This is a genomic window from Lacrimispora xylanisolvens, from assembly GCF_002934545.1.
GTDB classification, from domain to species: Bacteria; Bacillota; Clostridia; order Lachnospirales; family Lachnospiraceae; genus Lacrimispora; species Lacrimispora xylanisolvens.
In genome coordinates, this window is record NZ_PTJA01000004.1 from 461,372 (window position 1) to 518,352 (window position 56,981).

The following is a 56,981-nucleotide window of genomic DNA, read 5'->3' on the forward strand; positions in this document are numbered from 1 at the left end:
GCAAGATTCTTCTCTCTGTATGGATTGGGCAGATATTCAATGGGGCCTTCGGGAGTCTGGCTGACTCCGTTAAAGAACATGACAGGAGCTGTCATTTTCCCATTAACCTTATTAACCATATGCAGATCACTGTTTACTCCATCCCGATGCACATCCAGGATCACTTCGATAGACGGATTATCCTGAAGAATTCTGGTAATGCCATCAAGGGCGTATGTATATGCTTTGTTTCTGTCCAGCTTTCCATTTTGCAAGTCATAGACGGAGGTATCGTGAATGACATTGTAGCCCTTTGCTGTTAACAGCTGGGTTAAATAATTCCCGATTCCAACAACGGTTGCTTCCTTATTACCAGAAGCAAAGTCAGAATATTCTTCCTGGGAATGAGTGTGGTAGATTAAAATCTGGGGTTTATCATTTCCACCTTCCAGAGTAAATTTCTCTGAAAGAAACTGATCGGCTTTCATTAAATCCCGTCCAGCCGTGGTTGAGGTATGAACACTGTAAAAATGCTTCATCATATAATCATAGTCTGCCAGCTGCTCCTTCCGGTAGGTGGTTCCCACAATGGGCCAGATACTGCTTGATGCACAGGTCATTGCAGAATTCTTTTCCCCACTGGCAGGTACGGTCTGCTGCGGCTCTTTGACCACTTCTTGTTTTGGGGGTTCTGCCGCCGCCTGAGTTTCCGTTGTCTCCTGGGAAACCTTGGGTGCGCCGGCATTTACACTTCCGTCTTCTCCGCTCTCTTCTCCTCCATCATATAGAAGAAAGCTGTGTTCCTCGTAAAATTTTCCGCTTTCTAAATAACTCCTGTAGGCAGGATCATTTTCACCGTAATAGTCCTCTGTTGTTCCGTTTTTATTCGTATAACGGGATAAGGGGGAATGACTGAAGAAAAAACCACAAAACAGACTACCAAGTGATTTTTCCTGATACAGTATCTTCCCGCCTTCCCCTTCCTGCTCCCATACAGAAGCAGGATACTGGTAACGCCAGATTATGGCGGCGCTTTCTGCAACGCCCTCTCCAATCCAGTTTTGAATATCTTTTAAATCCAGCCTGCCTGCTGCCTGGGAAGCTTCTTTAAGACTTAAAAAAACGGCCAGAATCAGGCTTACTGTAATCATTAATTTTTTAATTATCCGGTTCAATCGTTCACTGCTCTGTTTCATAGCCGCCTTCCTGCATTCTTGATTATAATATACTATGCAGAAAGGTGGCTGTTTACTACGAAACTTCCTGTCCCAAAAAGGTCATGTGGATACCCTCGGAGATGGTAAAGCTTAATTCTTTCACAGTTTCGTCAATATCTGGAGGGGTTACATATAGTGGTCCGAATTCCGGCTCCAAAAGTTCACGGATCAGATCATACTGTTCATCAGAATTAAGATTTTCCATAAAATCTCCCATTCCTTTGGTTTCCATATTTTCTGACAGTGCCCGAATTAAGGTTGTCACTGTATCATGGACGATAGCAGCAGCCCCTACAACAGTAGGTACGCCGATTGCCATGACCGGTACCCCTAAGCTTTCTTTTGTTAAGCTGTTGCGGTGATTCCCCACTCCGGAACCCGGATGAATTCCGGTATCAGTAAGCTGTATGGTTGTCCCAAGACGTTTTACGCTTCTTGCAGCCAGAGCATCAATTGCAATAATGAGATCGGGCTTTGTTTCTTTGATAATACCTTTTAAAATTTCGGCTGTCTCCATTCCGGTCTGAGCCATAACGCCTGGTGCAATCCCGCTGATCACAGGCATGGGTTTTCCACGCCAGAAATCGTCTCCATACTGAACCTTTAAATGTCTGGTAACCTGGAGATTATTAAGAACTCTGGGTCCCAGAGAATCGGGAGTTACAGAAGAGTTACCAAGTCCTGCCACCAACACATGAAAATTGGGTTTTGTAAAATCTTTTCCTTCCAGCAGCTTGGAAATCTGTGCTGAAAGTTCCTTAGACACCTCTCTGTGATAATCCTCATCTTTTAAAGACAGCTGGTCTGCCTCCAGGGTAATATAGGTTCCAATGGGTTTTCCCATGGCTTTTGACCCTTTTTCATCAAGAATTTTTACCTCTGTCATTTTAATCCGGCTGTCAGCCCGATGCCATTCCCTTAATGATACTCCTGATATTTCTCCGCCGTCACCAGGAAAACTTTCTTTTTCTTCAACTGCAAGGTCTGTACGTACTTCAAATGTGTTTTCCATTTCTTCCTCCTTTCCAGCATTTCTAAGGTATTTTCTGCAAAAAAGCAGGAATTATGTATTGACATATGTACCGAAATTAGCTAGAATATAAAAGTATGTTTACATTGAACTGTCCGTGTCCAGGCTTTGATGCAAAACAAAGAATAAATCATATTACATTTTATTGGAGGTGTACAGATTGGCTAACATTAAATCTGCAAAGAAAAGAATCTTAGTTAACGAAACTAAGGCTGCTAGAAACAAAGCGATCAGATCCAAAGTGAAAACATCCATTAAGAAAGTGGAATCTGCTATTACTGCCGGTGACAAGGCTGCTGCCCAGGCATTATTAGTAAGTGCTATTACAGAGATCGACAAAGCTGCTACTAAAGGCGTATATCATAAGAATAACGCTTCCAGAAAAGTATCCAGAATCTCTAAAGCTGTTAACGCAATGGCTTAATTCATAAACGATATTTATCCCATTCAGACTAACCCGCTGAATGGGATTTTTTGGTTTGGCGGGATTGCCGGGGTCTCTGTTCACCGGATCCCGCCAGGTTCTTATTGGATCTGAAGTGCGCCGTTCTGGTCTGACTTTAAGTGCAGCTCACCCTCATACATACTGCCGTCAGCTGTCACGCGGTAAAGTTCATTTTTCCAGATCACCCACTGGTCTTTTGCCATTTTCCCAGAACTGTCTAAATAATACCACTTTCCGTCACTTCCGGTTTTCCAGGTATCTTTCACCATATATCCGGCTTCATCAAACCAGTACCAGGTATCTCCATCCTGATACCAGTCATTTTTCACATAATCTCCTGTATTCCCTAAATAAAATCTCCAGCCGTTCTCATCTTCCACCCAGCCGGATTTTACTTCTGCTGCGGATAAAAGAGAATCTTTAAAATCTTCCCAGGTGTGAATGGTGTTATTGTATACATAAGGATTGGGGCAGATTTTACCGGTTACGTCGTAATGTCTGATTACATGATCTTCTTTGATTCCGTATTGTTCCATCAGCTGCTTAGTCAGTTTCTTTGCTGAAGCTACGGTTGCGTCTTCAAAGTACCAGTCTCTGCTTGTGTCAGACTGGCTGCCTTTGTTTCTGACACACAGCTCGATGCCAATGCTGTTGCTGTTGCGGCATTCCGGATGGATATAGGTTTTGGCTCCGCAGTGCCATGCAACGTTTTTGTCTTCAACGGACTGCCAGATTTCTCCGGTAAAGCCTACAAAGTAGTGGGCGCTGGCGCCTACGTACTGGGAGGCATAGTATTTGCAGTTTGCTTCTGCCCCTCCCAGCGCTCCTACATAATGAATGACGATATATTTAATACGGCTTAACTCGCCGTTACTGTAGTTATATGGGGTTAGAAGTTTGTTTATTTCCACTTAAATCCCCTCCCTTCTTCCCGAGAATCCCATGTCATCTGCGTCAAAGGATTCCCGGAAACGTTCGATTTCTGTATAATCGGAATTTTTTAGATTTTCCTGTATTCCAAGTAGTTCGATGTTGCTCATGTCTTGGGTTGATTCGCTTTTTACCATAGATATCACCTTGTCCCTTTCTATTTATCATATGAAGAAATGTGGGAAAATGTCACGGGGCGGTGTACTTGGTAAGGTTTTAGGTTCGGTCGGGGAGCTCGTCGGTGTACTGGGACAGGAACTTCTTTATGGCTTCCCATATGTGTTTTACGGGCAGACCGCATAATGTCATGTTTTTTAAAATACTGACCAGTTCGTAGGCTATGTATAAAAGACCGAAAAACTCGGCAACACCTATTGCATTAACTGGTAGATAGGACCGGATTGCTTCGGGAATGAAACCAATTAAATTTAGATGTATAATTTGATCAAGTACCAAAAGAAACGCCAGAGAGGCTACCATTGATACTTTGCGAATGGCGCCATCTATACCAAAACAACTATTAAACATATGTTCCTTTATTGCTCTAATACAGCCGAAGCAGGTGTCCATTACTACTGCTAAAATAACAAGTTTAATAATTGGACTTCCCCATGCAAGAGCAAGTAATTCTACGATTTTATCCATTTTTTTCTCCTAAACCTTTCTTATAATTTTTTCTATAGGGGGTAGTGATTGCGCCTGCTTTTATATATTTAATTATTGGATAATATTACTGTATTAAACTCATTTTACGTGTATGATTAATTTTCACCATATCCTATTACGTAAATACTATCCTTTTCATCTAATATCATAAATATTTGTATTTAAGTTAAAAATTCTATTTTAGAAATATAAACCGATCCTCCTTGGGTAGTTCTTGAAACACAAGCAAAACCTATTGAAAAAAAAGCCTGGGTATTTATATTAGATATATCAATATCGGTAACAGTATCTACAAGAAATCCTGCATATAAATTATCAATACTTTTTAATACGCTATGTTTATTATCATTTGATAGAATAGCGCACCCATATCCCAATGCATCAAGACCATTACTATTCAAGTAATAATCAGTTTTATAATATAATCTAATTGTTTTAAATGGTGTCATATTAATACTGTACTTATTGACTATTCTGGAGGTAATAGTATGTCCTCTATCTTTATTGTCATAATATTCTCCTCTACCCATACAAATTCCTGAACTGGATATTTCTATGCCAAAATTATAGCCATATTCACGGATTCCCCCAGTAAGTACGCCTGAGAAAACCCCGTTTAAAAAGACGTTTGTCCGACTGCCAAATAACTATAATCGGGAAATGTTCCAACTACACCACCGATATTTACACCATTTTTTATATTCTCTGGTCGAAAATTAGGAATGTCTTGCTGAATCCAATTGACTCCATTTAAGTAATGACCATTTCTAACCCTTAAATTTATTGTTCCCGCCCAGTTAGACATACCTTGAGACCATGCCCGATCAGTACCAGAAATCTCGGCATTTTGAATTGGGATTGTACCACTGACTTTAGTGCCATTAACCCAAGCCGTTTGTCCACTTAGGATATGTGCCGCTGAAGCCGTCCCTCCGGTCTGGCTTATTAAACTATTAGCTGCAACTTTCCCGGAGCCATTGTGATATCCAGCAGGAATTGTATAGCTTCCTCCTGCATTAAGTACAGTTGATATAGCCCCACAATTTGGCATATTGCCAGTACGTTTCACTCTAGCGTCTTTATTATAATAGGTCCTTTTGTCAAGAACCTGACTATCTGCTGCATCACCGGTCAACTCCAGGGTACCTTCTACAATTTCATCATCTGAATCACTTGTAATGGCAGTGTATCCTTTTAACACTTCGGAGCTAGTAGCAGTACACTCATCAGACCCGGCTCCAGCACCTCCGGCCCCTGAAATACTCACTTTACCCATTTGCACTCACTCCTCTCAGATATACACTAAAATCTTCTATTGGCTTCTTTTCTCCGCAAAAGAACGTTACATATTCATCTTCTGTCTCCCCGTAAGTTATCATCCCGGTCATTTTTCTTCTAAGTTTTACCGCTGCAGCATCCAGACTTTTAGGCGTACAAGGACTTAGTAACGGATTATCAGTTGCTTTCAACCCCGCCACCGCTACTCTTTGGCTGTAAGGAGCAGTATCGCTCCAGCCGGAAGCCGGAATACTTACCTCTATTAACTGTTCATGCTGCTCCTGAACCATCTTATTATAAAAAGTATTATTAAAAAGCTGTTCAATCTCAACCGCCATCTCCTGGCCATCTGCCAGCGTATCCCTGTCCCATTTACGAATTTCAGCCGTAAATTCCGGCGGATTCTTTACATCACAAAATGCCATTGTTAAACCTCCTTAAAATATTTCATCCATATCATAGATCTGAGGAATATCTGCATCTTTCCCTTTTCGCATGAAGGTTCGGTATGCAATTAAATCTCCTTCTGCATCAAACAATCCCATTTCTGATATCTCACTTCCGGTCAGTTCTCCTTTGTTAAGAGTAGCCGTATAGCGGCAGATTGTTTCCGTTTCATCGGTATAAACATGAGTTTCAATTTCCTTCTTCATCAATTCATTGTAGAGACCGATTTCATTTCCGGAAGCTGTTTTGGGCTTTCCATTGTCTTCTACTCCTCCATCGCCCCAGGCCATATGAGTAATGATTGGAAGTGTCATATCTCCAGCATGTGCTTTACAGAATTTTTTCCTTCCAGTTAGTGTGATAACTCCATTTGTAATATCTGCCATATTTATCATCCTTTCTATAAAACGGTTAGTCCTCCGTTTAATGATCTGGAAATATCAAGACTCCATTCTGAAGATAATTCATTTAATGTAGTAACCCTGATATTTCCTGTTTTAATTTCACTTTTAACTTCATTTTTTATTCTAAGTACATTTTTCCCCTCAGATCTAACTTTCAGAAACTCAATCAGACGAAAGCGTTCATCTCTGGATCGATCTACTGGAACCGTATTCATAAACCTCATATTTCCGTCTAGTAATATATCCTTCGAAACTCTAACATGGAATTTTTGTACAACAGGATAAAAATCAATTCTTTCATCACTATCATATCCGCTCAGTTTCTTATCAGTCAGTTTCCATAACCCATCCAGACTTAAATAAGGAGTATTTACCCGAGGATAAAATCGGTTGCGAAACCGGATCGCATTGTCATAACTAATTTCACATGTAGCAATAGAATTTATTACAAATTCTACATACTCAAGCCACGATCTGGCATTTTTATATAACTCTATCTGCCTCTTTATCTCTGATCCATATCCAGGCAGAATCTCGTGTTCCCCTACCTGAACTATTGCTTTAAAATGAAAAGGAGCTCCATTATACTGATACCATTCCTTAATTTCTCCCCCATCAAGCACCGCACTCAAAAATTCTTTGAGTACACCAGGAGTTCCTGATCTCATATACCAGGCGGTTGTCTGTACAATCAGCTCTTCTTTTAAAGTCCTTGGCATTGTCTGTTCATAATACTGAGTATTAAGTTCCAATGCCAGAAGATCTAAAACAGCTTCCGGTACTTTTTTAATTTCTCCATATAAATGGCTTGCCTGAGAATACTCCTGTAATTTTTTCATCGCCTGGCTCACAGCATAACTGACCGCTTTCGTTTCAGGAGTAATCAGGTTATACGGCATAATATCATTGATCTCACCATGATAAAAATCAATCATCCCGTCTTCCTCCGTAAGCCAAAGTGATTTTATCCGGTACTGCCAGAGCGGAATTAGGTACTTCTGTAAATACTGGCTCTACAATATCAGCCATTTTTACTCCTGTACCCATAATGTAATATAGAAGCTGTGCCGGATTGATATCTCTCCCCACCTTTTTTTGCCATGTTATGTAATTATTGCAGGCAGTTGAAACGGCTTCCTTCATGGTTTCTTCCCTGTCTCTGTCTTCATTGAGAATATAATAAATCAGTTCAATATTATATTTTATTTCCTCAGGTTTCTTTACAACTACATGATCTGTTAAGGGTCTGATATTGCTATCTGATAAATATGTCTCCAAATTCTTTAAAAAAACATCGTCAGGAATCGTACCATCTGCCATGGTAACATAGATATCCACCTCCCCCGGAGATTCTGAAGTGATAAGGCATTCTCCAATTGCAGGGCTAAATGTTTTAACCCAATATTCGTACGCTCGCTCCGGACCGGCAGTGGAATAGCTGACTGGAGATAAATAAATTCTCTCTGCCAGTTCTTCATCATTTTCCCTGTCTGCACCACCACTGGTCGTCACAATATTTGAAACTTTCATTGTATAAGGCAGCAAATCCGTTAACCATTTAATTTCGCCTGGCAGATAACCGTTTCCTATCGTTCCGCTCTGTTCACACTCAGCTGCTATATCTGTATATAACTGCCCTGACTTTATTTCACTTTTCTTTGTTGTTGTAAAATATAAATCAGGACCTTTCACTCTGGTTCCTTTTGGTATGACTACCGCCCGTTCAACCTTATCCGCCAGCGTAAACCGTATCACCGTACGTGCGGGCGCCGCTTCATTTCTTTTTACTTTTTTAAATGCTGCCAGATTATCCAGGAATTCACCTGTGCTGTATTTCAGCAATCCCATTTTTCCAGCCTTGTCTTCATATTGATACCCCTGATATATTGCAACTGCGCAGGAATACAGAATGAGACGATAAGGGTCGGCCAGTCCCAATGAAACATCTTCACCGGTTAACTCTCTGTACTTCTCTTCATAATCATGGATCAACCTTTCCTGTAAGTCGGAGAAACTTGTATTTTCTATAAAACTGACCTCTGGATAATCAGAAAATCTGCTTTCCATTATATTTCCTCCTTTCCTGCAAAATATATGTGTGGAATAATAGTCCCCTCTTTGTTCTCAAATGTGATATCTTTTATAGATACTCTTGGCTCATATTTTTCCACTTTACTGGTTACCTCCAGAAAAAACAGGCTTTCTGCTGCTTCCGGAACCTCATCGAGACACCCCCATGAGATTCCAAAATCTCTGTCAGCCGGCTGGGATCCAGCTCTTGTTCCCAACAGCGCTTTTAAGTTTCTCTTTAATTCCTCTTCCAGCCTGCCGGACAAACCAGTTATTGATAATTCGTAATTTACCATTTACCTACCTCACAAATATTCCTGTAAAGTCAAAGAAACGCTGGCTCGGTACAATTCACCTCCTCTTAATACAACCTCCCAGGCTTCCGAACTTTTAGTAATAACCCATTTGTTTTTTCCGACTTTTTTTTTGCCAATTACTAGTGTATTTACTTCCCCTGTCTCAACCATTCGTTCCAGTACTCCTAAAAGATACCTTGGTTTCACACCCAAAGACGCATCCAATGTTATATCAAAACTTACGGTCTGCAGGTCAGGCCCGTTGAATTCACTAAGAGGCTTCTGTCCAATCCGTTCCATGGTACTCCATGACGCTGATATTTCTCTCTTTAAATTCTGAAAAGTAAATACCCGATTGTCATTGACTTTAAAACGCAGACTTCCTAATATACCAATCATTGCGACAGACTCCTTTCCAATCTTTCCAGTCTGGCTTTCAAATTCAGAATTTCAGTAAGACTGATTGCTCCTTTTTCTCCTTCCAGACTGATTTCCTGGGAATGCAATGTAAATGTTCCATTTTGAAGAGATTCATAACTGTTACTGTCCATCTCCTTTTTATAGGTCATTTCCCTGGGAGCCTTTTTGACTTCATTCCAGAATCCGCCCAATACAACGCCTGAACTGGTGTCATTAGACAGATGAAGAACAATTACCTGATCATTTACTCTCGGAGGTTTGTACTCTCCCAGAAAATAAAACATTCCCAGTTCTGAAGTCGTACTGTCTCTGTCCGGATAATAAACTCTGACCATTCCATTTTCCTGATTTACAGAAGAAATTCTCCCGACTCTGACTACATCATTCATATTTTCTCCTTTCATGGTATGATAAGAGACATACCAGGGTAGATGAAGTAACCGTTCCCAGAATCCTTCTTTCCCCTCTTTACAGCTTCCGATTCAATAAGATCTCTATTTTTCTGATAAAGATCCTGAGATTTACTTCCGCTTCCATAAAAATGTTTTGCAATACTCCATAAGCTGTCTCCTTTGACAACCGTGTAATTACCATGGGCAGTGTTGCCGTTGGTCTGAGCTGTTTCATTTTTCGATTCCACTTCTGAATTTTCACTGTCTCTTGATATACAGCTGAGACTTACCTGCATGTCGTATGATTTACCAGATAAACTATGAGATACCTTTTCAACAAAATATTTACCGTCCAGATTACCAAATCCGGATAATTTAACATTGCAGGTTGCATATAAAGACATTTTGGGTGGAATCGTCAGCTTCATAGTTCTTTCTTTACGATTGGCATTTCTTAAAATGCTCTCTCCAATCCGTCTGGCATCTGCTTCACTGTCTGCTTTTTGATTGGTTTTATAAAGCCGTTCTTCCGTGCCAACCAATATTTCAACCGTATTCTCATTATTGGGGTTCGCGTAACTTACCTTGGCTCCGGTATAAGTACCCTGTATCGTGCTGTTGTATGTCCATTTTGATACCATATCCGGTACAATGGTAAGTACAGGGGATTTCTCAAAATACTGTTTTAAGTCCCATATAACCAGCCGGTTGGAATATACCTTAATGCCCAGACCATATTTTTCACATAGATTTTTCAAAAATTCACTGTCTGGCTGCTTGTCCTGTTCTGTTTTTGAAACCGCAATATCTTCACTGACTTCAAATATCAGTTCTAAACCATATTTTGCAGCAATTTCATTGGCAATCAGACGAACTGTTGCATTTTCCCATGTCTTTGTGTTTTCTGATTCTTTAAATGAAGTGTCCACAGGAGCAGAGACTCCATTGATTGTGCAGGAAAAGGGAGGACAGGAGAAAGAGTAATCATCTACTAAAAAAGCTCCGCATACTACTGTCATCTTTTCCCCTTCATAGTTCCAATTCTCAAGAATAATGGAAGGAGACATTTTATCACCTTTTTCCGGAAGCCAGGTTCGGCTCCATTTTAAATCACGGTCGCTTAATGATATGGAAATGGTGTCTGATTCATCCACCGAATCCTCATAAGAAAAGCTTTCTATGTAAGGAGATAAATTGTTCCATATATCAATTCCATTGTAAACAACGCTTAAATACTTTCTTCTTGGATTTCCCGTATGCCACCCCTCCTGACGCATTTATTTGCTTTTAATTCTCCATTCCGGAACACCATTTACCGTCCCTGTTGGAAGTACTGGTGTCTTTAAAGAGACTCCTGCTGGAAATATAAAATAGTTTAAACAGTTAAGATTATTACTCATTAAATAATCAAGATATTTTTCTTCGCCGTATACTTTTTTAGCTGCCAAATCCCAGGTATCACCCTGTTCTGTTACATACTGCTCTGTCATTTTAACCTCCTAAAACGCTACCCGGACTCTCTCTCTTTGAAGTTGTGAAGCCCATTCTCTAAATTGCTCATACGTCATTTGAACCGCTCCTTGTGTTTCTTCTCTGGAGGCATTTTTTCCATTAATATAGATAGTTGGACTGAACACGGGAGCAAATGAGTCACCACCATTCATACCACTTGAATTGAATGAAGTCATACTCTCATAGATTCTTCCATAGTTATTATCTTCATAGGCTCCAATCAGCCGGCCTGTTTCCTGCCAAAGCATCCTTGAACGCTTCGAATTATTTATTGGAATTGCCATTTCTGGGTATTCTTCCGCAAACCAGGATATTGTGGGGTGGCTTATTAATCCTCCTTTGGCATTTCGTTCTACATTAGGTGCTACCTCCGCTTCAGTTTTATTTAGAGGTGGTAATTCATATCCTTGCTTTCCTTTAAATGCAATAAGTTGAGGTTCATCGTTAGGATAATTAAATAAACATCGAACATTACCTTTAACCACTATATCAGCTGTTTTATCGTTTGCTGTGGTCTCCGCCAGATCATATAACCTGTCTACGGCGTTTGTTACTACAGGACCTCCTTTATCAAGATATAATGCTATTTCTTCAGGTATTTCTATATCCGCATTCCTGGCTTTTTCTATTGCTGCCATATAATCGGAATTACCCGCTGCATTTATCCCAATCATTTGCCATAATGCATGTTTATCACCAGCTGCCGCTCCTATAAATGATGCATCTGACAACTTTTTAGCAACGGATTCAGGTACTGTCTCTCCACGTTCCAGATAACCATTAAACTCGGCTTGTAACTGAGCATAATCTGATTTCATAGCTTTCCAATTACTTTGAAGACTATCCATTTCATCATTGTCAATTTTATCAAAGCCCATTTGTTCCCATAAAAAATTTGGTGAAAATACGTTTGCATTTTGAGCGTTTCTGATATCTAACATTACATCATCCAAACCAGTTTTGACCTCAGGAATAATATCTTTGAATACATCCTGATATGCATCTGCTATCGTACTTACAGAGAAAGAAACACCATTCGCCTGATACTCCATTTCTTGATTATGATACTGATCCTTTATTATTTTCTTTCTGTTATCATATTCCTGAACGGAAATATCTCCACGATTCAATTGCAATTCCAAATCTCCCAGACTTAGATCCATAACCTGCATCAGCTGCTCACGTTCTTCGGCAAGGGTATCCTTTATTTCTTGCTGCAGATTATTAAATGTATCAGGATCTAAATCTTTACCAGAGTACTGCATCATAATTCTCTGCATTTTTCCCTCAAACCTGGATTTTATGACCTGATTTGTTACATTAGTTAACTCTGATTGAAGGGATCTTATCATTTCAGCTTCCTTGGAATCAATCACACCGTCAACTATAGCATTTTTGTAAACTTCCCCTAGCTGTTTTCCTTTTTCATTCACTTGAGAACCAATTGACTGGTAAGTAGCATTGAAGCTGTCAATTAACTGATTTCCTATATTACTATCTGAACCAAATAAAGCCTGGATATTTATATTTGCAGAATACTGTGTTTGCTCAACAATATCCAGTGCACCTTTTACCAATCCATCAACCGAAGAGGCAAACATATCCTTATCGCTTTCGTCCAGCTCAAATCCCATGCCAACTTTCCATATTAACTTATCCAGATTATCATTGTTGTTTTTAAAGTTTTTAGAAAGATCTTTCACTTTATCCAACTCTCCAAATGCTTTAGATAAGTTATTTAAATTGCCATTATCTACGATTTTTTTAGCAGTGGCATCAAGCTCTTCTACAGAAAGTTTTATAGATCCAAACCGTTGTTCCAGATCATGTCGCGCTAATTTATCATTGTGCGCCTTCACTGCCATAAAAACTCCCGCGATTGCCCCCGCCGCCAAGCCAAATGCAGCCAAAGGCCAGGCAGTTACAAGCGACGATAATTTTCCTAATACACTTATACCTATATTGGCTGCTTTAAATGTTGCAAAAGCAGCTGTAATTCCAGTAATGCCCCCATTAATTGCCTCCGGATGATTTAAAAACCATTCCCCAACTGCCTTTACTGGTCCAAAAGTTTTCACAAGACCATCTGCAAATTCAGACATGAATCTTCTTGCTGTGGGAATATTAATCTCCAAAGTCTCCCCAAAGCTTTGAAGCCATTTGGTTGCCCCCTGAACAATCATTCTTAAATCGTCAGAAATATTGCTGTAAACATCAAGACCTATTCCATCGTATACGCTACTAAAGAGGGATACATCACCTGCCAGATTATCCAGCCGAACATCAGAAAGCTTCTGGGCAGCTCCCTCACTATTCTCCATGGCATCTTTCAGCCTGATAAATTCCTCATCGGAGCCTTTCATCATGGCCAGAAAACCGGCCATGCCGTCTTTACCCACCAGCCCCGAAGCATACTCTTCTTTTTGTGCATCTGATAATCCCGAAAAACCTGATTTTAGTTCTGAAAGAATAGTACCAAACGGCTTCATCTCACCGGAGCTGTCTTTTAATGATACGGATAACTGATCCATATAGTTCTGAACCAGTTTGGTGGGTTCTGATAAATGAGTCATCAGATTTTTCAACGATTCTCCCGCTGCTTCACCCTGAATACCTGCATCAGACATCAGTCCAATCGCCATTGCTGTATCTTCAACGCTGTAACCAAATGCAGATGCTGCCGGTGCTGCTCCTTTAAGTGCCTTTCCCATCATATCCAGACTGGTGTTTGTGCTTATTGAAGCCTGAGCCAGAACATCGACCATCCGAGCAGAATCATCGGCCTGCATTCCAAACGCTTTCATGGTGTCTGTTAAAGTCCCTGAAACACTTCCTAAATCTTGTCCAAAGGCTGCTGCAAGGGTCATAACTCCTGGCAGCCCTTTTAACATATCCTCTGTTTTCCATCCCAGTGTGTTACCGCAAAGGCTTTTTATCCTCTGCTTCTTACAGTTTCCTGTAAGCTCAGCATACATCTTCACCCTCGTTTTACGTTAGGTTTGATAGCGGCTAACTATCTCAGACTGCCCTTTAAGACAACCGTGCCGGAGACTCGTGGGAGTTTTTTTGCTCTCAAAACGCTCAACTCCTATGCGTTACAAAAACCGCCTGATCCGCAGCTCTCTCGGTATTAGCATGACTGCAGTCTGTATCTCTTGCAATTTTAGCCTTCACCGATTTTCCCCGGTATGCGCTGAACCTTTCAATTCAGCCGACCCATTATTAAGCCAAAGCCATACGTTCCAATTCCTTGCCAGCATCCTTGGCAGAAAAACCTGTGGTTTCTCCCATTTTCCTGGCTGCCAGATTAAGACGCTCCATTTCATAGGAAGAAGCTTTCGTAATTGTTTCAACAGAGCTCATTTGAGTCTCAAACTCTAAGCCTGCAGTGACAGACTCCTTTAAGAAAGCTTTGGTTTTTTCAACTGCCAATGAGCTTCCTTTGGCTATAGTATTAAAATATTTATCAGAGGCTTCCCCAAGTGCTTTTACTGCCTTCTCTTTTTCATCACCTGATGCAATAATTCTCACCTCACACTTCTTTCCCTATTCTCCTCCCTGGCTGTTTCTGCCACATCCTTAATAAGTCTGGCAGCCTGGCTCAATGGAAGGGAAAAATAAAACTCCGGGCCGGCCTTCGTATACCGGCCCGCAAATATAAATGCTTTATTAACCTTACGGATATCTTCTGCGCAGCTTATCCCTCGAGGAAGAAAAAACGATACACCCGATTCTTCACTTTAACAGAATCTCCAGCCTTTAAAATATAAAAGAGTTCAATCGGAAAGCCTGTCACCTTGGAAGCAATAATCTGTGCAAAAAGTAGAGTTGCTTCCTGCATGATTATTCCGCTTCCTCCCATATTGGCGTAAAGATCGTAAACCGAGTTTAAATCCCTGCCTGTAAGCGATTCCATTCCAGTCAGATCGAGGCTGTCCACACGGATCCCCTGATATTCCACTGGCTCCTTTAATTTTATTTTCAGCCATTCCTGATTTGAAACCGCCTCGTTATCCTTTAAAACCTTTTTCTCTTTTTCCATGACTTCTCTCCTTAGCACATCTCTCTTACTTCGCTTAATACATCGTTACCATTTACAACATAGATGCCGTTTAACTTGTCAATCTCCAGCACTGTTTTCCCATCCAGTACGATCTTGTAGTAGCTTAAACCAAGTGTTACACTGGAACTCATCTTTGCGCCTGATTTCATAGAGCCAGGTGCAAACTTCTTTACCACTCCACGAACGGAGATGGATACCGGTTTATACCCTACACTGCCGTCTCCTCCATCCATGCCCTGAAGTGCACCGTTTAAGGTAATGTCTGCTGTCTGAGTGGGATCCATTAAAGAGAACACGTCCTTGCACAAAGACAGAAACGGTATCTCCATTTCCATATCGTCTACCAATCCAATCACAGGAACCGTCATTGTTCCGCCTACTCCTGCGCCTTCCAGGCTGTCCGTTTTATTAGTAATCTCTGGAAGCTTTACCTCTTCAGCAGTTCCAATTAATTCCTTACCACCTTTATATACTGTATATCTGTTGATTAAATGTAGTTTTAACATATTATTCTTCCTCCGCTTTCATTGCATTTTCAAAAGCTGTTACATCAAATTCTTCTACTGCCAGTATGTACTCTGCCGGCGTATAGGGAGCAAAATGAATTCTGATCTTCATATGTCCTGCCAGCACATCTTCCAGCGTATTTTCATCATTGCGGTATTCTGCGTACAGACCAGCGCACATACCGGCAGCCATTAAACTGTTGCCCCATATATTAAAGCTGTTGATAATGTCATCCACCATTCTCCGGTTCATTCCTTCATCAAGTCTGGCTCTATAGACAGTGATAAAATAATTTGCAATGAAATCAAACATTCTACGACAGCCAATCCAACGGTCTTTGGGATCATCATTACCAGGATAACATCCGGTATTATTGCCAAATGATTTCCAACCGTTATCATGAAATGCGGTTACAATTCCATATCCGTTTAATTCTCCTGCCTGAACCTGGTCAAGATAAACCTCTTTTCCGTTGGAAAGCACCGCCCCATCAATATTTAAAAGCTTATTTGATGGATAAATATAAGGAACATCGCCATTAGTGACCGTATAATAACTCATCATTGCTCCATAGACGGAAGAGTAATGATAGGTTTTACCTGCTTTCGTCACCTTTGGCCATAGTACGACAGAGTGCTTTTCGTCATATCCCATTTCCTTCTTAGCCACAAGGCAGTCCATATACTTACTGGCTTTTTCTGTATCTAAGTCTAACAGGCACATTGCTCTGAAAATACCGCTGATTCCCTCACACTTTGATTGAAGAGCTGCACCCACATTTGCCTTTTGGGACCAGCCAGGAGCCAGAAGAACGCCTGGTACCAGCCCGTATCTTGGGTAAATCTGACGCAAAGTTTCCAAACCGGTCTCTTCTCCAGTCTCAACATTGTAAGATCCGATCACATCTTCTTCTGTCACCATTTCCGGAGCAATGACATGAAATGAAATCTTTAATTCATTGGAGTCATAGGCAATACCGGAACGCAGCAAAGTAACGATTAAATTTCCAGCTTCATCAAAATCCATAATAAAATCTGCATTCTCCGCAAGCTGCTTTACTGACTCCTCCTGCTTCACAGTGATCCTGACAGTATCCTTTAATACACCGTCTGTTTTTAAAGTGATCTGATGATTCTTTACCGGATACACGGTCTCGTCCACATTTTTAAAATGCCTTTTTGCATCAAGTACATTAATAAAAATAACCGGCGATACCTGAAACAGCTTAAAGCTTGCATACATACTTTCGCAAAGCGTATATTTTTTCCAATCATCGCTGTATCCAAACAGCCTTGCTGCTGCTTCGAAACTATCTACTTTAACCGGAGCATTTACCATAGCATAGGGATCTGCAGCTAAATTCACCGGTGAGGTACCGCACACAACCTGTACTCCATAACGGGTTGATAACGGGGTTGGAAAGGATGTTTTATTTTCAATTACTTCAATACCATGTTTATATGACATATTATTTTTTCCTCCTGATATTTTCTGCTTTCCGGTATAGCGTATTTAAATTACTATCTGATTTCCGGATGTTCTTTTTTGCTTCCGCCAGTAACTCTGGCGGCACCATTAACTCGTTTATAAACGGATGTGCGTTTAGTAGTTCTGTGAGTCTGGGGGGAAATCCGCCACGAAATGATGCCCCGTTCCTTACAATCTGATCCATTGATGGGCCTACATAAATCAACGCTTCGTTTTCGCTCATAAAATTCCTCCTGACTCCAGTTCTGGCATATTCCAAAACATTTCAATTTCTCCTGTAAAATATGAAGGAGTGACTTTTTTGGGAAAGCTTATGTTTATTGCTCGTTCACACCAGAATGATTGTAAAAAGGGATCAGTTAAAAATCTGTGGGTAATTCGCTCAATTGCAGCTGTCAGAAGATAAAATCCATCTTTTTGGCATCTGCAAATATTGATCTCCAATACTACACTTCCAAGATTTTTATCATCGGCATCTTTTTTTCTATATTCCACCCGATCCAGTCTGACCAGAAAATACGGAAGGATTACTTCCTTGCCCTGTAATAGTAAGTCCTGTCCGGGTAGTCCGTTAAAATCTGCCGCTTGTGGATATCCGAGTATTTCTGTATCCCTCCCATTTGAATCAAGAAAGGTCATATTCTTTAACAGTTCTTTTGTTTCATTCATTAATAGCTTTTGCAATTCATTAAATGTCACAATTTAACTCAACCTCCTTTCTATTTACTGTAGTCTTTTTGTCTACACAATCATTAAAAAAAATATCACTAATCTCCTCCAACGATGCAATCCCAAGCAACTCACACAGCACTATAATCTCACCCGCCTTAAACTGACTCTTATTCCACAGTTTCCTCCGAAACCCATAGCTGGACAAGTGAAGTCTGTCCGCAATCCACCCCTTTTTCAGCCCGGATTCTTTTATCAACTCATTTAGCCGAACCGTATTGGTCATCCTGTCCTCCTTTCTTGTAGTCTTTTTGTCTACACCATCATCATACTCCGTCGTTTCCTTTTTGTCAACACGTTTTTCAATTTTTGTTGAAAGTAATTCTACTCCGTGATATAATGCTGTCATGGAGGTGGTCCTATGGATATCGGTCAGATTATAAAACAACGACGTGAGGAATTGGGAATGTCTCAGGAAGAGCTTGCGAATAAGGCGGGTTACAAATCCCGTTCTTCCATCAATAAAATAGAGGTAGACGGCAGAGGCCTTCCCCAGTCTAAAATTACCGCAATTGCAAAAGCACTGAGAACAACTCCGGCTTCCCTTATGGGCTGGGAGGAAACAGAGGTTTTTGCGCTGGATCATGAAAACAGCTGTTTGGGAGAGTCTGCAAGAGAAATGCTCAGTAATTTCCAAAAGCTCAATGAAAGCGGACAAAAAGAGGCGCTGAAACGGGTCAGTGAGATGGTGCACATCCCTCAATATACAAAAGCGGATCCGGTTGTCCGGCCATTGGGTACAAATTCCAGATCTTATTTACAGCCGGTAGCGGCTCATGAGCGGACGGATATTGAAGTGACTGAGGAAATGAGACAGCATGATGATGCCTTTTTCGATGAGTAAGGAATAAAATTCGTTGAGGTGATTTATTTGAATTATGACATATTATTAGAGGAAGCAGACTCTGACGGAATCATGATTAAAGAAAAACCATTAATTGGTAATGACGGACGGATTCGGGGCGACCAGATCCTCATACGGCAGAACATGTCTGGCTGTCAGAAAGCCTGCGTACTGGCGGAGGAACTTGGACATTATTACACCACTACCGGAGATATACTGGATCAGTCTGTTGTTTCTAACAGGAAGCAGGAACGCACGGCACGTTTATGGGCTTATAACAAAATGATCACGTTGGAGAAGCTGGTTGCCGCGAAAGAAGCCGGCTGCAGGAACAGCTTTGAGATCGCGGAACATTTAGAGGTTACGGAAGAATTTCTGTTGGAAGCACTGGAATGCTATCGGACAAAATATGAGAAGGGACTGCAAAAGGACAACTATTTAATTCTTTTTGAACCGTTTAATATTTATAAAATGGCAGAATAATTTTTTTCTTATCTTAATGTCACCTGATACAACATATATTATGCAGAGGTGATGAACTATGCAGTCCTGCGAATTAGTAACACTTGTGTCATCCATTGCCTGCTGTCTTGCACAAGGGCGGACAGCTGAAGAAGTAGCGCTCCTCAGCTGTATTTTTAGTCAGCTGTCCGATACCCTGGAGACGATTGCAGCTCACCAGGCTCTCTGTTGCGGCAATGATAAAAATGACAATATAAATGATGATATATTTTTTGGCTTTCAAAGTGAAAGAAGACGGGAGCGATAAGGAACTACTCACCAGTTCCTCAACCTCCCGTCTTCTGATACAGACGACCTGTTATTCTAGTATTTTGCAGTCAGCAAAAGCTCCACTGCCATACGATCCGAAAGTCTTCCCGTTTTAACCGCTTCTTCCGCCTCAACACAGGAATTCACATAAGAAAGAATCTGTTCCCTGGAAAAAGTTCTTGCCTGAGGCATCAGCTTACCGGCGGCAAAAGGCGGGATTTTAAGCTTTGCGGCAATTCCCCCTTTATCCATTCCCTTGCCCATCAGTTCCTTTACCTGCAACAGCTGGTTAAACTGCCTTGCAATGAGAAACATGATTCTCATGGGAGGTTCCTTTAATGTAAGCAAATCCTCATAAAGTTCAAGAGCCCTTTTAGTCTGGCGGTTAACGATGGAAGTAACCATATCAAATATTTTATTGGTGGTCCGCTCTGTACAGATCGCCATCACATCTTCATCAGTTATGACATCTCTTCCTAACGTAAAGCTAATCAGCTTTTCCAGCTCCATGCGAATATTTTCCATATCATCACCGGTCATGTTTAAAAACAGCTCCATAGTCTGTCCAGTTACCTTCTTTCCTTCTCTGGAAAGTAATGTTCCTGCCCACCTGGCAAGCTGATTAATGTCCTGACGCTCCATCTCGGCGGCATAACCAAGTTCCTTTATCTTTTTAAACATTTTGCTTCTCTTGTCCACTTCTGATTCCACAAAGATCATGCAGGTTGTATCCGGCATCTGTGGCAGATAGTTAACCAGTTCTTCTGCAGCCGCCTTAAAAAATCCACTGTCTTCTACAAGGATCAATCGTTTCTCCGAAAAAAAAGGCATAGTATCAGCAAGGCTTATAAGCTCCTTTACATCAATGGATTTTCCGCCAAACTGGTTGAAATTCATGGTATCTCCCTGAGTTATGGCCGATTTCATCTGATTTTTGTAGCTGTTTTTTAGAAATGCCTCTTCTCCATATAAGAGATAAACCGGCTTAAAACTGTTGTTTTTTATATCCTGATTCAGGGTCTGCATCGCATGTTTCACTCCTTTTCCTTCTTTTCATTATACCCATGGTTCCTGGTTCCGTCAACGAAAGTTGAAAAACGGACCCTGGTTCCATCCGTTTCCAGCCTGACTGCTCCGCTCATTCCAGTTCCAAACACCGTAACACTCCGCTCATCAAAACGTTCTAACACTTCTTTATGAGGATGCCCGTATGAATTCCCCTGTCCATAAGAAATTACAGCCCAGACAGGTGAAACTGCATCAAGAAATGATTGGCTGGATGAATATTTTGAGCCGTGGTGAGCCGTTTTTAAAACGTTTACTTCACTTAATAAGGGATCTTTGTTTTTTTCAAGAAGATTTTGTTCCTCCCGCTCCCCCATATCACCGGTAAACAGCATATGGCAATCACCATAATCCATTTTAAGTACCTGGGATTCACCGTTAACATCTGTGGGTACGTCATCTTTTCCAGGATAAAGACAGGTAATAGACAGCTTTCCTACCTTCATTACATCTCCCTCTGTCAGATACTGCACACAGGCTCCCCTATTTTCCCCCAGTGCTGCCAGAGATTGTATCATTTCCTCGTCCCGCCCATGATATGGGAGATATAAATTCTTAATCTGTATATCCTCACAGCTTTCCAGCAAATATTTTACTCCGCTTAAATGATCCAGGTCTCCGTGACTGACAAATGCATAATCAATCACCGAAACACCAAGAGACTTCAGACATGGGGACAGTGTATACTCTCCCAGAGATTTTTTAGATGAGCTTCCACCATCAATCAGCACGCATGCATCATCTGCCCTGAGCAGAATTCCATCTCCCTGCCCCACATCAAGAAACCATGCTTCAAGCCCCTTTACCGGCTCGGGTAATAAAAGAAATATGGATAATATATAAAATCCAGCCAGGAAAAGTAGTTTTCCTACATAGGATATTTTTCCTCTTTCCGGCGTACTTTCATTTCCTCCCACGGGATCCATGTTTTTTTTCTCTGCTTCCTTTTCAACCCTGTTTAATAATTTCATCATAAAAATGCAGACAGTGAGAAGAACCCCATAAGCCAGCAGCGTTCTGATACCAGGTCTGCCCATAATAATATTGCTCCCCGGCATTTCCCCTGCAATGTTTAAAAGAATCTCATACAGAGTCAGTATATAATGCCCCGTTCCCGCTGCCGCAGTTCCAAGAACAGGACTTAAGGATCCAAATGCAATCACTCCCAGACCGGAACAGAGAACTCCGCCCATCAGAGGAATGACCAACAGATTCAAAATCAGACCATAAGGCGGAATCTGGTAAAAATGAAAGGCAGTCACAGGCAGAGTAATCATCTGCACCGCAAAGCAGGCTGAAATACTTCCGGAAAAAAGGCTATCCTTACCCAGCCAGCTTTGTATAAGCGGAGCGATTCCTCCTATTGCAAAAACGGCACCGAACGAAAGCTGAACACCTCCCTGCATCAGCAGTGACGGAGACTGAAAACCCAGAAAAAATAATGACAGCGAAGCTGCAGACAATAAATCATAGGTTCTTCCAAGACAGGCAGCATAAAATCCCAGGCACATCATCACACCGGCCCGCACCACAGAAGGACTTGCACCCGTTAATATACCATATAAGATCAGTAGCACCATACTAACAAGGCCTGCACCCCAAAAGCCTGCACCAGCTTTTTTTATCAGTTTGTAAAAAGAGAGTCCGATAAATGACATATGAAGACCGCTGATGGCAAGGAGGTGGGCAATTCCATTTTTCTGGTATAAATCCTTAATATCCCTGGAGATTCCCATTTTATCCCCTAGCACTGCAGCCGTAAAGATCCCCGCATCTGTTTCTGTTGCGTCCCGATAAAGAAGCGCCTTACTATGGACTTTTAATTTTCTTAAAAACTCCAAAAGCGGAGACTTCCCCGCTTCTACTATATCAATCTCCTCTGCAAAAAGGGTAAAATCCACCCCCATAGACTGATTGTAGCTCTTAAAATCAAACTCTCCCGGATTTCTTGCCTGTGAAAAGGGCTGTACCTCGCCCCTCACGGCGACAATCTGTCCAATTCCCAGAGATTTTAAAGAAGTGCCTTCATACTCCTTTAAAGAAACCATGATTCCGGGGGGCTCATAAAGAACCTCTTCCCACTTTCCTTTCATCATTTTTCTGATCCGGTTATTCTTTAGAGTCAGACTGACAACTCCCTTCTCTTCTGCAACAGATAAAATACTGCCCTGTACCTCCGTGTAATAACCTGTGATCTCTAAAAGCCGGATATCCCGTTCTCTTAATTGTTCCATCTCAAGGCCTGCACGAGCCGATCCCAGATAGAAAAAAACAAGAGGCAAAAAGACCCAAAGCGGGCTTCTGCCTCTCCTGCAACCACAAAAAATCATCCCGGCAGCAATCAGTGCCGGAATAAAAAGCCAAGATGTCAAAGCCAGCAGTACGGCAGTCTCTCCAAGTACAAATCCCCCTGCAATCAGACATAATGGGCGTTTTATTGTTGTGTTCCTCCTGTTTCTTCTGTTGATTCCTCATTTTCCTTATTGTAATCCAGATTTCGCTCAAACTGCTGGTTCAAAGAAATGGAGTCCCGAAACATCACATCCTGAGAACCATTGACTGTGATCTGAACCTTGTTAATGGATGAAACCGCAGCCAGAGAGTTGACGATGGAATAGATGGGGATATATTCCTTTACCTCCAGAGTGTTATTGAGAAATGAGGAGTCAAAATTGATGTAGCACACATTTTCATTGACCGACACATTGATCAGCTTGGTCTCCTTCGGCAGCGTAGGGTTTAACCCCGGTCTGCCAGGACCTGCGATCAGCTGTTCAATTACCAGCTTTTCCAGGGAAGTATTGATATTATGAACCACTTCCCTTGACTCTTTTACCAGCTTTTCACCGCTTTCATCGGCAAAATACAAGGACAGTTCTGTCTTTTCAAATGAGTTGACATTGCTGATATTATCAATAAAATCTGTACTCTGCATTGGACCCACCGGATTACCGGTGCTGTCCATAAGCGGCTGTTCGGCTGTGTAGATTGCTACGTATGCGATTCCTTTAATCTGAGTCAGAGTCCTGACAAGAGCGGCCCTGCAAAGAATCTCTCTGGTGCTGTTCATCATCGCATAATTATTATCAAAATACAGATACAACACGGTATCCTCCAGCTTATACCGCTCAAATCCCACCTTGTCCGGGACGGCTGCCTGCCGGTCTAAATCCTTGGGAACGTTGCGCAGCTGTTCCATCAGGTTTTTAATTTTCCAGTCTGTTTCCTCTTCTGATTCATCCACAGGCTTTTCAGGCATGGTATATGGCTGAGGCTCCATTTTGGTCATGGCCGAATTCAAATAGTAGATCTGATAAAGTTCCCCGCTATCCGTGCTTTTTTCAGGTGCTCTTCCTGAGCAGCCGGATAAAAAGCATACCACAGACAGCAGGAATATCAATATACCCATTCGTGGCTTCATCCCTATCCCTCCTGTTCCTAAGAAATGTATGTAAGAGGAATACGTACAGTAAACGTAGTACCCTCTCCCTCTTTGCTCTGAAGCTTGATCGCTCCCTGATGCATCAGAACAATCTTTTTTGTTATGGATAAACCAAGCCCCGTTCCTCCAGTCTCCCGGGACCTTGCCTTATCCACCCGGTAAAAACGGTCAAATACCCGTTCCTGGAACTCTTCTGAAATTCCAATCCCTGAATCCGCAACTTTTACATAAAAGAACTTGTGATCTGCGTCAAGGGTGACCCGCACCCAGCCGCCTTCTATATTGTATTTAATTGCATTTTCAACCAGATTGCTCAGTGCCAGAGACAGCTTCATCTCATCTACATCTGCCGTAACTTCCCTCATACTTTCAAAGGTCAGTTCAATATTGCGCTTCCCGGCAATGGGACGAAGACGTTTTAAAATCAGTTCCAGCAGACCATTAATTTTAACCTGGGCCACATTTAAGTTTGCCCCTGCTGTTTTATCCATTCGGACAAGAGCAAGGAGATCATCGATTATTTTATTCTCTCGCTCAATCTCTTCTGAAATATCGCTTAAGAACTCCCGATACAATTCCACCGGGGCATCCTCCATCCCGATGAGAGAATCTGCAAGCACACGAATGGACGTAATAGGGGTTTTCAGTTCATGTGATACATTGGAAACAAACTCTTCCCTGGACTTGTCTACCGCTTTCAGTTTCTTTAACGTAGTATTAATGGAATCTGAAATCTGCCTGGTCTCCTTGTATACACGGGAGATAATATCTTCATCTATGTTTCCTTCTGCCGCACGGTTTAACATCCTTTGCAATTCCCGGAACGGTTTCATTAATAGCTTTACCAGAAGAACTACCACAATTGCCAGTATGGAAATAATTAAAAGCTGCAAAAATGCTCCTTTATCCGATACTGTAACAATGCGGTTTAAAAGATCTTCCGAGGATGCTGTAATGATCATAACACCGTCAATCTCTTTTTCTTCACTATTGGAATAGATTGGAATTGTGAGAGAAAAATACTTTTTTTCCTGATTGTATTTGCTGCTGTTTTCACCGTTAAAGCACCGGATCACTTCCTCCGACACATTGGTCTTTCCTGCTGAGAGCGAAAAGGTATCGCTGATAATACGAAAGCTCTTATTGATAATTACAATTCTTCCGTTAAACATATCCGCTTTCACAGCCATCTCATTATCTAACAGGGAGTCTTTGGGATCCATTGTTAAATATCCAATTCTGGTCATCTTATTGCTTAATATCCAGCACTGGTTTTGGATCTCCTGCATTCGTGAATCGATCAGGTTTTGCCGGAATGCTCCCAGCAGAACTGAACTGCCGATAAAAACCGGAATACTTCCTATAAACAAAAAGACGAGGATCAGAGTGACCTGCAGGCTGATAACGGGCTTTCGGCTGAATAGTTTATCCTGAAACATGGTCCCACCTCTCCAATCTCTGACTTATCATAAACTTAATTTTTTGGTACATGTAACTGCCAGTGCTCCCGGACCGATATGACAGGAAACGCTGAGGGAAAGATGATCCACATGGATCTCCCCTGTTTCCGGAAACAGCTCCTGAAGCTCGCGCTTAAATTCCAGAGCAGCTTCCAGACTGTCCGAGTGTACAACTGCTATATGAGTCACCGCACCGCTTGGATCATTAAAACGTTCATCCATGTCCTTTTTTATGGCTGCAATCATCATGGCTTTCGCCTGCTTCATGGTTCTTGCCTTTGCAAATGCATCCAGCTTTTCTCCCTGAATGGTGAGAACCGGTTTAATCCGCAGAAAACTGCCAAGCAGTGCAGCCGCAGGAGTGATTCTCCCCCCTTTTTTCAAATATTCCAGAGTATCCAGGGTGATGTAAATGGTGGAGTCCATCTTAGTCTCCTCCAGTTTTTCCTTAATCGCCTGAGGGCTTATTCCCTGATCCGCCATTTCCTTTGCATCAAGAACAGACTGTCTCTGGGTCACAGAGATTCTCTGATTGTTAACAACAAACACCTTGCCTTCATAATCTTCCGCCAGCATAATGGCTGTCTGACAGGAACTGCTTAAACCACTGGACATGGGTATGTGCACAATGGCATCGTAATCCTTTAACAGTTCATTCCATAAATCCATTAAATCACCGGGTGACGGCTGTGAGGTGGAAATATCAGCGCCGTTTTCCAGCTTTTCATAAAACTCCTGCTGGCTTAAGCTGATATCCTCATAATACATCTCTCCATCCATCATAAATGGCATGGGAACGACATAAATTCCAGCTTCCTTTCCCTGCTTCTGGGTAATTCCGCTGTTGCTGTCTGTAACGATCGCTACTTTCATTCCGGCTCTCCTTTATTTCTCAAATTAAGTATTCTTCTCTGCTTCACTCACAGAGGTATAAAGCTGGTAATACATGCCTTTCTTTAAAAGCAGTTCTTCATGATTTCCTTCCTCCACAATGCTGTTGTCGGAAAGAACTAAAATACGGTCTGCATTCTGAATGGTAGTCAGCCGGTGTGCGATAGTCACCGTTGTCCTTCCTTTGGAAAGCCGTTCCAAAGACTGGGAAACCAGCTGCTCGCTTTCATTATCCAGCGCAGAAGTTGCCTCATCAAGTATCAGTACCGGTGGATTTTTAAGGAACACTCTGGCAATACTGATCCTCTGCTTCTGGCCTCCGGAAAGCTTAACACCACGTTCCCCAACGTATGTATTGTATCCATCCTTTAATCCTGTAATGAATTCATGAGCGCCTGCCATCCTGGCGGCCGAAACCACCTCTTCCATGGAAGCCCCGGGACGACCGTATTCTATGTTCTCAAATACGGTTCCTGAGAATAAGTATACGTCCTGCTGTACCACACCGACTGTACTTCTTAAGCTCTTAAGGGTCACTTCCCGGATATCCTGACCATCAATTAGAATTCTTCCCTCCGTGGGATCATAAAACCGCGGTACCAGGCTGCAGAGAGTGGTTTTTCCACCTCCCGACGGACCTACCAAAGCCACCTTTTCACCCGGTCTGATCCTTAGGTTGATATGTGACAGAACTGGATTCCGGTCATCCGGATATTCGAAAGAAACGTCTTCAAAAGAGATCTCCCCGTCGATCTTCGTCAGAGGTCTTGCCCCCTCTTCATCAAATATATCTACATTGGCATCCATCAGTTCCATGAATCGGTCAATTCCAGTCATTCCTCTCTGGAACTGCTCTGCGAATTCAATAATTCTACGTATGGTGGCCAGCAATGTGCTCACATAAAGAGTGTAAGCCACAAGATCTCCAGGCTCAATAAGACCTTTAATCATAAAAATGCCGCCTGCAACAATTACCACTACATACATCAGACCGTCAAACATCCGAATGGTATTCTGGAAAGCAGCCATGTATTTATAAGTTTTTCGCTTGATCTGCAAGAATTCCTGATTGTCGCGATTGAATTTCTCTATCTCTATTTTTTCATTGGCAAAGGCTCTTACCACTCTGTTTCCAAGGAGGCTGTCTTCTATCCTGGCATTCAGTTCACCAATGTGGTTTCTCTGGTGCTTAAACGCTTTTCTCACCTGAATGTTAAAATAGGTACAGGATACTGCCATAACCGGAATCAGCAGGAAAATAAGGATGGTTAAGGGGAGATTAATCCCAGACAGGATAATAAAAGAAATCACTGTCTTTAAAAATGCAATGAAGAATTCTTCCGGACAATGATGGGCAAACTCCGTCACCTCAAATAAATCGCTGGTTATCCGTGACATAATCTGCCCGATCTTGGTGTTATTAAAATAATTATCCGAAAGCTTCTGGAGATGGCCAAATGCATCCTCTCTCATATCCGTCTCTATGGCGGCCCCCATCACGTGACCCGTATAAGCCATATAAAAACTAGCCATACCGTCAATGATCCTCAGACCGAAATAAAGAGCCCCGATGCTTATAATGGTGCGGACGGTCAGCGCCGATAAATCCCGCAGCCCCTGATTGGTAATATACCGGAGAATCAGGGGCAGCACCATCTCACAAATAGTGGTTAAAGACGCACAGATTAAGTCCGTCACCATGATTTTTGTATACTTTTTATAATAAGGCACAAAGCGCCTCAGCAATACGCCTGTTTTCATCTCTTTTTGATTCATACGTTCCTCTACTCTGTTATGCGAATACTTTTTATCAGTTCCAAAGCCCAGTCTTTCTCCCCCGGTTTTCTGCTTACAATATTAATATTCATACGCTGGTCTTTATAAAGTACCTGGGCAGATACTCCATATCTGGTCTCTCCCGGCTTCTCCTCCGGTTCATAAAATGCAACCCTGACCTTCGCGTTATTCAGTTCAAAATCCAGAATCTCCTCAGGTTTGCCCTGTTCAAACCACTGGGATTTAAACTCCGCTTCCCGTCCTGCAAATACCGCTGCGTAAATATAGTAATCATGACCGCCGTAATCTCTGCCGTCATAATAATGATCCATTGCGCTGTTATCTTCCTCATCGTATAAGAAATTTCCTGGCAGGGCAAAACTCATATTGCCGATCTTACGGTAAACCAGATACTTTCTGCATCCGATGGAATCTTCAATATCCATAAGATTCACAGACTTCATCTCCATGGGAGTATGGGAATCAAGAGCACAGATGTCAAGATAGGTTTTATGGGGAAATGGAATATCCGGATCCATAACATATGCTTTTTCAAGAAGCTCTATAATCCTTTGATTTACATAAACGTCCTGAGTGCTCCGCTGGGAGGGCATAAAATAGCAGGACTGATTTAGAAGAACCATAGCACTGTTTCTGTAATATCTGGCATCTTTCTGAATATCATTCCATACAAAAAAATCCTTGGCAAATACCACACTCATACCGGAATGAACCATCCCTGCGATCTCTTTAAATGAAAAAGACCGGATGTGGGTAATCAGCTTTCCTTCCTGCCTGGATGGAATATAGTAGATGGCAGGCCAGCAAAACATATATTCCCCTTTTTCACTCCAGCCGGATACTAAGTCCATCAAATCGGAAAACCATTGGTAAAAATACTTTTGTCTCATAGCCAGAAAATCTCTTTTTATGAAATAACCGGTCCGGTCCTCTACTCTTAGTTTTAGCTTCTTCTCCCGTGCTGCTTCTTCTAAAAATTCTACCACTGCAGCATGAAACCCGGGACCTGCAATGTTTGTCTGGCTCTCCCCCTGAAGCTTACGCTTATTCCAGTTAAACCAGATATATCCTTCCGGACACAGCTGAACAAGCAGCATGCCTTCAATGCGAAAACACTGATATCCCATCTTCTTTGCCAGATCCTTGACCATAAGCTCCGCAGACTGAGTGTTCCAGGCAAATCCAGAAAATATTTTTTTCTTGGGCTCCAAAGAAAATCTGATTCTTATACTCATCTGAAATCCTTCCTAACATACCTTTCTATATTCTATCGTATTTTTGTTAGAAATGGAAGCACAAAACGTATATGGACAAAGTAATTTTCAAACTTTTATAAAAAAGAAGACCGCCCAGCAGGTTTACTGGGAAGCCCTCTTCATTTCTTACCTTAACGGACAATCAGTGATTTTCCGGTCATTTCTTTCGGCTGTTCCATACCCATCAGTTCAATTAAGGTCGGTGCGATATCTGCAAGGCAGCCACCCTCTCTCAGCTTACAGGAAGGATCTGCGTTTACCAGAATGAAAGGCACCGGATTGGTGGTATGGGCTGTAAACGGTTCACCTGTTTCATAATCCAGAAGCTGCTCTGCATTACCGTGATCTGCACAGATAAACATTACTCCGTTCATCTCCTTCACCGCATCTACCGTTCTTCCCACACAAGCATCTACCGTTTCAATGGCCTTAATTGCCGCATCTTCAATACCGGTATGTCCAACCATGTCCGGATTTGCAAAATTCACAATGATTACATCGTATTTGCCAGAAGTCACAGCCTCCACCAGTTTGTCACAGACAACGGGAGCGCTCATCTCTGGCTGTAAATCATAGGTGGCAACCTTCGGTGACGGTACTAAAATTCTGTCTTCTCCCTTATTGGGCTCTTCCACACCGCCGTTAAAGAAAAATGTTACGTGAGCATATTTTTCCGTCTCGGCAATTCTGGCCTGAGTCATGTTGTGATCAGCAAGGAATTGTCCGAATGTGTTGACAATGGATTCCTTTTTAAATGCTACCAGCTTATTCTTAATTGTCTCATCGTAATCAGTGAAGCAAACATAGGTGAGATTCAGACGCTTCTCTCTCTCAAATCCGTTAAACTCATCATCGCAGAAAGCTCTTGTCAGCTCTCTGGCACGGTCAGGGCGGAAGTTAAAGAAGATAACAGAATCGCCATCCTCAACCACAGCAACCGGTGCTCCGTTCTCTGTTACAACAAATGGCTCAACAAATTCATCATTCTTCTCTGCGTCATAGGAAGCCTGAATACCAGCAGTTGCTGACTGAGCCTGATTTCCTTCTCCCTTTGTCAGTGCATCGTAAGCCCGTTTTACACGGTCCCAGCGGTTATCTCTGTCCATGGCATAATAACGTCCGGAGACAGATGCCACTTTGCCTACGCCAAGCTCTTTCATCTTCGCTTCCAGCGCTTCCACATAGCTTTTTCCGGAAGCAGGAGGTGTATCACGGCCGTCTAAGAAGCAGTGAACATATACCTTCTCAAGGCCGTTCTTCTTAGCAAGTTCCAATAATCCATAGATATGGCCGATGTGGCTGTGAACACCGCCGTCTGAAACCAGTCCCCACATATGAAGTGCGGAATTGTTCTTTTTGCAATTTTCCACTGCCTGTAAAAATTCGGGAACGGTAAAAAAGTCTCCGTCTGAAATCGCTTTTGTGATTCTGGTCAGTTCCTGATATACGATACGTCCTGCACCCATATTTAAATGACCAACCTCAGAGTTGCCCATCTGACCGTCAGGCAGTCCCACTGCCAGACCGCTGGCATTGCCTTTTACGTAAGGGCACTGGCTCATCAGCTGATCCATAACTGGAGTTCTCGCCTCACACACAGCATTATGGTCGCAGTTATTGTTTAACCCATAACCATCAAGGATCATTAATACAACCGGTTTTTTGCTCATAACTAGTTCTCCTTTTCCTTCTGTTCATTCTATCGTAATTGTATTTATTGCAATTATTGTCTTTCAACACATTATTTTACATGATTTCGTAATTTCTTGCAACCTGGGAATGGTGAAAAATTATCAGGAAGCAAAAAGCTGCTCCCTGCCCGAAAGCAGACAGGAAGCAGCAGCTGTGTTATTTCTTATAATTGACAATATCTCCGAATTCCGGTTTTAAGGATGCTCCTCCTACAAGACCGCCGTCGATATCCGGCTGTGCAAACAGTTCTGGTGCGCTGCCGGCGGAAACAGAACCGCCATACTGAATCCGGATTGCCTGTGCAGTTGCTTCATCATAGATTTCAGCAATGCAGGAACGGATAGACTGGCAAACTTCCTGAGCCTGTTCCGTTGTTGCAACCTTGCCTGTACCGATCGCCCAGATAGGCTCATAAGCGATAACTGCTTTCGCAGCATTCTCAGCCGGTATATTTAAGAATGCAATCTTAATCTGCTGACGGATCCAGTCAATGGTAATTCCCTGTTCTCTCTGTGTCAGTGATTCACCGCAGCAGATAATAGGAGTCATTCCATATTCAAAAGCCTTTAATGCTTTTTTGTTAACGGTTTCATCGGTCTCTGCAAAATACTCTCTTCTCTCGGAATGACCGATTACCACGTATTTTACACCTGCGTCCTTTAACATAGCCGGTGAAATCTCTCCGGTATAAGCGCCCTTGTCTTCATAGTACATGTTCTCAGCGCCGATGTTAATGTTAGAACCTTTTGCTGCCTCCATGGCAGGAATGATGTCAATAGCGGGTACGCAAAATACCACATCTACATCATCGTTTGCTACTAATGGCTTTAATGTATTAACAAGCTCCACCGCTTCGGTTGGAGTCATATTCATCTTCCAGTTTCCTGCAATAATTTTTTTTCTGGACATAAAATAACCTTACCTTCCGTTATTTATTATCTGCTGCTGCAACGCCTGGCAGTTCTTTGCCTTCCAGGAACTCTAAGGATGCTCCGCCACCAGTAGAGATGTGGGTCATCTTATCAGCAAAACCAAGTCTCTTTACTGCATTTACAGAATCTCCGCCGCCGATAACTGTGGTAGCATCGCTAAGCTCTGCAACTGCACGGCAGATTTCCAAGGTACCCTCTGCAAAGTTAGAGAATTCAAATACGCCCATCGGTCCGTTCCAAACAACGGTCTTAGCGCCTTTTAATGCTTCCTTAAACAGTTCAATGGTTTTAGGTCCGATATCAAATCCTGACCAGCCGGCTTCAATGGTTTCTACCACTTTGCGCTCTGTATCATTGGAGAATTCTTTACCAATCACATTATCGATAGGAAGAAGAAGCTTCACGCCTTTCTCCTCTGCCTTTTTGATCATCTCTAATGCATAGTCAAGCTTATCTTCCTCACATAAGGAATTTCCGATCTCTTTGCCCTGAGCCTTAGCAAAGGTATAAGCCATACCGCCGCCGATAATTAAGGTGTCAACCTTGTCAAGAAGGTTGTTGATTACGTTAATCTTATCGGAAACCTTTGCACCACCCAGGATAGCCACAAAAGGACGTACCGGATTCTCAACTGCCTGTCCCAGGAACTTAATTTCTTTTTCCATTAAGTATCCAACCACATTCTCAGATGTATATTTGGTAACACCTACGTTGGAGCAGTGAGCTCTGTGAGCAGTACCAAAAGCATCGTTTACAAAGATTCCATCACAAAGAGAAGCAAGCTCTTTTGCATACTCTTCTGCAGCTTCGTCTTTGCCGTATTTGGTCTCTTCCACTCTGTAACGGGTATTTTCAAGAAGAAGAACTTCTCCATCCTTTAATTCCTCAGCCACTTTCAGTGTCTCAGGGCCGGTTACCTTCGGATCATTTACGAATTTAACTTCTACGCCAAGACGCTCGCTTAAAGCAGGAGCAACTGGTGCTAAAGATAACTCTGGAAGCGGCTCGCCCTTTGGTTTTCCCAGATGGGAGCATAAAATAACTTTAGCGCCCTGATCAAGCAGTTTTTTAATGGTAGGGATTGCTCCGTCAATACGGTTAAAGTTCTGAATCACGCCTTCCTTTAACGGTACGTTAAAATCACATCTTACAAGTACTTTCTTACCCTTTAATCCGGTTAAATCGTCAACTGTTTTTTTATTAAGCATCTTATTGTGCTCCTTTCAGATTATGTTTTACAACATCATAAAAAAACAAAAGGCCCGGTCCTTTCCGACCGGACCCTTCGTGGATCTTTAGCCTAATTCAGCGAAGTACTTAATTGTACGAACCATCTGGCTTGTATAGGAATTCTCGTTATCATACCAGGAAACAACCTGTACCTGATATAAATCATCACCGATCTTGGAAACCATAGTCTGAGTTGCATCGAATAAAGAACCAAATCTCATACCGATTACGTCAGAAGATACGATCTCATCTGTGTTGTATCCGAAAGACTGGCTTGCTGCTGCCTTCATAGCTGCATTGATTCCGTCTTTGGTTACTTCAGCACCCTTAACAACTGCTGTTAAGATAGTGGTAGAACCTGTAGGAACCGGAACACGCTGTGCGGAACCGATTAACTTGCCGTTTAATTCAGGAATAACAAGACCGATTGCTTTTGCAGCACCGGTAGAGTTTGGTACGATGTTAGCTGCACCAGCTCTTGCTCTTCTTAAATCACCTTTTCTGTGAGGTCCGTCAAGGATCATCTGATCACCTGTGTAAGCGTGAATGGTGCTCATGATACCAGACTGGATGGGAGCATAATCATTTAATGCCTTTGCCATAGGAGCAAGACAGTTTGTTGTACAGGAAGCAGCGGAGATGATCTTGTCATCTGCTGTTAATACATTCTCGTTTACGCTGAAAACAACGGTTGGCAGATCGTTGCCTGCTGGAGCAGAAATAACTACTTTCTTAGCGCCTGCATCGATATGAGCCTGAGAAAGAGCTTTTGAGCAGTAGAAACCAGTACACTCAAGTACTACGTCTACGCCGATTTCTCCCCAAGGAAGATTTTTAGCATCTTTTTCTGCGTAAATTCTGATGGTCTTTCCATCAACTGTAATAGAATCTTCAGAAGCTTCTACTGTGTGAACATTCTCACCATAAAATCCAGCGTATCCGCCCTGAGCTGTATCATATTTTAATAAATGTGCTAACATCTTTGGATCTGTTAAATCGTTGATTGCTACTACTTCATAGCCTTCTGCACCAAACATCTGTCTGAAAGCAAGACGGCCAATACGTCCGAAACCGTTAATCGCTACTTTTACTGCCATAATTCAATTCCTCCTAAGAATAAAATTAAAAGTGATCGTTAAATATTAATCAACTACCGTTTATTCTACCTAATATTCCAGTAAATAGCAAGTCCTTTTTTTATTTTTATCAATTCCTCACAATTATTTTACATTTCATTCTTGACATATCCGGCAAGATTGTAAGCATGATCGGAAATGCGTTCCAGGTTGCTGATCAGGTCTAAAAATACCACGCCTGCGGCGGTGCTGCACTCTCCGGTGGAGAGACGTTCGATGTGTTTTTCCCTTAGCTCCTCCTCCAGGGCATCTACCTCATCTTCATACTTAATCACCTTACGAACCTCATCCATATCTCCTCTTCTCCTTGCATCAATGGAATGGGAGAACGACTGAAAAGCCGTCTGACAGATCACCTTAAGGTCGGATATTCCGGTTTCAGAAAATGCCACTTCATGCTCCGCCATATATTCCGCCTGTTCCGCCAGATTTTCTGCATGGTCACCGACACGCTCAATATCGTTGATACTGTAAAACAGGTTGTTGACTATTATTTTCTGCTCCTCTGTCAAAGACAGATTGTTGATTTTGACCAGATATTCCGTCAGCATCTTTTCCATATTATTAATCGTCTTTTCGGTTTTATACACGTCTTTTGCTTTATTGACATTTTTAGAAATAACCGCATCGATGGCCAGCTGCACATTCTCCATGGCGATCTGTCCCATATGTACCACTTCCATGGCAGCGGTCTCCACTGCAAATGCAGGCGATTCAAAAATTCGTTCGTCCAGATGCTTCATGGTTTCACTTTCCTGATCACCGGATTCTTCCGGTCCCTTTTTCTCCTCCGGTACCAGCATACCAGACAACTTCACCAGCTGATTTGCAAAGGGAAACAGAATGCAGGTATTGGTTAAGTTAAATACGGTGTGGAAAATAGAAATCTGCACTGCTGTAATGTTGTGGTCTGCAATATTTGGCATCGCTATAAATATAAGAAAAGATGCAATTCCAAATATGACAGCCCCAATGACATTAAAGGAAAGATGGATCGCGGCAGCCCGCTTTGCAGTCCTGGAACTGCCGATACTTGAGATCAATGCAGTCACACAGGAACCAATGTTCTGGCCCAGTGTAATAAAAATAGCAGCGTTGGTGGTAACCACTCCATTCATTGCAAGGGTTTGTAAAATACCAACGGAAGCCGAAGAACTCTGTAAGAGAGCTGTTACCAGCGCTCCGATTATCATACCAAGGATCGGATTATTTCCCAGGATACGGAATGCTTCCGAAAATATGGGCGCATCTGTATAAGGTGATATTGCACCGGACATGAAATCAAGTCCTATAAACAGCATTCCAAGTCCCACCAGTATTTCACCAATGGTTCTGGTCTTTTGCTTTTTCACAAATAAAAGAAGAACCGCTCCGATTCCCACAAGAAGGGGAGCACAAAATGAAGGTTGTAATATAGAATATGCATCTCCCAGCTGATTCATGGAAACAATCCATGCTGTAATGGTTGTTCCGATGTTTGCACCCATGATTACACCCACAGCCTGAGTCAGATTTAAAACTCCTGCACTTACAAAACCAACTACCATAACCGTAGTTGCACCGCTGCTCTGGATAATAGCCGTAATCACTGCTCCCAGAAGTACTGCCATAAAGCGGTTGTTTGTCAGCATTCCCAGAAACTGACTCATACGGCTGCCTGCACTTTTCTGCATGCCGTCTGCCATGGTATTCATGCCGTACAAAAACAGTCCCAGCCCTCCCATGAATCCAAACAAACTCGATATGTCATTAACCGACATTATTACCTCCTTGTAACCAATATGTATTTTTTTCTACAGATATCTGACCATGCATTTATCTGCGCCGTTTAAAATAATACCATAGAAAGATTTCATTAATCAATGGTTTTTAAAATTTATGTAAAATTGTGGTTAAATTTGTGTAAAACAGTCGTTTGGGCAGATTGCATTTCCGGTAATGTTTGTTTATAATAAATGTAATTTTTCGAAAAGGAGACTCCAATGCTGCCAGACTATCATTTTCACACAGAATTTTCAGGGGATTCCACCACACCAGTCAGAAGCCAGATTGAACGTGCCATTGCGCTTCATATGGATTCCCTGTGTGTGACGGATCACCACGACTATGACGTAGATTCCCCCATCGATTTTACCTTAGACCCGGAAATTTATTTTAACACCATGTGTCAGCTTCGGGAAGAATACAAGGAACGAATCGACCTTCGCATCGGAATTGAGCTGGGACTGCAGCCCCATTTAAAACAGTACTATGACCAGCTGCTGAAACGCTATGATTTTGATTATGTAATTGGATCCACTCACTTCATTAACCGCAAGGATGCTGCCTATCCTGAATTTTTTGAGGGTAGGACGGAAGAAGAAGCTTATCTTCAGTATTTTGAGGCGACACTGGATAACGTAAAACTGAAAGACGCTTATGATGCTGCAGGACATATTGACTACATCGTCCGATATGGTCCAAATAAAGCAGCTTATTACAACTACCATGCATATCAGGATATTATTGATGAGATATTAAAGACTGTAATTGAAATGGGAAAAGGAATTGAACTGAACACCGCAGGTTACAGAAAGGGAATCGGTCAGTCTAATCCATCCGGAGATATTATCAAACGTTACCGGGAACTGGGCGGCGAGATTATTACGGTGGGATCGGATGCCCACATACCAGAAGATTTAGGTGCAGATTTTCAGACAGCAAGAGAGCTTCTGAAACGATGCGGATTTTCCTATTATACAGAATTCAGCAGAAGAAAACCGGAATTTAAACCACTGTGATACATCTAAGACAACACGGATTGGAGAACTAACATGAATGTATTTGACATCGTCGGGCCTGTCATGATCGGACCTTCCAGCTCCCACACAGCCGGAGCCGCCCGCATTGGAAAAACTGCTGCGCTCCTTCTTGGAGAACCGGTAGCAAAAGCGGATATATTATTTCACGGTTCCTTCGCTAAAACCTACAAAGGCCATGGAACCGATAAAGCCATTGTAGGCGGTATCTTAAAATATGATCCCTGGGACCCAGGAATCAGGACCAGCCTTGAAACGGCCCAATTGCAGGGCATTTGCGTAGACATTCATACTGGTACCATTGAAAATGCCCATCCAAATACAGCTTTAGTGACGCTTACCGGATCAGGCGGTACTACAATTTCCGTCCAGGGTGCTTCCATTGGAGGCGGCAATATTATAATAACCAAAATCAATGACATGGAAGTATATTTTACCGGCCAGAATACCACATTAATTGTCATGCATCAGGATGTTCCCGGTATCATCGCCCAGGTCACAAATCTGGTTGCTGCCGGCAACGCCAACATCTGCAATTTCCGGTTAAACCGCCAGGAAAAAGGAGGAATTGCAATTATGACAATTGAGATGGATTCCGATGTGGACCCTTCTTTGGTGTCTGAGATCCGGCTTCTTCCTCATGTATACAATACCATTCTTTTAAAACTGGGCTGAAAGAATCAATCGACTGGAGAATACAATGAAACTAAAATATAATACGGTGGAAGAGCTGGTTGAGGCCGCTTCTTCCAGCCAAAAAAAAATTTCTGAAATCGTTTTAGAGCAGCAGGCCGGAGATATGGAATCAACCATAGAAGAAGTCTATGCAACTATGGAAAGCAGTTTTGACGTGATGCGACAGTCTGTAATAAGCGGACTGGACGAAACACTCCGCTCTCCCAGCGGTCTTTCCGGAGGTTCTGCCGCAAAGCTGAAAAAAGCCGTAGATGAAGGGAAAAACCATTATGGCCACCTTCTTGGCAATGCCATCAGCATGGCACTGGCGGTTACAGAATTTAATTCCTGCATGGGAAAAATTGTTGCCGCTCCAACTGCCGGATCCTGCGGGGTAATTCCCGCAGCCCTGATTTCGGTTATGGATGAATACGATCTCCCAAAGCGTGATATTGTCATGTCGTTGTTCACCGCTTCTGCCATAGGTATGGTCATTGCCAAATGCGCAAGTATTGCCGGAGCGGAAGGCGGCTGCCAGGCAGAGGTTGGTTCCGCTTCTGCCATGGCTGCCGCTGCTCTGACAGAGATTTTTGACGGTACACCCCAGATGGTATCCGACAGCTGTGCCATTGCGTTAAAAAACACCATGGGTCTTGTGTGCGATCCCGTTGCCGGGCTGGTGGAAGTTCCCTGCATCAAGCGAAATGCCATGGGTGTTGCCAATGCCTTTACCGCATCCGAGCTTGCCTGTGCAGGGATCAAAAGCGTGATTCCTGCAGATGAAGTAATTCTCGCCATGCGACAGGTGGGACAGCTCATGTCCACCTCTTTAAAAGAAACAGCCGAAGGAGGGCTTGCTGCCACCCCTACCGGCTGCCGCCTGTGCAGACAGATTTTTGGTCCGGAAGCCTGCAGCGGAGAATGATCTTACAACTTTATATCTGATATCATTTCTTCATTTTGGAAGAGAGAAATGCATAGAAGTCATTTTTCTCTTCCTTTAATATGCGGTCTGGCAGAACAAAACCATGAGTGGAATTTAAAAATACCAGGATCATGGAAGGCTTTTTCCCAATTCTCCTGATTTTGTTCCAGCTTATTTCCTGCGCTCCCTCCCCCTCGCCCACATATATTCCCGTATCATCAAACCCAATTTTGATATCCTGACTGGCGGATGCCTGTTTTTTTGCCTTCCCATAAACTGCAAGAGGCTGAATGACAGGAAAAAGGCAGCAGCCCAACACGGCACAAATCCGGAAGAAATTTCCAGAAGCTTCCCATCTGACAATGGTAAGAGTAAGAATCGCAGCCGTAAAAATCAGATTGCATACCCCTACCATTGATCCGTAAATATAATACATGGACAGCTGCCAGATATCCATGCCTGTATTTTTGTAAGTATACTGGTATTTCATAATTCATTACCTCCCATAACAGAAATCAGGCATTGAAAATAGCATGCCTGATTTCATACGTACTTATCATTTTGCAAATAAGGACGGTAACCAGAGACTGGCTGCCGGTACAAACGTGATTATCAAAAGGGTGATAATCATGCAAAGATAAAATGGCAGGGTCGCTTTTACCACCTTTTCCATTGGAAGCTTTGCTACCGCTGAACCAATAAACAATACCGCACCAACCGGTGGTGTTAAAAGACCAATACCGCAGTTAAGTACCATAATAATACCAAATTGAACCGGATCGATTCCAATGGAGGTTGCAATTGGAAGCAGAATAGGTGTTGCTATTAAAATAATCGGTGACATATCCATGATACAGCCAAGTATCAGAAGAATCAGGTTTAAAAGCAAAGCGAGTGCAATGGGATTAGACGTTACACCAGTAATTGCATGTGCAGCCATATCCGGTACATGAAGTGAAGTCAGGCAATATCCAAATACATTGGAAGTTGAAATAAGAATGAGAACGATGGCAAGTGTATTGACACATTCTTCCATTACATTCCAGACACCTTTCCAGTCCAAACCCTTGTAAATAAAGACGCTGACTATGAGGCTGTAAATTACTGCAATCGCTGCAGATTCTGTTGCGGTAAATACACCGCCTACTACTCCGAAAACAACAATCAGTACGGCTGCAAGAGCCCAGAAAGAGATACCCAGCTGCTTTACCAGATTCTTCATGCTGAATTTATCTCCCTTTGGATAATTTCTTTTCACTGAAATTATGTAGGATCCAACCATAAGAGAAATTGCCAGAAGCGCTCCTGGTATATATCCGGCAAGGAACAGGCTTCCGACTGATATACCGCCGGCAGTCGTGGCATAAATAACCATATTATGGCTTGGAGGTACTAAGAGTCCCTCGCAGGAAGAGGTAATTGTAACGGCTGTTGAAAAATCATCGTCGTACCCCTGATCCACCATCATAGGGATGAGGATGGAGCCCAGAGAAGCTGTATCAGCTGCTGCGGAACCGGAGATGCCACCAAAGAAATAGGAAGCAACAATATTTACCATTGCCATTCCCCCGCGCATCCAGCCTACACAGGCATTTGCCAGAGCGATCAGCTTTTCAGAGATACCGCCGGATCCCATGAGAACGCCCATGGTAATAAAGAATGGAACCGCCATCAGGCTGAAAGAACTGATTCCTTTTACCATCTGCTGGCAGATTACTGCCAGACCGCTTCCCTGGGAAAGCAGACACAACACTGCTGATAAAGCCACTGCATAAGCAATGGGAAACCGAAGGAAAACCATAAGAAAGAAACTTCCCAGTAAAACCAGGATTGCAATATTACCGCCCATTACAGATTTTCCTCCTTTTCAAAAAGACATTTGATATCATTGTATAAAGCTTCCAGTTCAAAAACAATCATGGCACCGCCTGCCAATGGAACCGGGAAGTACATCCAGAACCGTGAAAGCCGTGGCATACTGGTATAAAAGCCTTTTGAGCCAATCCCATGAGCATATTTCCAGCCAACAGTCAGCATGATAAATGCAAGTGCGAGAATGGATAAATCTGCCAGAATATCAAGAGCCTTGATCAGATTTTTGGGCAGATAGGTATCCAGCGCGGTCATACGGATATGAGATCCTCTGCGAATGGCAAGAGCTGCGGACAATACCGCCATATAACACATAAATGTTAAAACAATCTCTTCACTCCATGCCGGGTCAGGGATAAAGGAGATATATCTTCCAGCCACCGACATCGTGGTTATTAAAACATCTCCAATCAAAAGTATCTTACATATAAACAAAACAATCTTATAAACAATATCATAAGCCGGTTTTACCTTGTCAATTGTTTTGAAAATTTCTGGCATAAAGAACCCCTTTCTAATAGTGAGGGCACAGAAAGCTGTCATTTTCTGTGCCCCACTTGTCAACACTGATTATTTCATATCAAGAATCTTCTGATATAATTCTGCATTATCCTTTGTGTTTTCAGCAATTACATCTTTACAGGCTTCCTGCCATGGTGTAATGTCATTTACTTCAACTACATTTACGCCAGCAGCTTTTAAACCGTCTAACACTTCCTTCTCATTATCCTGAGAAAGTTTCTGATTAAATTCAGATGCATACTTTGCAGCTTCTGTCATGGCTTTCTGCTGATTTTCAGTTAATTTATCCCAGGTTGAATCTGTTATAATAACCTGAATGGCACCAAGTGTATGTCCGTCAAGAATTAAATTAGGAGCAACTTCCTGGAATGCGTTTCCCTTATAGTTGGCAATGGGCTGCTCTGCTGCATCAACAACACCGGTCTGAAGAGCGGAATAAAGCTCATTCATGCTTACAACAGTCGCGTTTGCGCCTAATGCACTTACCATTCCTGTCATAACCGGATCACTGGAAACACGGATTTTTAAACCTTTCACATCATCAATACTGTTAATTGGTTTCTTTGAGAAGAAATGGCGGAAGCCCTCTTCACCGTAGAATAAACCTCTTACCCCTAATCCAATATCGTGAGGCTCCATTAAAAACTCAGGAGCAAGTTCACTGTTTACAAATTTCCAGTAATGATCACGTCCTGCAAATGTATATGGAATGGATAACAGTTTTGACTTATTTGCACCATAGCTGGTAAGAGCGAAAGCTGAGATACGTGACATATCAATGGTTCCGGCTCCTCCAAGCATGTTATCAAGAACATCATTTTCTGCTCCCAGAACCCCGCTGGCCTGTAAATCGATTTTAATGGATCCGCCAGACAGCTCCTCTACTTTATCTTTAAACGCCTGGTCCGTTTTGCCTACAATTGTGTCTAATGGATTTACTTCTGCATATACAAGTGTTACCTGTGGATCTGTGGAAGAAGCCTCTTTGGATTCTCCTCCTTTGGTTGTCTCGCCTGCCGCCGCAGTAGTGGCCGCTGCAGTGGTTCCCTTAGCTGCGGTATTCGTCTTTGCAGTACCGCCGCATGCTGTCAATGATAAGGCTGCAATTGCAGCTAACAGCAAAGCACTCAGTCCTCTTTTTTTCATGTTAATACCCCTCCTTTTAAATTTCCTCGCCTGTTGGGATCCATATTGTTGTCTCATGACCCCCCAGCGAAATTATTCTAACATACAAAAAGTCATAGAACCACGGTAAATAATTGCGAATCCTAGTATTATTTTAACATCTTTTTTACAGGAAACACATTTTTCTTTATGTAGTATTAACATTGTTTTTGATTTTGCAGCCTTTCATTTAACATTTCATCCAAAAAAAGATCCGTACCTCATGTACGGATCTTCATCACTTTTTACTTATTCTTCAATCTTTCTTTTATAAATCTCAATCACCTTTTTCATTGCCTCCTGGCCTGGAGCTCCGATGGTCATTCTCTTTTCCACACAGGTCTTTAAGCTGATTGCATCGTAAATATCATCTTCAAAAACAGGGCTGATGGCTTTGTATTCTTCCAGAGTCATATCATCCAGAGCGATTCCCTTCTCTATGCAGAAAAGAACCAGCTGACCCACGATTCCATGGGCATCACGGAAAGGAACTCCGTGGTTTACCAGATAATCTGCGGCATCGGTAGCGTTGGTAAAACCATTCTTTGCGCTGACCTCCATCACATCCTTACGGAAGGACATGGAGGAAATCATTCCTGTAAAAAGAGCCAGACAGCCTTTTACTGTATCAATGGCATCAAAAGTCAGTTCCTTATCCTCCTGCATGTCCTTATTATAAGCAAGAGGAATTCCCTTCATGGTAGTCAGAATGGAAATAAGTGCTCCATAAACCCGTCCTGTCTTTCCTCGGATCAGCTCTGCAATATCCGGATTCTTTTTCTGAGGCATTATGCTGCTTCCCGTACTGTAGGAATCATCAATTTCAACAAAACGGTACTCATTGGTATTCCATATGATAATTTCCTCACAGAACCTGCTTAAATGCATGGAGATGGTTGATAAGGCGCTTAAAAGTTCAATTAAGTAATCTCTGTCTGCAACCGAGTCCATGCTGTTTAACGTAGGTCCATCAAAGCCAAGAAGCTTTGCGGTGTATTCACGGTCCAGAGGATAGGTGGTTCCTGCCAAAGCTCCGGAGCCCAGAGGACAGTAGTTCATTCTCTTTCTGATATCCAAAAGGCGGGAATAGTCCCGGTCAAACATCTCAAAATATGCACCAGCATGATGAGCCAGGGTAATTGGCTGGGCTTTCTGCAAATGGGTAAATCCAGGCATATAGGTATCCAGATTTTTCTCCATTAAAGCCAGAAGTTCCTTTAAAAGCCCCTTTACAAGGGCGGTAAGTTCATCGATTTCATCTCTGGTGTACAGTTTCATATCCAGAGCCACCTGATCATTTCTGCTTCTTCCCGTATGGAGACGCTTTCCTGCTTCTCCGATCCGTTCCGTTAAATTTGCTTCCACAAAGGAGTGGATATCTTCATGCTCCGCCGTGATTGTAAGAGCTCCGCTTTCCAAATCGGCACAGATTCCTTTCAGACCATGGATAATTTTATCCCGGTCCTCTTCACTGATAATTCCCTGTTTTGCCAGCATTGTAACGTGGGCAATGCTTCCCTCGATGTCCTGATGATAAAACTTCTGGTCAAAAGACAGGGATGCATTAAAATTGTGAACCAGCTGATTGGTTTCCTTGGTGAAGCGACCGCCCCATAGTTTCATAATTAGTTCTCCTCTTTCCTTAGTTAGTTGTATGAGTCCGCATGGGTTTGCGTTTTTTGTTCTTTCCTGCTGCCAGACCTGTCAGCACCAGAAGTATCAGGATACTTCCTCCGGTAATCATTCCTCCGGCCTTTAAGCCTTCCGGCATATATTCAAGGGAAACTTCATGAGTTCCGGCAGTCATATGAACGCTTAAAAACGTATCAAAGATTTTATAGGGTTCTGCTTCCTTCCCGTCGATCTTTACAGACCAGCCCTTGTCAAAAGGAATGCTTAAATACAAAAGTCCTGCCTTTTCAGCATCAACCGTTCCCTTAATCTGGGTATCGGTCCATTTTGTAAGCTTAAGTGAATTCTTATTTAATACCTGATAAACAGATTCCAGGCCTTCGGGAACAAAACGGTAAGCACTTGCTATTAAATCCTGATCATTGTCATCATTTCGAAGTGTAACCTCTTCTCCAGATTTTAAATACCCAAGTTCCAGTAAATATCCACGGCTTACATTATCAAAGTTTTTTGTCTTTTCGCCCAGAAGTGCAGCGACTTTTTCAACCTTTTTATTGCTGACAAAAACATAGTAATCACCATCTGTATCAGGTGTGAACGTAAAGCTCTTTCCCTTTACTTCACTGGGTACTTCTGAAAGCACCGGACTTGCACCCAATACCACCGATAAATCATTTTGAACCTCAGCCGGATTAGTCAGCTCCAGCTGCCAGTTATTCTCCACATCATATGGCATCATAAAGCCTAAGGAGAGTGCATAATTGTTCTTCCACAGCTGCATGTCATCCTGAACGGAAACAAGAGAGGATACTTGGTTTTCTCCCGCTTCTTCTGAGTAAAGGGCATATTTCACAGCAAAAAGTGCGTCTACCAGAGGAGTACTGCCTGTTATACTGTAGGCATTGGTTGAGCTTTCACAGCCAAGTTTTTTGAAAAATTTAGACAGATCCGCGTTGGCAGTAGACGAAAACAGGGATACAGACGGGAAATTCATCCATGCTCCATCGTTCTTGGTTTTTCTTGTGACCTTTTCCACCCTGTAAAAATCCGGGTTCGGCAGCAGGCCTTCTGTTAAATCAATGGAGGCCTTATTATCTTTTACATAGCTTGTACGGCTTGTAGTTGTAACACTTGTAACCGTAGTATTGACTGCCGCCTCTAAAGCGACCACACCAAGAGCCAGTAAAACAAGCACATTCCGGTTGATTCCTCTCTGATAAAGGCTGATCAGCCCTGTATAAACTGCCAGAAAAATAATGGCAACATAAAAAATAGAAAAATGGAAGGCATCGTCTGTAATCAGCTTCTGAGCCATTATCACAAAGATAACAGTGGCAAAGAAGGCTGTTACAACATGTTTCCATGGTATTTCATGCAAATAGATATAAGCATGATATCCTGCTGTCAGTATGAGAAAAATATAGATAAAGGACTGCCTGCAGGGAAGGCTGTTTGGATAGTGAAATCCATGCCAGATAAAATTAAATACATTAATGGAGAAGCTGGCATAAAAAAACAATAAAAGGGAGCACATGACAATCTTATCCTTCTGCCGGATCTTCCTGCATCCAAGATACAAAAGGAAAAATATAAGAATTGCCACACCGCAGTAAATATTCGGCCAGTGATCCAGACCGATTTCTGTTTCCACTGCAGGCAAATGTCTTGCAATCATATCAAAGATGGAAAAATAAGAGCTGAATGTCTGGGGAAAGTTAATATCTCCAGAGGCCGTCATCTTCATGGCATAGATTTCAGGCAGCAGTACTACTGCGGCCAATCCTCCTGCAAGAAGGGAATACACTGCAAAATGAACCCCGTTTATCAAAACCTCTTTCCATGGTTTTCTTCCTTCCAGAATCAGAAGAGCCAGAAAATAGAAGACCATAAAAATACATATCATAATCGATATGTAATAATTCGATAAAATTGATAACCCAAGTGTAATGCAGTAAAGAATGCATTTCTTTTCCTGAACCAGTTTTTCTAATCCAAGCATAATAAGCGGGAACAAAAGAATACAGTCCAGCCACATAATATTCCAGCTATACGCTGCCATATACCCGGATAATGCATAAAAAATCCCAAAGAAAGCGATTCCAAAATCAACTGTCTTAAAATGCCTGCGTAAATACCAGGAAAAAGCAAGGCCGCTTAATCCAATCTTTACGACAATCATATAGGTCATAAATTCAATGATAAATTTTTTCGGGCAGAGAACAATCAGCCAGTTTAAGGGGCTTGCCAGATAATAGGAATAAAGAGCTGCAAAATTAACTCCCATACCAATATCCCAGCTGTATAACAGGCTGCCTCCATGGGTCAGCTTATACTGGAACTCAGAGAAGAAAGGCGCATACTGATGATACATATCCGTTCTTAAAAAGCTTTCTTCTCCAAAGGGAAAAATCCCTCTCTGGGCAAATATAATGATCATGATAATCACAGGCACAAAAAAGGCGGCAATCAGACCGTCAGAGTCCTTTACCAGACTTCCGCTTCTATGCTCTTTTTTCCGAAAGGAACGTAAGACCTCCTGGTGCTCTTCTTCAAATGGTTCTTCTTCCCCGATTTCTTCCCCGATTTCTTCCTCTCCGTCTTCCTCTGTCATTACATATTCGTCAGCGGGATAAGATTCACCGTCTTCATCGGAATCATTAAAATCATAAAGTTCTTCCATTCCTTCTACCGGAACCTCCAGCCTTATGACAGGCATTGAATCATAATCCGGTTGTTCTTCTCCCACGTCCCCCAAAAAACCTGTATCCTGTCTGTCATCCGTTTTCTTCTGGATGTCTGGTGTTTTATCTTTTTTTTCATCTGATGTCATCTTTAGAATATCCTCTAATTCCTTTGAAATCTTTTCAATATCGTCATCGCGTTCCATTTTACTTACCTCTCTTTACAAGGGGGAACCTCACTCTTTCGGAATATGAAAAGCTTACTGAATACATAATTTACAATCACAACAACGATGGACACCAGTATTTTGCTTACATATTCATCCATATTGAGCCAGGAAACCATTATCACCATAAGAACCATTTCCATGACACCTGATGCAGCCCTGCATGCAGTAAAGGAAATCATCTCCTTCACCACAAATCCCAGATGCAGATCATAGCTTTGAAATACAAAGATTTTATTAACACCAAATGCAAACAGCACAGAAACCAGCCAGGCTGCTGCAGTACTGATCCGATAGTCGACTCCGGCTTTCACCATTCCAACATAAACAATCCAGTTGACTACCGTGGTAAGGACACCAAATACCAAATAGGATATGACCTCCCGGTTCATAACCTTGTCCCATATTTTTTTAATCATAATAGCTGTTCTCCTGTAAAACACATTTCCTCTATTGTATTATAGGCATCGGAAATTGTAAAGGGAATCTAAGGGGACGTTACCAGAAAGTCTTTTGCGCCCTCTGTGTAGTGTACCTTGCCATCCTCGGTTATAAAAACGCCATAAACATCATCCATGGAATTTAACAGCTCCATTCCCTTTTCCAGTCCCTCGGAAAAGCAGGTGGTGGATAATGCATCACCATCAACGGAAAGCTTTGAAAGAATGGTGACGGAAACCAGCCCGTTCTCATAGGGATAGCCATCTCTGGGATTCAAAATATGATGGTAGTTCACCCCGTCTTTTTCAAAATGACGCTCATAAACTCCGGAGGATACCACAGACATATCTTCTATATTCAATGTTTCAATGGTCTCATTTCTGTCTGCATAGGGCTTTTGCAGTCCAATCTTAAAAGGGCTTCCATCTGGTTTCTTCCCCACACAGAGTACATTTCCACCCAGATTAATTACTGCACTTTTCACTCCCTGCTCCAGTAGATAATCTTTCATGCGGTCTGCTATATAGCCCTTCGCAATTGCCCCGAAGTCCAGGGAAGTATCCGGTGATAAGAAGGTGAGGGTATCATCTTCAAGCTTTAAATTCTGATAACCCACTTTCTTCACCGCTGCACTGATTTCATCCGAAGGGGGAATAACGGGATTTGAAGCTGTAAAGTCCCATAAGGAAGATAACGGTTCGATGGTAATATCAAAATCACCATTGGATATTTTGGAATAATAAAGCCCTTTGGAAAGCAGGGCAGCCATATCCGGTGACAGCTTCACAGACGTTTCCTGTGCCGGTCTGTGATTGATTTTATAAACTTCACTGCTTTCAATGGTTTTACTGAAAATATTTTCATAGGAACGGCACAGATCCAGGCATTCCTTTAATATTTTAGGATCATCGTTATCATAAAGGGTAACTGTTACAAATGTATTTAACAAAAATCCAGATTTACTGATCGGCTCTATTTTTCTATGACATCCGGTAAGAAGACTGACTGCCAGGCAGACTGCCAAAACTGCTGCTTTTCCTTTTTTCATTCCTGATCCTCCAATTTTTTACCGGCTTCCCTTGCGTGTTCCACAAACATCCGGCGTACCCCTTCAATTTCCCCCATTCCTTTCAACCGGCAGATCACCTCATATCCATCTGCTTCCAGCCGGCTTTTCCACGAATCACTGTCTTTCCCGGCCATATCATTGTGAGCATGATCTCCGCATACAATCATCATGGGCTGAAGAACGGCTCGTTTTGACTGTTTCCCGTTTAATGCTTCTATTACATCATCAATGGAAGGTTCTGCTTCTACCGTTCCCACATGATACCTGGTATATCCCTGTTTTTTTAAAATTCCAGCCAGGCGGTCATAGGCGGCATTGGCTTCATGTTCGGAACCATGACCCATAAACACAATCTCCGTCCCCTCCCTATCATATTCCTTTGTATCTTCCGTCAGGATCTCAGTCAGTTTTAAATAATCTTCCTCAGAAGAAAGAAGGGGTGCACCAATTATCAACTGGTCAAACGAATCTTCCTGTTTTTTTACAGCATTGACGATACAGTCATATTCTTCTCCTCCCATTACAAGAGTGGGTTGGATCAGCACCCGGTTAAAGCCTTCTGCTGCCAGCTTTTCCATGGCTTCTTCTACTCCGTCAATCATAATATTGTCCCGTTTTCTTAATATATCTATAATGATCCGACTGGTAAAAGCCCGTCTTAATTCATAAGCAGGAAATTCAGCTGCTACAGCCTGTTCAATGGCTTCTATGGTCTTGCTTCTGCTTTCGTTATAACTTGTCCCAAAGCTCACTACGAGTAATGCCTGTTTCATCTTTCTGGTCCACACTTTCTAATCATTTTCCTGACTACCATATCACAGATGATTTTTGCTGTCAAATTCCTTTTTACGCACTACAGGCGCAGAACCAAACGGTTCTGCGCCTGTGGTGCACATTGCATACATTTTATAGGAGATTATCTTAAAAATCTACCTCTTTATCATAGTAACAACAGGTTAACAGCTTCTCCATCTCTGCCGGGGTAATTGCCCGTGGGTTGGAGCCGGTGCATGCATCACCAACTGCTAACTCAGCTACTGCCGCTAATTTATCATTGAACTCTGCTTCGTCAATGATTCCGCCTTCGTATTCCTTAATACAGGTAGGAATATCCAGCTCCTTGTTCATGGAACGGATCTCAGCAATTAATGCATCAACCAGCTCTTCATCTGTATTGCCCTCTAAACCAATGAAACGGGCAATCTCACCATAACGCTTTGCTGCCTCTGCGTCTTTGGCATTAAACTTAATAACTTTCGGAAGATACATCGCATTGGCACAGCCATGCACAATGTGTCCGCCAGAATAAGCAGCTCCTGTTTTATGAGCCATGGAATGAACGATTCCAAGGAGTGCATTGGAAAATGCCATACCTGCAAGACACTGTGCATTATGCATACGGTCACGTGCAGCCATATCTCCGTTATAGGAATCAATTAAATCATTATGTATCATCTTGATCGCATGAAGCGCAAGAGGATCGGTATAATCGCAGTGAAGTGTGGAAACATATGCTTCCATTGCATGGGTAATTGCATCCATACCGGTATGAGCTGTCAGCTTTTTAGGCATGGTCTCAGCAAGATCCGGGTCAACAATTGCCACATCGGGTGTTATATTAAAGTCAGCAAGGGGATACTTGATGCCCTTGTGATAATCGGTAATAACGCTGAATGCCGTAACTTCGGTAGCAGTACCGGAAGTAGAAGGAATGGCGCAGAACTGTGCTTTTGTTCTTAAAGTCGGGAAATTAAAAGGAATGCATAAATCCTCAAAAGTTGTATCCGGGTATTCATAAAATGCCCACATTGCTTTAGCCGCATCAATAGGTGATCCGCCGCCGATTGCAACGATCCAGTCCGGTTCGAACTCCCGCATCATCTGGGCACCCTTCATTACGGTTTCAACGCTGGGATCAGGCTCTACCCCTTCAAACAGTTTTACTTCTAATCCAGCTTCTTTTAAATATGCTTCCACTCTGTCAAGAAAGCCAAAACGCTTCATAGAGCCGCCGCCTACGACAACAATTGCTTTCTTTCCCTTTAAGTTTTTTATTTCCTCCAGGGAGCCTTTTCCATGATAAAGGTCTCTGGGTAATGTAAATCTAGCCATTGTAAAACCCTCCTTGTGAAATTCCTGTCGTTTCTATGAGATAATTGTAGTTCAAACAGAGAGGAATTACAAAGGTAAAAAAATATATATCAGTATATAAATACTGATATATATTTAACATTCTTATTCTGCCAGTTTTTCCTTTACACAGCTTAACTGTTCAAGAAATTTCTTATCCCAGCCGGTAAGTGAATACCCCTTCCGGCAAATGATTGAATCCCTGAAACGTTTCTTCTTCACGCATTGTTTTTCCACCAGCTGATACTGCTTTAGCAGCTCTTCCGGCATGGGAGATACCCACATATAGGTCAATTGATTGTCACACAAAAGCTGAAACTGGCTGCCCCGTTCATATACATAAATTCGCTTTGGGGACTTGGGATATTTCATTCCCCCTCCAATATCGTCGTTTTTGCTGGAAACAGCATCTCCATGGGCAATCTCAATAAAATTCATTAAATCCTCGGCTTCTATCACGCTCTTTTCTGCAAGAGGATGGGCATTTGAAATCAGGATCCTTAAAGAATACTCAAAAACAGATTCCATAATCAGCCCCTTTGCAGCGGTCTCCCTTGCATAATACTTTTCAGAAGCAACCGGATACCGGATGATACCAAGATTGTACTCTCCTGTCTCCACATCCCTGATGGTATCTGTGGAATTGGTCTCCCGAAGCCATACGTTCATCATGGATTCAGAGCCCATTTCTTTTATAAAACCGGAAAATGCTGTGCTGATATAACTGGCTCTGGGCATGGATAGAGAAAACTCCACACCGTTTCCATCTCCTGTTTTATACAGATGTTCCATTTCATCGATCTGAATCAGAACATTTCTGGCATGTTCTAAAAAGATCCTCCCTCTGGCAGTGGGCACAACTCCTTTGGAAGTCCGTTTAAAGATAGGTGCCCCAAGGCTTTCTTCCAGAGTCTTGATCGCCTTGCTGAGATTCGGCTGATCCATGTATAAATTAGCTGCTGCCTGTGTAATGGAGCCGGTCTTTTCCACTTCAACCGCATACTGCAATAGCACGGTATTCAATCATCTTCCTCCTTTGTCTCCTGCCAACCGTTCTTTTCCACTTCATACAGATACTTTGACAGTGCTGCAAGCGAAACTGCCATGTTCTCATTTTGAACCAGAATATGGGGCGGTACAGTCAGATGAACCGGAGCAAAATTCCAGATGGCCTTCACTCCGCCTGCCACCAGCCTGTCGCAGACCCCCTGGGCATATTCAGCAGGAACAGTAATAATCCCTATGTGTATATTCATACGCTGACAAAGGTTCTCCAGTTTATCCATGGAAAGCACCATCTTTCCGCCGATTCTGGTATTCACCTTTCTTCCGTCAGCATCAAAAGCCATAACAATTTCAACACCGTACTGTTCAAAGCCTTTATAGGAAAGCAGTGCTTTTCCCAGATATCCCACCCCTACCAGTGCTGCCTGATTGGTGTTATGAAATCCCAGAAATTCCTCCATATCTGCAATTAATTCCTTAATTACATATCCCATCTTTGGCTTTCCTGCTGTTTTGGCTACTAATGCCAGATCTTTTCGGACCTGAACCTCATTTAACTGAAGATCCAAAGCAATGGCGGGTGCGGAAATGGTTTCTAATCCATCGCTGCTTTTCTTTTCCAGATAATGATGATAAACGGGAAGGCGCTCCAGCGATTTTCTGGATATTCCTCCTACCATATGTCTCTTTTCTTCCATAAAATCTTCCCCCAGTCTGATTTAACAAATAACAGATACCGGCGACCCTTTTGTCACTATTTTAATTAACTGTGCCCTGATCCTTCCGGTCAGTCAGAAACATGGCATCGCCAAAGCTGAAGAAACGGTATCTCTCCCGAACTGCTTCTTCATATGCATGAAGTACATGATCTCTACCGGCAAGTGCAGATACCAGCATAATTAAGGTGGATTCAGGCAAATGGAAATTGGTAATCAGACAATCCAGTATCTTAAAATGATAACCCGGATAAATAAATATTTCAGTCCATCCGCTTCCTGCCTTTAATATACCGTCCTCCGTTGATGCAGATTCCACGGTTCTGCAGCTTGTGGTTCCTACACAGACGATCCTCCCCCCATTTCGTTTGGCATCATTAACCTTTTTTGCTTCCTCTTCTTCCACAATATAGAATTCAGAATGCATGTGATGAGCTTCTATCTCATCTACCTTAACCGGACGGAATGTTCCAAGTCCCACATGAAGTGTGACATGGGCAATCTCCACTCCTTTTTCCTGTATCTTCTTTAATAATTCTTTTGTAAAATGGAGACCTGCAGTTGGTGCGGCAGCAGATCCTTCATTCTTGGCATAAACAGTCTGATACCGGTTTTTATCCTGAAGCTGGTGGGTAATATAGGGTGGCAGGGGCATCTGGCCAAGCTGATCCAGAATCTCTTCAAAAATCCCTTCATAAGAAAACTGAATGAGACGGTTTCCTTCTTCCACCACATCAATCACAGTTCCTTTTAAAAGTCCCTCTCCAAATGAAATAACAGTTCCGACTTTTGCTTTCTTTCCCGGTTTCACAAGTGTTTCCCAGATATCATTCTCTCTTCTTTTTAATAGAAGAATCTCGATCTTAGCCTCAGTGCCTTCTTTCACGCCGAACAGCCTTGCCGGAATTACCTTGGTATCGTTAATAACCAGACAGTCTCCCTTTTTTAAATAATCCAGTATATCTTTAAAATGTCTGTGTTCGATCTCTCCCGTATGCTTGTCCAGAACCAGCAGTCTGGAAGCCGACCGGTCCTCTAAGGGATCCTGTGCAATCAGCTCCTGAGGTAAATCAAAATAAAAATCTCTGACGTTCATAAAACTACTCTCCTTTATCAAAAATGCTCCTCTGCACGGTGCCACGCAGAGAAGCATCTGTTTTAATTATTGTTCGACTGGCTGGCTGATTCACTGGCAGGTTCACCAGATGACTCACTGGCTGATTCCCCCGTAGTTTCTGCAGCAGCTTCCGGCTCTTCTTCCCCTTTTTTCAAAGTGTTATAAACTGCCAGAAGATTCTCATCGGACTTTAAAGCCTTCTCAAGACCTTCGTTTACCTCTTTCGCCATCTTTTGCACTTCATCAGACTGGTTTACTTCCTGCATAAATTCAGACTCTTCTTTGCTGTTATCTGCAACCAGGTAGCAGCTTCCATCCGATGCGGTCTTTGCATAACAGACGATCAGGCTTGGAGCCATGGTCTCTGCCTGACGGAATTTCACATCAAATCTGGCATAAACCACATAGTCACCATCTGCAATTCCAGGTGTAGAAAAGCATTCCAGATTTTCAAAACTCTGATAGAACTTTACCTCTTCTTCCATTCTGGAAGCCAGCTGATCCAAACTCTCTTCCCCGGTTTTACCGCCATAAGCTTTAGAAAGTGCGTCCTTGTCGCAGCTCTTTCTGGCGTTAAAGTATGACTTCATCAAATCATTCAATTCGGGCACCGCATCCTTCTGCAGTGCAACTTTTACCTTCTGCGGCTGATTTTCATCGCTTTGCGGTGATGTACTCTCCGCCTTGGCAGAGACCGTTTCCGGCTCATTCGCGGGCTGTCCGGCTTTGTCCAAAACAACCACCACCATGATCAGTATTACTGCAACCAATGGTATGGCGAGAAACTTCAAAAACCGTCTGGTTTCCGCTTTCAGCCCATTCCATTTTCCTAATAAGTCCTTCATTAGACCTGACCTCCTGGAGAAACAATCTCCTCTCTATTCTAACAAAAAAACAGCCAAAAATCAACAAATAACTCTTGCGCTTTAAAACAATCTATAGTAGAATGTAAAAGATGCATCTGTAGCTCAGTGGATAGAGCAGTGGCCTCCGGAGCCGCGTGCGTAGGTTCGATTCCTATCAGATGCACTATTTTTTTGCCCGGAAATAATTCTCTGAAACCTTGATTTTACGGGGTTTCTCATATTTATCTGATTTTATCATTCTTACCAGATTCCCAGATTTTACTATTTTTAACTGGTTTTTTCTTATTTTCTCTGAAATATAAGTGGTAAATAAGTGGTCGGTTTTATGGTCAGATAAGTGGTCAAAAATGTGCCTTTATATCTTTGAAATACCAGTCATAACATCTGTTATTTGATCGTTCAAAACATGGATATAAGTGCTGTATGTGGTGTTAATATCTGCGTGTCCTAAGAGTTTGCTAACAACGCTTATCTCCGTTCCTGCTTTTAGTAATCTTGAAGCAAATGTATGCTTTAGCGCGTGTATCGTATAATCTTCTGCCCCCACCACACCAAGAACACTTTTGAATGTTCTTAATATATTCCTTTCTGACAAATAACCTCCATTTGATGTGCAAGCCACATAATCAGTCTTTATCTTTTTACGCGCATTGTAATCTTGTATCTGCTTTAACAGAGATATAGCCATATCATTTAATGGTATAATTCGATTTCCTGATTCAGTTTTCGTAATATCATCCTACAACAGATCCTTTTTTATCACGTTCTTTTGCCTTGGTCAAAGTTTTATTTACTTTTAGTGCTTTATTTTTAAAGTCAATATCACTCCATTCCAATCCTAAAGCTTCGCCTATTCGCATTCCAGTATTCAAGATCAGTAGCAGGACTGGCATATGTCTAAAGAACTAATTATTACTCTGCCGTAATGTATTATTAAACACATACATTTTTTTAGTTATATTTTCCGGTAAAATCTCAGTCTTTTTAGTCTTTACCACTGTGGAATATGCTTTAGTTGTGGATAAATCGTTTATCATAGCTTGTATATCCTCAGTAGATACACTCCCCAATTGAATCCAACCTATGTAATTACATACTGCATTATATGTCTGCTCCAATCGGTCATACGATACTGGCTTTAATATGGGATATTTCACTGTTCGCATCCAAAATTCTGCATAATCATGGAAAGATGTGGCTTCCACTTTAACAGTATATTTTGTCCGGTCTTCATTATATTCCTTAATTTTACGTTTAAGTTCTTTTTCGCTTTTACCATAGAAAGATTTATATATAATCGTTCCATTTGGCTTACGACCCGCAACATACCTATATTCAAACCTGCCATCGCTTCTTTCTCCGATTAAGCCGTCTCCTTTACCTCTTCTATTATTAATTGTTGATGTGCTCATTATATCAAGTCCTCCTTTAATATTGAGCATCGTCATCAATTTGACCATGCTCTTATTTTATCAAAAACAGTTATATATTAATAGCCCATCCAGCATTTTTCTTGAACCATGCGTCAAGTTCGTCTTTCGTGATTAGATAATCCTTATTCACCTTTACTGTTGGTAAGATTCCTTTTTCCAGGAACTTTTTCATCTTGTCTCGTCCAAATCCGAAAATCTCTTGTAAATCTGATTTATTGTAATATACTTTTTCCATGTGGTTCCCCCTCGTCTATCTTTTTAATATAAAAAGAGCCGACATAAGCCGACTCTGATTTTGTCTTCTAAGATAATATTATAGTAATAGTACTATCCATAAAACTAGTCAATTATTATGCGTATTACAAATTAGAAACCCTTTCCTCTAAAGCCTCAATTCTCTCATAAGCCCGCTTCATAGTCTGGGTTAAAGTCCAACCTTCCCACCATGGTCTCCAGTAATAGTCAGTTCCTTTGCATAAGCCTGAATACCACTAACCGTAAATACATAGTTATTTATGGCGGTTGGGTTTCCTCCATTGTACCCGCCCCATAAAGCAAAACGATTCGAAGCGGTACTTGCAGACATCCCGGAATATTGATCAGTAGACATAAACAAAGCACGATCAGTATATGTTATATAGAAATCTCCCATATAGATTTCTGAATCGCTCACATAAAAGAATCCGTTGCCAATATTAATCCTTCCACCTTTAATATATGAAGCGTTAGTTCCAACCAAACTATTGCCGTCAATCGTCCAACCGCCAATGGTTCCGGAGGTAGCGGTTATAATTCCTGCTATGTTTGCGTTTGAGGCGTACAAATACCCATTATTCAAAACTCTAAATGGTGCGCTTGTTCTTTATAATAACCTGTTTAACCGAAAAACTTTCCCTCACCCTTAAGGATAGTTAAAGTAAAACAATTTCACTTCGGTTCCAATAGAACCTCACTGATAATCAAGTCAATATTGACTAATCGTATATTTTATGCTGTTCCCAGAATTGGGAGTAATGACTTAATCGCAAAACTGCGAAGTCACAGAACTGTGATACTGTAAGAGAGCGTATGTTTGCGATGTCATAGGTAAACTGTTTCCCTGTGGAGAACTGACTAATATTTGAGGTGGCGATACGCCGTCGCTCCCTTAAAAGGGAAACTGTAAGGCGAGGTACTCTGTATGTTTTCTACTGACTGTGTTTGCATAATATTCTATTCCTTTCCGTAAATGGTAAATAACCCGTCTACTTTTGGATTCCTCATAAAATTGAGATAATGGTGTAAAGTTGAAAAGTTTCTAACAAACTTTTCACACAGAA

Annotated in this window: 62 protein-coding genes and 1 tRNA gene (1 of these 63 cut by a window edge); 8 read left to right on the forward strand and 55 right to left on the reverse strand. The window is 42.1% G+C overall.

The genetic code is table 11. From position 1 onward, the window contains the following. A protein-coding gene (locus BXY41_RS10130; RefSeq protein ID WP_104436704.1) for a stage II sporulation protein P crosses the window boundary here: on the reverse strand, nt 1–1,175 show its 5' portion. Its footprint begins 208 nt before the window's first position; the window shows 1,175 of its 1,383 coding nt (coding positions 1–1,175); its start codon is at nt 1,173–1,175; its stop codon lies beyond the left edge, outside the window. Between the two features lie 55 nt (nt 1,176–1,230). Further along, nucleotides 1,231–2,208 (reverse strand): GPR endopeptidase, encoded by a 978-nt coding sequence (gene gpr, locus BXY41_RS10135; protein WP_104436705.1) that lies wholly within the window; start codon nt 2,206–2,208, stop codon nt 1,231–1,233. A 178-nt stretch (nt 2,209–2,386) separates the two neighbouring features. Here gpr and rpsT point away from each other — a divergent pair, with 178 nt between their 5' ends. Then, nucleotides 2,387–2,650, forward strand: coding sequence for a 30S ribosomal protein S20 (rpsT, locus tag BXY41_RS10140; protein ID WP_104436706.1), 264 nt, complete (start codon nt 2,387–2,389; stop codon nt 2,648–2,650). 101 nt (nt 2,651–2,751) lie between these two features. On the opposite strand, the gene BXY41_RS10145 is transcribed toward rpsT, so the two are convergent. The 22 genes from BXY41_RS10145 to BXY41_RS10245 form a co-directional block, all read right to left on the reverse strand. After that, entirely contained in the window at nt 2,752–3,582 is an 831-nt protein-coding gene (locus BXY41_RS10145) for a peptidoglycan recognition protein family protein (protein WP_104436707.1), read from the reverse strand. Continuing rightward, on the reverse strand, nt 3,583–3,738 hold the full coding sequence (locus BXY41_RS26725; protein ID WP_170072302.1) for a hypothetical protein: 156 nt from the start codon (nt 3,736–3,738) through the stop codon (nt 3,583–3,585). Between the two features lie 79 nt (nt 3,739–3,817). After that, nucleotides 3,818–4,246: a phage holin family protein gene (locus tag BXY41_RS10150; RefSeq protein ID WP_104436708.1), complete on the reverse strand. Its 429-nt coding sequence runs from the start codon at nt 4,244–4,246 to the stop codon at nt 3,818–3,820. Between the two features lie 182 nt (nt 4,247–4,428). Continuing rightward, complete coding sequence (locus tag BXY41_RS10155; RefSeq protein ID WP_104436709.1) at nt 4,429–4,797, reverse strand: hypothetical protein; 369 nt, start codon at nt 4,795–4,797, stop codon at nt 4,429–4,431. Nucleotides 4,798–4,883: 86 nt separating this feature from the next. Further along, entirely contained in the window at nt 4,884–5,543 is a 660-nt protein-coding gene (locus BXY41_RS10160; RefSeq protein WP_104436710.1) for a hypothetical protein, read from the reverse strand. Next, nucleotides 5,536–5,970 carry a hypothetical protein gene (locus BXY41_RS10165; protein ID WP_104436711.1) on the reverse strand — a complete coding sequence of 145 codons (435 nt, stop codon included), beginning with the start codon at nt 5,968–5,970 and terminating at the stop codon, nt 5,536–5,538. The genes BXY41_RS10160 and BXY41_RS10165 overlap by 8 nt, the downstream gene beginning before the upstream one ends. A gap of 12 nt (nt 5,971–5,982) precedes the next feature. After that, a complete protein-coding gene (locus BXY41_RS10170; protein ID WP_104436712.1) occupies nt 5,983–6,378 on the reverse strand; it encodes a phage tail-collar fiber domain-containing protein in 396 nt (131 codons plus the stop codon). A 14-nt stretch (nt 6,379–6,392) separates the two neighbouring features. Continuing rightward, nucleotides 6,393–7,331: a phage tail protein gene (locus BXY41_RS10175; RefSeq protein ID WP_104436713.1), complete on the reverse strand. Its 939-nt coding sequence runs from the start codon at nt 7,329–7,331 to the stop codon at nt 6,393–6,395. Then, nucleotides 7,324–8,463, reverse strand: coding sequence for a baseplate assembly protein (locus tag BXY41_RS10180; RefSeq protein WP_104436714.1), 1,140 nt, complete (start codon nt 8,461–8,463; stop codon nt 7,324–7,326). Before BXY41_RS10180 ends, BXY41_RS10175 begins: the two co-directional genes overlap by 8 nt. After that, entirely contained in the window at nt 8,463–8,762 is a 300-nt protein-coding gene (locus BXY41_RS10185; RefSeq protein WP_104436715.1) for a GPW/gp25 family protein, read from the reverse strand. Before BXY41_RS10185 ends, BXY41_RS10180 begins: the two co-directional genes overlap by 1 nt. Before the next feature lie 9 nt (nt 8,763–8,771). Then, on the reverse strand, nt 8,772–9,161 hold the full coding sequence (locus tag BXY41_RS10190; protein ID WP_104436716.1) for a phage tail protein: 390 nt from the start codon (nt 9,159–9,161) through the stop codon (nt 8,772–8,774). Next, on the reverse strand, nt 9,158–9,571 hold the full coding sequence (locus BXY41_RS10195) for a phage baseplate assembly protein V (protein WP_104436717.1): 414 nt from the start codon (nt 9,569–9,571) through the stop codon (nt 9,158–9,160). Before BXY41_RS10195 ends, BXY41_RS10190 begins: the two co-directional genes overlap by 4 nt. An 11-nt stretch (nt 9,572–9,582) precedes the next feature. Then, on the reverse strand, nt 9,583–10,851 hold the full coding sequence (locus BXY41_RS10200; protein WP_104436718.1) for a LysM peptidoglycan-binding domain-containing protein: 1,269 nt from the start codon (nt 10,849–10,851) through the stop codon (nt 9,583–9,585). Continuing rightward, nucleotides 10,852–11,064, reverse strand: coding sequence for a tail protein X (locus BXY41_RS10205; protein ID WP_104436719.1), 213 nt, complete (start codon nt 11,062–11,064; stop codon nt 10,852–10,854). A gap of 9 nt (nt 11,065–11,073) precedes the next feature. Further along, entirely contained in the window at nt 11,074–14,061 is a 2,988-nt protein-coding gene (locus BXY41_RS10210; protein ID WP_104436720.1) for a phage tail tape measure protein, read from the reverse strand. A 247-nt stretch (nt 14,062–14,308) separates the two neighbouring features. Next, nucleotides 14,309–14,617, reverse strand: coding sequence for a phage tail tape measure protein (locus tag BXY41_RS10215; protein ID WP_104436721.1), 309 nt, complete (start codon nt 14,615–14,617; stop codon nt 14,309–14,311). 166 nt (nt 14,618–14,783) lie between these two features. Then, nucleotides 14,784–15,128, reverse strand: a complete 345-nt coding sequence (locus BXY41_RS10220) for a phage tail assembly protein (protein WP_104436722.1) — start codon at nt 15,126–15,128, stop codon at nt 14,784–14,786. Between the two features lie 11 nt (nt 15,129–15,139). Next, a complete protein-coding gene (locus BXY41_RS10225; protein WP_104436723.1) occupies nt 15,140–15,655 on the reverse strand; it encodes a phage major tail tube protein in 516 nt (171 codons plus the stop codon). 1 nt (nt 15,656) lies between these two features. After that, nucleotides 15,657–17,123, reverse strand: coding sequence for a phage tail sheath family protein (locus tag BXY41_RS10230; RefSeq protein ID WP_104436724.1), 1,467 nt, complete (start codon nt 17,121–17,123; stop codon nt 15,657–15,659). Between the two features lies 1 nt (nt 17,124). Further along, complete coding sequence (locus BXY41_RS10235) at nt 17,125–17,367, reverse strand: hypothetical protein (RefSeq protein ID WP_104436725.1); 243 nt, start codon at nt 17,365–17,367, stop codon at nt 17,125–17,127. Next, entirely contained in the window at nt 17,364–17,843 is a 480-nt protein-coding gene (locus BXY41_RS10240) for a hypothetical protein (RefSeq protein ID WP_104436726.1), read from the reverse strand. Before BXY41_RS10240 ends, BXY41_RS10235 begins: the two co-directional genes overlap by 4 nt. Next, a complete protein-coding gene (locus BXY41_RS10245; RefSeq protein ID WP_242980145.1) occupies nt 17,833–18,222 on the reverse strand; it encodes a hypothetical protein in 390 nt (129 codons plus the stop codon). The genes BXY41_RS10240 and BXY41_RS10245 overlap by 11 nt, the downstream gene beginning before the upstream one ends. A gap of 12 nt (nt 18,223–18,234) precedes the next feature. Between BXY41_RS10245 and BXY41_RS10250 the strand changes: the two genes are divergently transcribed. From BXY41_RS10250 to BXY41_RS27160, 3 genes are read left to right on the forward strand one after another with little or no spacing between them, the layout of a single operon-like run. Then, complete coding sequence (locus BXY41_RS10250; protein ID WP_104436727.1) at nt 18,235–18,717, forward strand: helix-turn-helix domain-containing protein; 483 nt, start codon at nt 18,235–18,237, stop codon at nt 18,715–18,717. Nucleotides 18,718–18,744: 27 nt separating this feature from the next. After that, nucleotides 18,745–19,200, forward strand: coding sequence for an ImmA/IrrE family metallo-endopeptidase (locus BXY41_RS10255; RefSeq protein WP_104436728.1), 456 nt, complete (start codon nt 18,745–18,747; stop codon nt 19,198–19,200). Nucleotides 19,201–19,258: 58 nt separating this feature from the next. After that, nucleotides 19,259–19,486, forward strand: coding sequence for a DUF6774 domain-containing protein (locus BXY41_RS27160; protein ID WP_104436729.1), 228 nt, complete (start codon nt 19,259–19,261; stop codon nt 19,484–19,486). 56 nt (nt 19,487–19,542) lie between these two features. On the opposite strand, the gene holA is transcribed toward BXY41_RS27160, so the two are convergent. The 12 genes from holA to BXY41_RS10320 all read right to left on the reverse strand — a co-directional run bounded on the left by holA (nt 19,543) and on the right by BXY41_RS10320 (nt 36,149). Then, on the reverse strand, nt 19,543–20,514 hold the full coding sequence (holA, locus tag BXY41_RS10265) for a DNA polymerase III subunit delta (protein WP_104436730.1): 972 nt from the start codon (nt 20,512–20,514) through the stop codon (nt 19,543–19,545). 8 nt (nt 20,515–20,522) lie between these two features. Further along, the gene (locus BXY41_RS10270) at nt 20,523–22,925 is read right to left on the reverse strand and encodes a ComEC/Rec2 family competence protein (RefSeq protein WP_278321417.1); all 2,403 of its coding nucleotides are present in this window, start codon (nt 22,923–22,925) and stop codon (nt 20,523–20,525) included. Between the two features lie 62 nt (nt 22,926–22,987). Next, a complete protein-coding gene (locus BXY41_RS10275) occupies nt 22,988–23,974 on the reverse strand; it encodes a GerMN domain-containing protein (RefSeq protein ID WP_104436732.1) in 987 nt (328 codons plus the stop codon). Between the two features lie 17 nt (nt 23,975–23,991). Beyond that, a complete protein-coding gene (locus tag BXY41_RS10280) occupies nt 23,992–25,434 on the reverse strand; it encodes a sensor histidine kinase (RefSeq protein WP_104436733.1) in 1,443 nt (480 codons plus the stop codon). Between the two features lie 27 nt (nt 25,435–25,461). Beyond that, on the reverse strand, nt 25,462–26,328 hold the full coding sequence (locus BXY41_RS10285) for a DegV family protein (RefSeq protein WP_104436734.1): 867 nt from the start codon (nt 26,326–26,328) through the stop codon (nt 25,462–25,464). 24 nt (nt 26,329–26,352) lie between these two features. Next, on the reverse strand, nt 26,353–28,122 hold the full coding sequence (locus tag BXY41_RS10290; protein ID WP_104436735.1) for an ABC transporter ATP-binding protein: 1,770 nt from the start codon (nt 28,120–28,122) through the stop codon (nt 26,353–26,355). A gap of 8 nt (nt 28,123–28,130) precedes the next feature. Continuing rightward, nucleotides 28,131–29,378, reverse strand: a complete 1,248-nt coding sequence (locus BXY41_RS10295; protein ID WP_104436736.1) for a hypothetical protein — start codon at nt 29,376–29,378, stop codon at nt 28,131–28,133. Nucleotides 29,379–29,530: 152 nt separating this feature from the next. Next, complete coding sequence (gpmI, locus tag BXY41_RS10300; RefSeq protein WP_104436737.1) at nt 29,531–31,069, reverse strand: 2,3-bisphosphoglycerate-independent phosphoglycerate mutase; 1,539 nt, start codon at nt 31,067–31,069, stop codon at nt 29,531–29,533. A gap of 178 nt (nt 31,070–31,247) precedes the next feature. After that, nucleotides 31,248–32,000: a triose-phosphate isomerase gene (gene tpiA / locus BXY41_RS10305; protein WP_104436738.1), complete on the reverse strand. Its 753-nt coding sequence runs from the start codon at nt 31,998–32,000 to the stop codon at nt 31,248–31,250. 19 nt (nt 32,001–32,019) lie between these two features. Then, nucleotides 32,020–33,231, reverse strand: coding sequence for a phosphoglycerate kinase (locus BXY41_RS10310; RefSeq protein WP_104436739.1), 1,212 nt, complete (start codon nt 33,229–33,231; stop codon nt 32,020–32,022). 87 nt (nt 33,232–33,318) lie between these two features. Then, nucleotides 33,319–34,350, reverse strand: a complete 1,032-nt coding sequence (gene gap, locus BXY41_RS10315; RefSeq protein WP_104436740.1) for a type I glyceraldehyde-3-phosphate dehydrogenase — start codon at nt 34,348–34,350, stop codon at nt 33,319–33,321. A gap of 128 nt (nt 34,351–34,478) precedes the next feature. Continuing rightward, complete coding sequence (locus tag BXY41_RS10320) at nt 34,479–36,149, reverse strand: Na/Pi cotransporter family protein (protein WP_104436741.1); 1,671 nt, start codon at nt 36,147–36,149, stop codon at nt 34,479–34,481. A gap of 222 nt (nt 36,150–36,371) precedes the next feature. Here BXY41_RS10320 and BXY41_RS10325 point away from each other — a divergent pair, with 222 nt between their 5' ends. From BXY41_RS10325 to sdaAA, 3 genes are read left to right on the forward strand one after another with little or no spacing between them, the layout of a single operon-like run. Continuing rightward, nucleotides 36,372–37,169 (forward strand): histidinol-phosphatase HisJ family protein, encoded by a 798-nt coding sequence (locus BXY41_RS10325; RefSeq protein WP_104436742.1) that lies wholly within the window; start codon nt 36,372–36,374, stop codon nt 37,167–37,169. Nucleotides 37,170–37,202: 33 nt separating this feature from the next. Continuing rightward, complete coding sequence (gene sdaAB, locus BXY41_RS10330) at nt 37,203–37,862, forward strand: L-serine ammonia-lyase, iron-sulfur-dependent subunit beta (RefSeq protein ID WP_104436743.1); 660 nt, start codon at nt 37,203–37,205, stop codon at nt 37,860–37,862. Nucleotides 37,863–37,887: 25 nt separating this feature from the next. Beyond that, the gene (gene sdaAA / locus BXY41_RS10335) at nt 37,888–38,787 is read left to right on the forward strand and encodes an L-serine ammonia-lyase, iron-sulfur-dependent, subunit alpha (RefSeq protein ID WP_104436744.1); all 900 of its coding nucleotides are present in this window, start codon (nt 37,888–37,890) and stop codon (nt 38,785–38,787) included. Nucleotides 38,788–38,809: 22 nt separating this feature from the next. On the opposite strand, the gene BXY41_RS10340 is transcribed toward sdaAA, so the two are convergent. From BXY41_RS10340 to BXY41_RS10405, 14 genes are all read right to left on the reverse strand, one after another. After that, nucleotides 38,810–39,277: a YcxB family protein gene (locus tag BXY41_RS10340; RefSeq protein WP_104436745.1), complete on the reverse strand. Its 468-nt coding sequence runs from the start codon at nt 39,275–39,277 to the stop codon at nt 38,810–38,812. A 66-nt stretch (nt 39,278–39,343) separates the two neighbouring features. After that, nucleotides 39,344–40,636, reverse strand: coding sequence for a TRAP transporter large permease (locus BXY41_RS10345; protein WP_104436746.1), 1,293 nt, complete (start codon nt 40,634–40,636; stop codon nt 39,344–39,346). Continuing rightward, nucleotides 40,636–41,160: a TRAP transporter small permease gene (locus tag BXY41_RS10350; RefSeq protein WP_104436747.1), complete on the reverse strand. Its 525-nt coding sequence runs from the start codon at nt 41,158–41,160 to the stop codon at nt 40,636–40,638. Before BXY41_RS10350 ends, BXY41_RS10345 begins: the two co-directional genes overlap by 1 nt. Nucleotides 41,161–41,229: 69 nt before the next feature. Next, entirely contained in the window at nt 41,230–42,327 is a 1,098-nt protein-coding gene (locus BXY41_RS10355) for a TRAP transporter substrate-binding protein (protein ID WP_104436748.1), read from the reverse strand. 267 nt (nt 42,328–42,594) lie between these two features. Beyond that, nucleotides 42,595–43,968, reverse strand: coding sequence for an argininosuccinate lyase (gene argH / locus BXY41_RS10360; protein ID WP_104436749.1), 1,374 nt, complete (start codon nt 43,966–43,968; stop codon nt 42,595–42,597). A gap of 19 nt (nt 43,969–43,987) precedes the next feature. Then, a complete protein-coding gene (locus tag BXY41_RS10365; RefSeq protein WP_104436750.1) occupies nt 43,988–46,864 on the reverse strand; it encodes a YfhO family protein in 2,877 nt (958 codons plus the stop codon). A gap of 5 nt (nt 46,865–46,869) precedes the next feature. Beyond that, nucleotides 46,870–47,304 (reverse strand): GtrA family protein, encoded by a 435-nt coding sequence (locus tag BXY41_RS10370; RefSeq protein ID WP_104436751.1) that lies wholly within the window; start codon nt 47,302–47,304, stop codon nt 46,870–46,872. A gap of 68 nt (nt 47,305–47,372) precedes the next feature. Next, complete coding sequence (locus BXY41_RS10375) at nt 47,373–48,374, reverse strand: FAD:protein FMN transferase (protein ID WP_104436752.1); 1,002 nt, start codon at nt 48,372–48,374, stop codon at nt 47,373–47,375. Continuing rightward, the gene (locus BXY41_RS10380; protein WP_104436788.1) at nt 48,371–49,168 is read right to left on the reverse strand and encodes a sirohydrochlorin cobaltochelatase; all 798 of its coding nucleotides are present in this window, start codon (nt 49,166–49,168) and stop codon (nt 48,371–48,373) included. The genes BXY41_RS10375 and BXY41_RS10380 overlap by 4 nt, the downstream gene beginning before the upstream one ends. A gap of 148 nt (nt 49,169–49,316) precedes the next feature. Next, complete coding sequence (locus tag BXY41_RS10385) at nt 49,317–50,507, reverse strand: iron-containing alcohol dehydrogenase (RefSeq protein WP_104436753.1); 1,191 nt, start codon at nt 50,505–50,507, stop codon at nt 49,317–49,319. Nucleotides 50,508–50,630: 123 nt separating this feature from the next. Further along, complete coding sequence (locus BXY41_RS10390; RefSeq protein ID WP_242980159.1) at nt 50,631–51,539, reverse strand: LysR family transcriptional regulator; 909 nt, start codon at nt 51,537–51,539, stop codon at nt 50,631–50,633. A gap of 5 nt (nt 51,540–51,544) precedes the next feature. Further along, nucleotides 51,545–52,228: a redox-sensing transcriptional repressor Rex gene (locus BXY41_RS10395; protein WP_104436755.1), complete on the reverse strand. Its 684-nt coding sequence runs from the start codon at nt 52,226–52,228 to the stop codon at nt 51,545–51,547. Nucleotides 52,229–52,289: 61 nt separating this feature from the next. Beyond that, nucleotides 52,290–53,342 (reverse strand): tRNA preQ1(34) S-adenosylmethionine ribosyltransferase-isomerase QueA, encoded by a 1,053-nt coding sequence (gene queA / locus BXY41_RS10400; RefSeq protein ID WP_104436756.1) that lies wholly within the window; start codon nt 53,340–53,342, stop codon nt 52,290–52,292. A 62-nt stretch (nt 53,343–53,404) separates the two neighbouring features. Next, nucleotides 53,405–54,208: a hypothetical protein gene (locus BXY41_RS10405; protein ID WP_104436757.1), complete on the reverse strand. Its 804-nt coding sequence runs from the start codon at nt 54,206–54,208 to the stop codon at nt 53,405–53,407. A 112-nt stretch (nt 54,209–54,320) separates the two neighbouring features. On the opposite strand from BXY41_RS10405, the gene BXY41_RS10410 reads away from it, so the two are divergent. Beyond that, nucleotides 54,321–54,392, forward strand: a tRNA-Arg gene (locus BXY41_RS10410). A 192-nt stretch (nt 54,393–54,584) separates the two neighbouring features. On the opposite strand, the gene BXY41_RS27165 is transcribed toward BXY41_RS10410, so the two are convergent. From BXY41_RS27165 to BXY41_RS10425, 5 genes are all read right to left on the reverse strand, one after another. Next, a complete protein-coding gene (locus BXY41_RS27165) occupies nt 54,585–54,917 on the reverse strand; it encodes a tyrosine-type recombinase/integrase (protein WP_242980147.1) in 333 nt (110 codons plus the stop codon). Between the two features lie 46 nt (nt 54,918–54,963). Continuing rightward, nucleotides 54,964–55,122 carry a tyrosine-type recombinase/integrase gene (locus BXY41_RS27475; RefSeq protein WP_432765509.1) on the reverse strand — a complete coding sequence of 53 codons (159 nt, stop codon included), beginning with the start codon at nt 55,120–55,122 and terminating at the stop codon, nt 54,964–54,966. Between the two features lie 12 nt (nt 55,123–55,134). After that, nucleotides 55,135–55,641 carry a tyrosine-type recombinase/integrase gene (locus BXY41_RS27170; protein WP_242980149.1) on the reverse strand — a complete coding sequence of 169 codons (507 nt, stop codon included), beginning with the start codon at nt 55,639–55,641 and terminating at the stop codon, nt 55,135–55,137. A gap of 70 nt (nt 55,642–55,711) precedes the next feature. Next, a complete protein-coding gene (locus BXY41_RS10420) occupies nt 55,712–55,897 on the reverse strand; it encodes a helix-turn-helix domain-containing protein (RefSeq protein WP_104436758.1) in 186 nt (61 codons plus the stop codon). A 189-nt stretch (nt 55,898–56,086) separates the two neighbouring features. After that, nucleotides 56,087–56,485: a hypothetical protein gene (locus BXY41_RS10425; protein WP_146088568.1), complete on the reverse strand. Its 399-nt coding sequence runs from the start codon at nt 56,483–56,485 to the stop codon at nt 56,087–56,089. Between the last annotated feature and the right edge of the window lie 496 nt (nt 56,486–56,981).

What these genes read in the sequence shown, in the direction of transcription:
- BXY41_RS10385 (WP_104436753.1), bottom strand. Translation starts at nt 50,507, where the DNA reads ATGGCTAGATTTACATTACCCAGAGACCTTTATCATGGAAAAGGCTCC.
- BXY41_RS27475 (WP_432765509.1), bottom strand. Translation starts at nt 55,122, where the DNA reads ATGCCAGTCCTGCTACTGATCTTGAATACTGGAATGCGAATAGGCGAA.
- BXY41_RS10395 (WP_104436755.1), bottom strand. Translation starts at nt 52,228, where the DNA reads ATGGAAGAAAAGAGACATATGGTAGGAGGAATATCCAGAAAATCGCTG.
- BXY41_RS10340 (WP_104436745.1), bottom strand. Translation starts at nt 39,277, where the DNA reads ATGAAATACCAGTATACTTACAAAAATACAGGCATGGATATCTGGCAG.
- BXY41_RS10205 (WP_104436719.1), bottom strand. Translation starts at nt 11,064, where the DNA reads ATGACAGAGCAGTATGTAACAGAACAGGGTGATACCTGGGATTTGGCA.
- BXY41_RS10220 (WP_104436722.1), bottom strand. Translation starts at nt 15,128, where the DNA reads ATGGAAAAAGAGAAAAAGGTTTTAAAGGATAACGAGGCGGTTTCAAAT.
- BXY41_RS10350 (WP_104436747.1), bottom strand. Translation starts at nt 41,160, where the DNA reads ATGCCAGAAATTTTCAAAACAATTGACAAGGTAAAACCGGCTTATGAT.
- BXY41_RS10195 (WP_104436717.1), bottom strand. Translation starts at nt 9,571, where the DNA reads ATGAATGATGTAGTCAGAGTCGGGAGAATTTCTTCTGTAAATCAGGAA.
- gpr (WP_104436705.1), bottom strand. Translation starts at nt 2,208, where the DNA reads ATGGAAAACACATTTGAAGTACGTACAGACCTTGCAGTTGAAGAAAAA.
- BXY41_RS10345 (WP_104436746.1), bottom strand. Translation starts at nt 40,636, where the DNA reads ATGGGCGGTAATATTGCAATCCTGGTTTTACTGGGAAGTTTCTTTCTT.
- BXY41_RS10290 (WP_104436735.1), bottom strand. Translation starts at nt 28,122, where the DNA reads ATGAATCAAAAAGAGATGAAAACAGGCGTATTGCTGAGGCGCTTTGTG.
- BXY41_RS10325 (WP_104436742.1), top strand. Translation starts at nt 36,372, where the DNA reads ATGCTGCCAGACTATCATTTTCACACAGAATTTTCAGGGGATTCCACC.
- BXY41_RS10420 (WP_104436758.1), bottom strand. Translation starts at nt 55,897, where the DNA reads ATGGAAAAAGTATATTACAATAAATCAGATTTACAAGAGATTTTCGGA.
- tpiA (WP_104436738.1), bottom strand. Translation starts at nt 32,000, where the DNA reads ATGTCCAGAAAAAAAATTATTGCAGGAAACTGGAAGATGAATATGACT.
- BXY41_RS10150 (WP_104436708.1), bottom strand. Translation starts at nt 4,246, where the DNA reads ATGGATAAAATCGTAGAATTACTTGCTCTTGCATGGGGAAGTCCAATT.
- BXY41_RS10245 (WP_242980145.1), bottom strand. Translation starts at nt 18,222, where the DNA reads ATGACAGCATTATATCACGGAGTAGAATTACTTTCAACAAAAATTGAA.
- BXY41_RS10155 (WP_104436709.1), bottom strand. Translation starts at nt 4,797, where the DNA reads ATGGGTAGAGGAGAATATTATGACAATAAAGATAGAGGACATACTATT.
- BXY41_RS10190 (WP_104436716.1), bottom strand. Translation starts at nt 9,161, where the DNA reads ATGATTGGTATATTAGGAAGTCTGCGTTTTAAAGTCAATGACAATCGG.
- BXY41_RS10230 (WP_104436724.1), bottom strand. Translation starts at nt 17,123, where the DNA reads ATGTCATATAAACATGGTATTGAAGTAATTGAAAATAAAACATCCTTT.
- BXY41_RS27170 (WP_242980149.1), bottom strand. Translation starts at nt 55,641, where the DNA reads ATGAGCACATCAACAATTAATAATAGAAGAGGTAAAGGAGACGGCTTA.
- BXY41_RS10170 (WP_104436712.1), bottom strand. Translation starts at nt 6,378, where the DNA reads ATGGCAGATATTACAAATGGAGTTATCACACTAACTGGAAGGAAAAAA.
- BXY41_RS10275 (WP_104436732.1), bottom strand. Translation starts at nt 23,974, where the DNA reads ATGAAGCCACGAATGGGTATATTGATATTCCTGCTGTCTGTGGTATGC.
- BXY41_RS10375 (WP_104436752.1), bottom strand. Translation starts at nt 48,374, where the DNA reads ATGAAAAAAGGAAAAGCAGCAGTTTTGGCAGTCTGCCTGGCAGTCAGT.
- BXY41_RS27165 (WP_242980147.1), bottom strand. Translation starts at nt 54,917, where the DNA reads ATGGCTATATCTCTGTTAAAGCAGATACAAGATTACAATGCGCGTAAA.
- argH (WP_104436749.1), bottom strand. Translation starts at nt 43,968, where the DNA reads ATGAAACTATGGGGCGGTCGCTTCACCAAGGAAACCAATCAGCTGGTT.
- BXY41_RS10380 (WP_104436788.1), bottom strand. Translation starts at nt 49,168, where the DNA reads ATGAAACAGGCATTACTCGTAGTGAGCTTTGGGACAAGTTATAACGAA.
- BXY41_RS10295 (WP_104436736.1), bottom strand. Translation starts at nt 29,378, where the DNA reads ATGAGTATAAGAATCAGATTTTCTTTGGAGCCCAAGAAAAAAATATTT.
- BXY41_RS10250 (WP_104436727.1), top strand. Translation starts at nt 18,235, where the DNA reads ATGGATATCGGTCAGATTATAAAACAACGACGTGAGGAATTGGGAATG.
- BXY41_RS10235 (WP_104436725.1), bottom strand. Translation starts at nt 17,367, where the DNA reads ATGAGCGAAAACGAAGCGTTGATTTATGTAGGCCCATCAATGGATCAG.
- BXY41_RS10285 (WP_104436734.1), bottom strand. Translation starts at nt 26,328, where the DNA reads ATGAAAGTAGCGATCGTTACAGACAGCAACAGCGGAATTACCCAGAAG.
- BXY41_RS10355 (WP_104436748.1), bottom strand. Translation starts at nt 42,327, where the DNA reads ATGAAAAAAAGAGGACTGAGTGCTTTGCTGTTAGCTGCAATTGCAGCC.
- BXY41_RS26725 (WP_170072302.1), bottom strand. Translation starts at nt 3,738, where the DNA reads ATGGTAAAAAGCGAATCAACCCAAGACATGAGCAACATCGAACTACTT.
- queA (WP_104436756.1), bottom strand. Translation starts at nt 53,342, where the DNA reads ATGAACGTCAGAGATTTTTATTTTGATTTACCTCAGGAGCTGATTGCA.
- sdaAA (WP_104436744.1), top strand. Translation starts at nt 37,888, where the DNA reads ATGAAACTAAAATATAATACGGTGGAAGAGCTGGTTGAGGCCGCTTCT.
- BXY41_RS10180 (WP_104436714.1), bottom strand. Translation starts at nt 8,463, where the DNA reads ATGGAAAGCAGATTTTCTGATTATCCAGAGGTCAGTTTTATAGAAAAT.
- BXY41_RS10160 (WP_104436710.1), bottom strand. Translation starts at nt 5,543, where the DNA reads ATGGGTAAAGTGAGTATTTCAGGGGCCGGAGGTGCTGGAGCCGGGTCT.
- sdaAB (WP_104436743.1), top strand. Translation starts at nt 37,203, where the DNA reads ATGAATGTATTTGACATCGTCGGGCCTGTCATGATCGGACCTTCCAGC.
- BXY41_RS27160 (WP_104436729.1), top strand. Translation starts at nt 19,259, where the DNA reads ATGCAGTCCTGCGAATTAGTAACACTTGTGTCATCCATTGCCTGCTGT.
- BXY41_RS10165 (WP_104436711.1), bottom strand. Translation starts at nt 5,970, where the DNA reads ATGGCATTTTGTGATGTAAAGAATCCGCCGGAATTTACGGCTGAAATT.
- BXY41_RS10175 (WP_104436713.1), bottom strand. Translation starts at nt 7,331, where the DNA reads ATGATTGATTTTTATCATGGTGAGATCAATGATATTATGCCGTATAAC.
- BXY41_RS10310 (WP_104436739.1), bottom strand. Translation starts at nt 33,231, where the DNA reads ATGCTTAATAAAAAAACAGTTGACGATTTAACCGGATTAAAGGGTAAG.
- gpmI (WP_104436737.1), bottom strand. Translation starts at nt 31,069, where the DNA reads ATGAGCAAAAAACCGGTTGTATTAATGATCCTTGATGGTTATGGGTTA.
- BXY41_RS10405 (WP_104436757.1), bottom strand. Translation starts at nt 54,208, where the DNA reads ATGAAGGACTTATTAGGAAAATGGAATGGGCTGAAAGCGGAAACCAGA.
- BXY41_RS10320 (WP_104436741.1), bottom strand. Translation starts at nt 36,149, where the DNA reads ATGTCGGTTAATGACATATCGAGTTTGTTTGGATTCATGGGAGGGCTG.
- holA (WP_104436730.1), bottom strand. Translation starts at nt 20,514, where the DNA reads ATGCAGACCCTGAATCAGGATATAAAAAACAACAGTTTTAAGCCGGTT.
- BXY41_RS10280 (WP_104436733.1), bottom strand. Translation starts at nt 25,434, where the DNA reads ATGTTTCAGGATAAACTATTCAGCCGAAAGCCCGTTATCAGCCTGCAG.
- BXY41_RS10370 (WP_104436751.1), bottom strand. Translation starts at nt 47,304, where the DNA reads ATGATTAAAAAAATATGGGACAAGGTTATGAACCGGGAGGTCATATCC.
- BXY41_RS10365 (WP_104436750.1), bottom strand. Translation starts at nt 46,864, where the DNA reads ATGGAACGCGATGACGATATTGAAAAGATTTCAAAGGAATTAGAGGAT.
- gap (WP_104436740.1), bottom strand. Translation starts at nt 34,350, where the DNA reads ATGGCAGTAAAAGTAGCGATTAACGGTTTCGGACGTATTGGCCGTCTT.
- BXY41_RS10225 (WP_104436723.1), bottom strand. Translation starts at nt 15,655, where the DNA reads ATGTTAAAACTACATTTAATCAACAGATATACAGTATATAAAGGTGGT.
- BXY41_RS10210 (WP_104436720.1), bottom strand. Translation starts at nt 14,061, where the DNA reads ATGTATGCTGAGCTTACAGGAAACTGTAAGAAGCAGAGGATAAAAAGC.
- BXY41_RS10200 (WP_104436718.1), bottom strand. Translation starts at nt 10,851, where the DNA reads ATGCGTCAGGAGGGGTGGCATACGGGAAATCCAAGAAGAAAGTATTTA.
- BXY41_RS10185 (WP_104436715.1), bottom strand. Translation starts at nt 8,762, where the DNA reads ATGGTAAATTACGAATTATCAATAACTGGTTTGTCCGGCAGGCTGGAA.